At 66.8% G+C, this 41,647-nt stretch carries 34 protein-coding genes and 1 riboswitch (1 of these 35 cut by a window edge); of the genes, 15 read left to right on the forward strand and 19 right to left on the reverse strand.

The genetic code is table 11. The features are described 5' to 3' along the window. A protein-coding gene (locus ASD86_RS04715) for an LTA synthase family protein (protein WP_082578071.1) crosses the window boundary here: on the reverse strand, positions 1-730 show its start. The gene continues 1,235 nt to the left of window position 1, outside the view; 730 of the gene's 1,965 nt are visible here — the first part of the coding sequence; it begins with the start codon at positions 728-730; its stop codon lies beyond the left edge, outside the window. A 617-nt stretch (positions 731-1,347) separates the two neighbouring features. On the opposite strand from ASD86_RS04715, the gene ASD86_RS04720 reads away from it, so the two are divergent. The 5 genes from ASD86_RS04720 (at position 1,348) to ASD86_RS04740 (ending at position 6,337) form a co-directional block, all read left to right on the forward strand. Further along, positions 1,348-1,992 carry a hypothetical protein gene (locus ASD86_RS04720; protein ID WP_056107535.1) on the forward strand — a complete coding sequence of 215 codons (645 nt, stop codon included), beginning with the start codon at positions 1,348-1,350 and terminating at the stop codon, positions 1,990-1,992. 328 nt (positions 1,993-2,320) lie between these two features. After that, complete coding sequence (locus tag ASD86_RS04725) at positions 2,321-2,770, forward strand: RimK/LysX family protein (protein ID WP_056107537.1); 450 nt, start codon at positions 2,321-2,323, stop codon at positions 2,768-2,770. A 50-nt stretch (positions 2,771-2,820) separates the two neighbouring features. Further along, the gene (rimK, locus tag ASD86_RS04730; RefSeq protein WP_056107540.1) at positions 2,821-3,729 is read left to right on the forward strand and encodes a 30S ribosomal protein S6--L-glutamate ligase; all 909 of its coding nucleotides are present in this window, start codon (positions 2,821-2,823) and stop codon (positions 3,727-3,729) included. 582 nt (positions 3,730-4,311) lie between these two features. After that, positions 4,312-4,995 carry a response regulator transcription factor gene (locus ASD86_RS04735; RefSeq protein WP_036106879.1) on the forward strand — a complete coding sequence of 228 codons (684 nt, stop codon included), beginning with the start codon at positions 4,312-4,314 and terminating at the stop codon, positions 4,993-4,995. A gap of 4 nt (positions 4,996-4,999) precedes the next feature. Next, the gene (locus ASD86_RS04740; protein ID WP_056107543.1) at positions 5,000-6,337 is read left to right on the forward strand and encodes a HAMP domain-containing sensor histidine kinase; all 1,338 of its coding nucleotides are present in this window, start codon (positions 5,000-5,002) and stop codon (positions 6,335-6,337) included. Positions 6,338-6,731: 394 nt separating this feature from the next. Here the strand turns inward: ASD86_RS04740 and ASD86_RS04745 are convergent, their stop codons facing one another. The 4 genes from ASD86_RS04745 to metF form a co-directional block, all read right to left on the reverse strand. Beyond that, positions 6,732-7,646, reverse strand: a complete 915-nt coding sequence (locus ASD86_RS04745) for a branched-chain amino acid transaminase (RefSeq protein ID WP_056107546.1) — start codon at positions 7,644-7,646, stop codon at positions 6,732-6,734. A gap of 109 nt (positions 7,647-7,755) precedes the next feature. Next, positions 7,756-8,487, reverse strand: a complete 732-nt coding sequence (locus tag ASD86_RS04750) for a DUF4124 domain-containing protein (protein WP_056107548.1) — start codon at positions 8,485-8,487, stop codon at positions 7,756-7,758. A 199-nt stretch (positions 8,488-8,686) separates the two neighbouring features. After that, on the reverse strand, positions 8,687-9,961 hold the full coding sequence (locus ASD86_RS04755; RefSeq protein ID WP_082578072.1) for a M12 family metallo-peptidase: 1,275 nt from the start codon (positions 9,959-9,961) through the stop codon (positions 8,687-8,689). A 315-nt stretch (positions 9,962-10,276) separates the two neighbouring features. Then, positions 10,277-11,101: a methylenetetrahydrofolate reductase [NAD(P)H] gene (metF, locus tag ASD86_RS04760; RefSeq protein ID WP_056107554.1), complete on the reverse strand. Its 825-nt coding sequence runs from the start codon at positions 11,099-11,101 to the stop codon at positions 10,277-10,279. A gap of 263 nt (positions 11,102-11,364) precedes the next feature. On the opposite strand from metF, the gene ASD86_RS04765 reads away from it, so the two are divergent. The 4 genes from ASD86_RS04765 to ASD86_RS04785 all read left to right on the forward strand — a co-directional run bounded on the left by ASD86_RS04765 (position 11,365) and on the right by ASD86_RS04785 (position 15,889). Further along, on the forward strand, positions 11,365-12,057 hold the full coding sequence (locus ASD86_RS04765) for a GNAT family N-acetyltransferase (RefSeq protein WP_056107557.1): 693 nt from the start codon (positions 11,365-11,367) through the stop codon (positions 12,055-12,057). A gap of 1,044 nt (positions 12,058-13,101) precedes the next feature. Then, complete coding sequence (locus ASD86_RS04775) at positions 13,102-14,019, forward strand: alpha/beta hydrolase (protein WP_235567668.1); 918 nt, start codon at positions 13,102-13,104, stop codon at positions 14,017-14,019. A gap of 95 nt (positions 14,020-14,114) precedes the next feature. Continuing rightward, a complete protein-coding gene (locus ASD86_RS04780; protein WP_056107564.1) occupies positions 14,115-15,155 on the forward strand; it encodes a histidine kinase in 1,041 nt (346 codons plus the stop codon). Further along, the gene (locus ASD86_RS04785) at positions 15,152-15,889 is read left to right on the forward strand and encodes a LytTR family DNA-binding domain-containing protein (RefSeq protein ID WP_056107567.1); all 738 of its coding nucleotides are present in this window, start codon (positions 15,152-15,154) and stop codon (positions 15,887-15,889) included. The genes ASD86_RS04780 and ASD86_RS04785 overlap by 4 nt, the downstream gene beginning before the upstream one ends. Positions 15,890-16,132: 243 nt before the next feature. Here ASD86_RS04785 and ahcY read toward each other — a convergent pair whose 3' ends face one another. Then, positions 16,133-17,578, reverse strand: coding sequence for an adenosylhomocysteinase (ahcY, locus tag ASD86_RS04790; protein WP_056107570.1), 1,446 nt, complete (start codon positions 17,576-17,578; stop codon positions 16,133-16,135). Positions 17,579-17,639: 61 nt separating this feature from the next. Further along, a riboswitch (S-adenosyl-L-homocysteine riboswitch) is annotated at positions 17,640-17,716 on the reverse strand. Between the two features lie 357 nt (positions 17,717-18,073). On the opposite strand from ahcY, the gene ASD86_RS04795 reads away from it, so the two are divergent. After that, positions 18,074-20,569: a prolyl oligopeptidase family serine peptidase gene (locus ASD86_RS04795; RefSeq protein WP_200957207.1), complete on the forward strand. Its 2,496-nt coding sequence runs from the start codon at positions 18,074-18,076 to the stop codon at positions 20,567-20,569. Positions 20,570-20,782: 213 nt separating this feature from the next. Here ASD86_RS04795 and ASD86_RS04800 read toward each other — a convergent pair whose 3' ends face one another. Continuing rightward, the gene (locus tag ASD86_RS04800) at positions 20,783-21,025 is read right to left on the reverse strand and encodes a DUF3955 domain-containing protein (RefSeq protein ID WP_056107658.1); all 243 of its coding nucleotides are present in this window, start codon (positions 21,023-21,025) and stop codon (positions 20,783-20,785) included. A 214-nt stretch (positions 21,026-21,239) separates the two neighbouring features. Between ASD86_RS04800 and ASD86_RS04805 the strand changes: the two genes are divergently transcribed. Next, positions 21,240-22,493, forward strand: coding sequence for an OmpA family protein (locus ASD86_RS04805; RefSeq protein WP_056107572.1), 1,254 nt, complete (start codon positions 21,240-21,242; stop codon positions 22,491-22,493). A gap of 108 nt (positions 22,494-22,601) precedes the next feature. Here ASD86_RS04805 and metK read toward each other — a convergent pair whose 3' ends face one another. Next, positions 22,602-23,825: a methionine adenosyltransferase gene (gene metK, locus ASD86_RS04810; protein ID WP_056107576.1), complete on the reverse strand. Its 1,224-nt coding sequence runs from the start codon at positions 23,823-23,825 to the stop codon at positions 22,602-22,604. A gap of 345 nt (positions 23,826-24,170) precedes the next feature. Between metK and ASD86_RS04815 the strand changes: the two genes are divergently transcribed. Then, on the forward strand, positions 24,171-25,919 hold the full coding sequence (locus tag ASD86_RS04815; RefSeq protein ID WP_056107579.1) for a GNAT family N-acyltransferase: 1,749 nt from the start codon (positions 24,171-24,173) through the stop codon (positions 25,917-25,919). Positions 25,920-25,943: 24 nt separating this feature from the next. After that, positions 25,944-26,774, forward strand: a complete 831-nt coding sequence (locus ASD86_RS04820) for a UDP-2,3-diacylglucosamine diphosphatase (RefSeq protein ID WP_056107582.1) — start codon at positions 25,944-25,946, stop codon at positions 26,772-26,774. Between the two features lie 205 nt (positions 26,775-26,979). Here ASD86_RS04820 and ASD86_RS04825 read toward each other — a convergent pair whose 3' ends face one another. Then, positions 26,980-27,681, reverse strand: a complete 702-nt coding sequence (locus tag ASD86_RS04825; RefSeq protein ID WP_056107584.1) for an amino acid racemase — start codon at positions 27,679-27,681, stop codon at positions 26,980-26,982. A gap of 138 nt (positions 27,682-27,819) precedes the next feature. On the opposite strand from ASD86_RS04825, the gene ASD86_RS04830 reads away from it, so the two are divergent. Next, positions 27,820-28,923 (forward strand): metal-dependent hydrolase, encoded by a 1,104-nt coding sequence (locus tag ASD86_RS04830; protein WP_082578073.1) that lies wholly within the window; start codon positions 27,820-27,822, stop codon positions 28,921-28,923. A 192-nt stretch (positions 28,924-29,115) separates the two neighbouring features. Next, positions 29,116-29,607, forward strand: a complete 492-nt coding sequence (locus ASD86_RS04835; RefSeq protein WP_082578074.1) for a PEGA domain-containing protein — start codon at positions 29,116-29,118, stop codon at positions 29,605-29,607. A gap of 30 nt (positions 29,608-29,637) precedes the next feature. Here ASD86_RS04835 and ASD86_RS28160 read toward each other — a convergent pair whose 3' ends face one another. From ASD86_RS28160 to ASD86_RS04885, 10 genes are all read right to left on the reverse strand, one after another. Continuing rightward, positions 29,638-29,760 (reverse strand): hypothetical protein, encoded by a 123-nt coding sequence (locus ASD86_RS28160; RefSeq protein WP_255357256.1) that lies wholly within the window; start codon positions 29,758-29,760, stop codon positions 29,638-29,640. A 60-nt stretch (positions 29,761-29,820) separates the two neighbouring features. After that, the gene (dusB, locus tag ASD86_RS04840; protein ID WP_056107661.1) at positions 29,821-30,819 is read right to left on the reverse strand and encodes a tRNA dihydrouridine synthase DusB; all 999 of its coding nucleotides are present in this window, start codon (positions 30,817-30,819) and stop codon (positions 29,821-29,823) included. Positions 30,820-31,051: 232 nt separating this feature from the next. Then, entirely contained in the window at positions 31,052-31,390 is a 339-nt protein-coding gene (locus tag ASD86_RS04845; RefSeq protein WP_056107588.1) for a YegP family protein, read from the reverse strand. Positions 31,391-31,549: 159 nt separating this feature from the next. Next, positions 31,550-32,632, reverse strand: a complete 1,083-nt coding sequence (locus tag ASD86_RS04850; protein WP_235567669.1) for an alpha/beta hydrolase — start codon at positions 32,630-32,632, stop codon at positions 31,550-31,552. 283 nt (positions 32,633-32,915) lie between these two features. Next, the gene (locus ASD86_RS04860) at positions 32,916-33,974 is read right to left on the reverse strand and encodes a PepSY-associated TM helix domain-containing protein (protein ID WP_235567670.1); all 1,059 of its coding nucleotides are present in this window, start codon (positions 33,972-33,974) and stop codon (positions 32,916-32,918) included. A 99-nt stretch (positions 33,975-34,073) separates the two neighbouring features. Beyond that, positions 34,074-36,200, reverse strand: coding sequence for a TonB-dependent receptor (locus tag ASD86_RS04865; RefSeq protein WP_056107597.1), 2,127 nt, complete (start codon positions 36,198-36,200; stop codon positions 34,074-34,076). A 304-nt stretch (positions 36,201-36,504) separates the two neighbouring features. Further along, positions 36,505-37,485, reverse strand: coding sequence for a ribokinase (locus ASD86_RS04870; protein WP_056107600.1), 981 nt, complete (start codon positions 37,483-37,485; stop codon positions 36,505-36,507). Positions 37,486-37,489: 4 nt separating this feature from the next. Further along, complete coding sequence (locus ASD86_RS04875) at positions 37,490-38,788, reverse strand: nucleoside transporter C-terminal domain-containing protein (RefSeq protein ID WP_056107602.1); 1,299 nt, start codon at positions 38,786-38,788, stop codon at positions 37,490-37,492. Between the two features lie 193 nt (positions 38,789-38,981). Further along, on the reverse strand, positions 38,982-40,088 hold the full coding sequence (locus tag ASD86_RS04880) for a GGDEF domain-containing protein (RefSeq protein WP_162253613.1): 1,107 nt from the start codon (positions 40,086-40,088) through the stop codon (positions 38,982-38,984). Between the two features lie 252 nt (positions 40,089-40,340). Next, entirely contained in the window at positions 40,341-40,931 is a 591-nt protein-coding gene (locus ASD86_RS04885; RefSeq protein ID WP_056107606.1) for a TMEM165/GDT1 family protein, read from the reverse strand. Positions 40,932-41,647 lie beyond the last annotated feature (716 nt).

A 41,647-nucleotide genomic window follows, 5' to 3' on the forward strand; every position in this document is an offset into this window, starting at 1 on the left:
GCGCGCCCGGATCGTGGCGAAGCCAGTCGCGCGCCGCGTATGCCAGCGAATAGAACGAGTTCAACGGCAAGGTATTGACCGTTGCGTTGCTGGAAAAAGCCATCATCGCCGGGTTCATCGGACGATGACCGAGGGTCGAGCGGATGCCGAGCGCCGCCAGCAAGATCAGCACCACGGCGAACGGCAGGCGCGCGCTCCAGTGAGCGTTCGACTGCGCGCTCACGCGCAACTGGCGGTTGGCGAAGCGCCAGACGAGCCAGCCGGCGATCGCGCTCAGCAGCAACGCCAACGCGGCGCTGACGAGGTGGCCCTTGGCCAGGGTCGAGGCGACCTCGCGCGGATAGATGAGGTATTCCAGGAACATGCGGTTGGGCCGTAAGCCGTATTCCTGCATGAAGGTCGGCGTGGCCAGTTCCAACGCGACCAGCACGGTCAGCGACAGCGCAAGCCACGTCACCATGACGACCCGCACCAGCGCGTGGCGCGCGACCCGCGCCGGCAGCAGCAGGTACAGCGCGGTGGCGATGCCGAGCAACATGCACAATGCCGCGATGTCGACGCGGATGCCTTGCAACAGGACGCGCGACCAGGCGTCGGCGTCGTTGACGGCGTCGGCTTGCCACAGCGCGAGTCCGAGGCGGGACAGCGAGAGCACCGCCAGGCCGATGCCGAAGCAGCACAGAAAGGGAACCACCCGCGCCAGGCAGTCCTTGATCACACGCACAAGCATCGCGACTCCCGTAGCTCTGCTCCGGGTCGCGGGCGCCGGCCGCGCGCGACGCAAAGCAGATTCTTGGGAAAATGGTCGAGCAAGGTCTGTCGGAGAAAGGTCGGAAGGGTGGCCGCGGCCAGTCAACACCGAGCGGGTCAAGGGGAGGGACACTGACGTGGTGCGCGACGGAAACGCCGATATCGGGGGGTTGCGCGAAACAGGCGGCGGTTGCCGGATGCGGTGCGGCGTGAGGGCTCCATGGTCCGAGTGCCAGCCCGATGGGGTTTCGTTGATCGCGCTTGCTGGATTCGGATGAGCGGGTCGATGTGGGCGGCGTCTGTCTGGATGGCGGCTGCGGCGCAGGGCGAATCGGCGGTTCCAACGAAACAGCGTCGCGACGTTCCGCGGCCCGCACCGTCGCCGCTTGCACGCCTGCGCTGCGCGCGTTGCTAACAATTCGTTAGCGCGATCGTCGCCGCTTTAACCGCAAGCAACTGCGAAAGTTGACAGGCTGCGCAACCGACGTGGTTGTTGGCACACTCCGACGCGGTCGACAGACGAACGGATGCGGACGATGGGGCAGGGATGCGATGCGCTTGCGCGCGATCAGGTGTCGACCAAGCGCGCATGGCGACATGACCGCGAGTAAGCGCGACGTCGCGCGCACCGAACGCGCGTGTGCGTGGGGCGTGGTCGCCCTGGTCCATGCCGGCTTCATCTGGGTCGCCATGCAATGGCGCATGCCGGCCGATGCGGTCGAGGACGATTCGGTATTGGCGCTGATCTTCATCGCCGCGCCGTCGCGTCCGCCCGCGCGAACGTCGCAGCTTCCGCAGCCGGCGCAACCGCCCGAACGACGCGATCGCGTTGCCTCAGCGCAACGCAAACCGCCACAGCGCGAACGCGTCGATACGATCGCTGCGTCGTTGCCGCCGGTCGATCCCGCGCCGCAAGATCCGCCCAGCGGCCTGACTGCCGTGCAGATCGATCCACGCGTGACCGATCCCGCGCGCGCCACGCGCGCGCCCTGGGACGCGCCCGCGGCCGATCTGCTCGAGCGACGCGCGCCGACCCTGCCGGGACACGCAACGCAGCGTTTCAAAATGCAGCAGCCACGTTCCCTCGCCACCGCGGTGGAGCGCTTCGGGCAGATGTTCGGCGGGCGCGGCGAAGACCCGTGCAAGCGCACCCGCGCCAACATCGACGGGCTCGCATCGCAGGGCGATTCGGCGGATTTGCAGCGCGAACTGGAGTACGAACGGCGCTATTGCCGACCCTGAAGGGTTCAGTGGATCGGTGCCGGGCGATGTAAAAAAATCATTGCATCGTCACCATGCACAATCGCACGCTCACGACCGCCGCGATCGCAATCGACGCTGCATCGCCGGCGCGCTATGCTTCGCGCCCGGTCCTGAGTGGGCGCCGCGCATCGCACCGTAGCCTTGGGCCTGGACGATCCGCGCCCGCTTCGGTCCGATACGTACGGCGGCCGCGAGGTCGCCGTTTTTTGTCGCCGCGACGCGAGTGGAACGGAACGACTTCGGGTCGTCGCGGTCCAAGCCGAAGCGGTCGTCCCTACCCGATTGCAATCGCCACAGCGGAGGTGCGATGTCGTCCAAGATCGTCCTCGGTTGGCGCGAGGTCGCCGCCTTGCCCGTGTTGGGCATCGCCGCGGTGCGCGCCAAGATCGACACCGGCGCGCGCAGTTCGGCCTTGCATGTCGATGCGCAGTGGCGTTACGTCGACGGCGGCCAGCCCTGGGTCGGGTTCCGGCTCAGCCCGGGCGTGGTTGGCGCCGACGTGATCGAAGCGGCCGCGCCGGTGTTCGACGAACGCTTCGTCACCGACTCCGGCGGTCATCGCACCAGCCGCGTCTTCGTCCAGACCGTGCTGAGTCTGGCCGGTACGCAACGCGAAATTGAAATAAACCTGTCGGATCGTCGCGGTATGCGCTTTCCGATGTTGCTTGGCCGCACCGCGGTGACGCACCTGTTCACGGTCGACCCTTCGCGCTCGTTCCTGCATGGGCGCGCGCGGCGCCGGGTCAGCCGCACCTGAGCCGCGCGCCCGACGCGCGCCGTCCTTCCTCATTCACATGAATTCTGCCGATGAAGCTCGCGATCCTGTCGCGTAACACCAAGCTCTATTCGACGCGCCGTCTGGTCGAGGCCGCGCGCGAGCACGGCCACAGCGTGCGCGTGCTCGATCCGTTGCGTTGTTACATGCGCATCGCCTCGGACGGGTTCCAGATGCATTACAAGGGGCGCGAGATCGCCGGTTACCACGCGGTGATCCCGCGCATCGGCGCTTCGGTCACGCGTTACGGCTCGGCGGTGCTGCGTCAGTTCGAGCTGATGGAGACCTACACGCCCAACACCTCCGACGCGATCCTGCGCGCGCGCGACAAGCTGCGCAGCCATCAGCTGCTGGCGGCGCAGCGCATCGGCCTGCCGGCGACGGTGTTCGGCGACAACCCCGACGACACCGCCGACCTACTGTCGATGCTCGGCCCGCCGCCGCACGTGATCAAGCTCAACGAGGGCACCCAGGGCGCCGGGGTGATGCTGACCGAGAAGCTGTCGGCGTCCAAGGGCGTGATCGAGGCGCTGCGCGGCCTGTACGCGAATTTCCTGGTGCAGGAGTTCGTCGCCGAAGCCAAGGGCGCGGATCTGCGCTGTTTCGTGGTCGGCGGCAAGGTGGTCGCGGCGATGAAGCGGCAAGCCCCCAAGGGGGACTTCCGCTCCAACCTGCACCGCGGCGGCACCGCCAAGGGCGTGCGCGCCAGCGCGGCCGAGCAGGAGGTCGCGGTGCGCGCGGCCCAGGTCCTGGGCCTGGGCGTGGCCGGCGTCGACTTGATCCGGTCCGACCGCGGTCCGCTGGTCCTGGAGGTCAACGCCTCGCCGGGCCTGGAGGGCATCGAGGAGGCCAGCGGGGTCGACGTGGCCAGCGAAATCATCCAGTACGTGGCCGGCCGGATCCAGCTCAAGACCCCCCGACGTGCCGGCGGAAAACGCTGAACGGGGCTCGCCGGGGCGGCCGGGCTTGCCCGATCCTGTGGAATGGCAAGCCTGGCAGGTCATCTGCCGGCGACCCGCCGAACGGCAGGTCCCCGGCCCGGAAGGCGCGGGCCGCCGGGAGCGCAACTTCGGGTTGCGAATAACTTTTATTTAACAGCGCTTTTAACGGCGGTTTAATCGAAATCCGCGTAGCGTTACCGGACCGCAGCACTGCAGCTCCTCCAAGTCGCGCTCCTCGTCAGAACGTTACGGATAGGGATCTGGTCGAAGCAGGTTACGGTAATCGGGGCAATACCCTTTTGGCCCAGGCGCGGTGGCCCCGCGTCTGGGCTTTTTGTTTTTGCCGCGGTTTTCAGGGGCAAATCGATTGGGTTGCGATGGCGCAGCGACCCATGACCTTCGGCCTATGCCGACGCCCCGCCGCTTGAACGGCAGCCCTCGGCCCCGTTCACCTTTCCGTTCACTTTACATTCGCTCTGGCAGAATCCTCGGCTTGCCGCCGCTGCGCATCGTGCAGCGGCCCGAATGACGGAACCCCGGGCGTCGCCGCACGGTCGAACGCCAACCCACTGGGAAGAGCACATGCGCATACTCGTGATCGAAGACAACCAAGACATCGCCGCCAACCTCGGCGACTTTCTTGAAGACCGCGGCCACACGGTGGATTTCGCCGCCGACGGCATCACCGGATTGCACCTGGCGGTCGTGCACGACTTCGACGCCATCGTTCTCGATCTGAACCTGCCGGGCCTCGACGGCCTGGAGGTCTGCCGCAAGTTGCGCAACGAAGCGCGCAAGCAGACGCCGGTGCTGATGTTGACCGCGCGCGACAGCCTCGACAACAAACTCGCCGGCTTCGATTCGGGCGCCGACGATTACCTGATCAAGCCGTTCGCGTTGCAGGAAGTCGAAGTCCGCCTCAACGCGCTGTCGCGTCGCGGCCGCGGCGTGCAGACCCGCGTGCTCAACGCCGCCGATCTGGAATACAACCTCGACACCCTGGAAGTGCGCCGTCAGGGCAAGCTGCTGCAGCTCAACCCGACCGCGCTGAAGATCCTGCAGGCGCTGATGGAAGCCTCGCCGGCGGTGGTCACGCGGCAGGAACTGGAGACTCGCGTGTGGGGCGAGGAACTGCCCGACTCCGACAGCCTGCGCGTGCACATCCACGGCCTGCGCGCGGTGGTCGACAAGCCGTTCGACACGCCGCTGATCCAGACCCGTCACGGCATCGGTTATCGCATCGCAGCGCCCGAAAGCAACGGTTGATCGCGTGGCCTCAGGGGACCCGTCCGCATCGCGGCTGCAAAAGAAGAAGCGCTTCCGGCGACGGTTGCGCAGTCGCATTATCCTGTCGTTCGTATTGCTGGGCTTCGGCCTGACCGCGATGTTCGCGTTCGCGACCAATTGGACGCGCACGCGGGTCGAGAATCAGATCGTCGAAGACGTGATGAATCGCAACATCGACGAGTACGCGCGGCAGTTCTATTCGGCGCCTAACGCCAAGCCCGAGTTCGGCGTGCAGCAGATGCTCGGACGCGTGGTCAAGAGCGATCGGTTCGAAGCGCTGCGCACCGAGCAGCCCGAGTGGTACGAACTGCCCGACGGCATCCACAACATCCAGGGCAAGAACGCGGACGGCAGCCCGTTCTCGTACAAGCTGGGGGTGCGCAAGACGGCGACCGAGTGGTTTTTCCTCGCTTACGACATGACCCAGGCCACGCGCGGCGAGGCGCAGTTCAACCGCGCGATCTATCTGTCGGTTCTAGTGTTCACCCTGTTCTCGCTGCTGGTCGGCTGGTGGGCCGCGTCGCGGGTCATGAGCCCGGTGTCGGAGCTGGCCAACCGGCTCAAGCGCTCGGGCCGCAGTTCGCGCTCCGAGGCGCTGGCCGCGCACTTTCCGGACGACGAAGTCGGTCAGCTGGCCGAGGCGCTGGACGATTACGCCGAGCGCCTGACCAACGTGGTCCAGCGCGACCGCGAGTTCAACGCCGACGTCAGCCACGAGCTGCGCACGCCGCTGGCGGTGATCAAGGGCGCGGTCGAACTGTTGCTGTCGCGGCCGGACATCGAGGACAAGACTCGCAACCGGTTGTTGCGTATCCAGCGCGCCGAGCAGCAATGCACCGACCTGATCAGCGCGCTGCTGCTGTTGTCGCGCAACGAGCGCGGCCATGGCGCGACCGACATCGCCAAGCTGTCGGAACAACTGCTCGAAGCGCATCGCGCCCAGCTCGGCGGCAAGGCGCTGGCGTTGCGGGTCGAAGGTGAGCGCGGCCTGGTGGTCGACGCGCCGGAAGCCGCGGTCGCGGTGGCGCTGGGCAACCTGATCGGCAACGCGGTCAAGTACACCACCCAGGGCGAGGTCGTGGTGCGATTGCATCCTCGCTCGGTCGAGGTGATCGATTCGGGTCCGGGCCTGAGTGCCGAGGACGCGGCCAAATTGTTCGAACGCGGGTATCGCGGTACCCACGCTGGCCATTCGCAGGGCGGCGGCATCGGTCTGTCGATCGTGCGCCGTCTGTGCGAGCTGTATGGCTGGGACGTGCGGGTGAAGCCGGGCGAGACGGTCGGGGTGGTGGCTACGTTGAAGTTTGAGCGGGTGGATTGAGACCCGGGGCCACGTGCGTGGCCGTGTCTGCGTTGATCGTTTGATCGCTGCGACGATGCGAGGCTTTGCGATGCGGAGGCATCACTCAACGCTGCTGATATTTCCGATGCGCAATTGCGCGGCGGCTTCGTAGCCCGCAGGCCTATGCGTCGCGCCGCGTATCGATGCGCCCCCTTTGGAAAAGGGGGCTGCGCCTTGCGTAACTACGGTGGGTGTACTTGAAACGTGGCGCGGGGGATTCGCTTCTGCTTTTGCTGTTGCGTCTTTGACAAGACAAAAGCAGAAACAGAAGCAAAGCAAAAGCGAATCCCCCCTGGCCCCCCTTTTGCAAAGGGGGGAACGGCTAAGCGCATTCGCGCCTACTTGCCGCGTCGAGTTATTCGACCTCTACGGCTTACTTGACTGCTTCCAGCCAACCGTACTTATCCGCGGTCTTGCCGTTGAACAGGCCGAAGAACAGTTCCTGGATGCGCTCGGTCACCGGGCCGCGACGGCCCGTGCCGACCTGGCGGCCGTCGACCGAACGGATCGGGGTGATCTCGGCGGCGGTGCCGCACATGAACAACTCGTCGCACAGGTACAGGTACTCGCGCGGCAGGTCGCGTTCGACCACTTCGATGCCGACGTCGCGCGCCAGGGTGATGATGGTGTTGCGGGTCAGGCCGTTGAGCAGCGCGGCGCTGACCGGGGTGGTGTGCAGCGCGCCGTTGAAGACCAGGAACAGGTTTTCGCCGGCGCCTTCCGACAGCAGGCCGGTCGAGGCCAAGGCGATGCCTTCGCCGAAGCCCAGGCGACGCGCTTCGCGCGCGACCAGCTGGCCCGACAGGTAATTGCCGCCAGCCTTGGCGCCGGCCGGAATGGTGTTCGGCGCGAACCGCTGCCAGCTCGACACGCAGGCGTCGATGCCTTCCTCGAGCACGCTGGCGCCGAGGTACTGGCCCATCTTCCAGGTCGCCACGGCAACGTCGGTCGGGGTGTCGGCCGACAGGCCGAAGCCGCCCAGGCCGCGATACGCGACCGGACGCAGATAATCGGTGGTGTTGCCGTTGGCCTTGATGACTTCATGGCAGGCGGCGTTGAGCTGCTCGAGCGAGTACGGAATGCCCATGTCGTAGATCTTCGCCGAGGCGAACAGCCGCGTGTTGTGGTCGTTCAAACGGAAGATGATCGGGCCGTTCGGCGTGTCGTACGTGCGGATGCCCTCGAACACCGACGAGCCGTAGTGCAGCGCGTGCGACATGACGTGGGTGGTCGCTTCGGCCCAGCGCTTGATCGCACCGTTGTGCCAGATCCATTCGGGGTATTGCATCGTCGGCTTCCGTGGTGGGGAGGGGAAACCGCTATTGTGCCCTGCGCCCGGGGGCCGACCCAAGCCGATGCCTAGCCGGTGCGTTGCCGCGCCGTGGCGGCACGCCTGTTCAGCCTTTGATCCACCAGCAGCCGTAGTGGCGGGTCAGACCGAACACGGTGCGCGACGGAGTGACGCCGTTGCCCAAGGTCTGTTCCAGGCGCAACGCGACCGGCGCGCGCCGATGCGGCACCGGCGCAGGGGCCGCGGTGGGCTGCGCGGCGGTTTCGCCGGCGGGGGCGGCTTGCGCCGTCTGTTCGCCGCTCATACCGGCCGGACGGCCCAGCCCCGCGGGCGCCGACGGCTTGATCGGCGGCAGCGGCGCGAGCGCGGCGTTCGGCGCGGCCGGCGGCAAGGTGGTCCAGGCGCCGGGAACGGCTTCGGGTTCGGGCACCGACGGCATCACCGGCGCGATGTCGAGCAGCGGACGTTGCGCGATCGCATCCAGGCGCTGGATCACCGCATAGGCGCGATCGTCGGACATGCCGGCCCAGTGATACACCGAGGCGAGCTTGTTGCCGTCGTGGGCGTCGATCGCGCTGGTGATCTGCCCGACCAGGTCGCGCAGATTGCGCGCGCAGCCGCCGGTGTACGGCGTTTGCTGCGCGCTCGCGGGCGCGGCGCCGCGCGGCAGGCGGTCGACGCCGCCGGCGCTGGCGCAGTCGCGGTCGGTATAGACCGAATTGCCGTGCGTATCCGTGCAGCGGCGGATTTGCGCTTGCGCTGGGCTGGAATGCAGCAACAACGCGGCGGGGGCGGCGGTCAGCAACAGCAGCAGACGAAGTCGGGCGGGCACGGGCATCAGCGAAGACTAGCGCCGGTGGCGGGTTGTGCCCAGTGCGTATGCCTGAAATCGCGTCGCTAAAAGCCCCTCTCCCGTTTACGGGAGAGGGGTTGGGGTGAGGGTAAGCCCGAATTGCGTCGTCGTTCGATGCCTCGCGCGCCCTCATCCGGTCCTTCAGACCACCTTCTCCCGCGAGCGGGAGAAGGGTAGAGCGCGATCAGTTGCGGAAAGCCGCCACCGTCGTCGCGCGTTCGTTCAACACGCGCGCGTTGTTGCTCTTGGCCGCGGTGCCCATCGGCGAACCGTTGTAGGTGATGTTCGGGTTCGACCAGTAGTTCAGGCGCGGACAGTTGCTGCCGCAGCTGTAGGCCATGATCGTGCGCCACGCATTGCCCGGGCCCCAGTAGCCGTGACCGTAGGGATACACGGTGTTGGTGCCGTTGCTGGGATCGTGGTGCGCGCCGAAGTTGTGGCCGATCTCGTGGGCGAAGCTGTAGTAGCCGGTCATGCAGCTGGCGCCGACCACGCTGAAGGCGCTGGCCGCGTTCGAGTTCAGATAGCCCAGACCGCAGTACGCTGGATCGGTGATGATCAGCACGTTGACGTCGGCTTTGATGGTGTTGCGGGTGGTGTGGTAGCTATCGAGATAGCCGTCGCTGGTGCCGGAGAAACGGCTCAGGTCGGTGTTGAAACCGGCGCTGACATAGCTGTTGGTGTACTGGCCGGCGAGTTCGAAACGCACGTTGACCGCGCTGTTGGCGAAGCTCTGGTTGCTCTCGGTGATCGCCAGATTGGCCTTGGTCAAGGTGTTGCCGACCGCGTTGGCGGCGGCCTGGGTGTAGACCACCATCACCCGCACCACCGCCGGCGCTTTCTCGACGGCCGCGGCTTCGTCGAACTTGGGATCGTTGAGGAACGGCACGATCGGCTTGGCGCTGTAAGCCTCGGCTGGATGATCGGCCGGCATCAACGCTTCGTTGATCAGGCTGACGGTGTGGCCGCCGTTCTTGAGCGGATCGATGCGATACAGCTTGCCGCCGGTGCGCACGGTGCCGGACATCTGATCGCCCTGACGCACGATGATGGCCGATTCTTCCGGATTGTCGATCAGCTCGGCGCCGGTGAATTTATTGATGCGCTTGAGCTGGGTGTTCGGATCGCCGACCAGGCCCTGCCAGATCACGATGCCGTCGGCCTTGCGTTGCGCCTGCAGCTTGTGCGCCTTGAGATTGACGCCGGGCGCGAGGTTGAGCAGGAGTTCTTCCTGGGTTTCGTTGATCTGCGCGGCGTCGGCGCGGACCAGGTCGATCTTGACCGCGGCGCGATCGGACTTGATCGCCCGATAGGCCAGATCGCTGTTGAGACTGCGCGCGACGCTGGCGGCGGGGGTGGAGAACAGCGGAGCCGGTTCGGCGGCCGAGGCGGCGCCGGCCAGGCCCAGCGACAGGGCGATGGCGAAATTCAGAGGCAATAGTGCGTGGCGTGCGGACATGATGCTCACTCTCCATTGAGGACCGCTGCGCGCCGCGCACCCGTGGCCTGGGTGCGCGACGGCGGTCGCGAGGGCATCGCTCGTCGCGGCGATGCATCCTGGAGTCAGTGGGCTACCGTCGTGTCGCAAGGCTCAAGACCGAACTTGTCGCAGGACAAGCGCAGGCTGAGAACTCGCTTAGCAATTCGCCTTTGGTGCTAGGCACCAAAGGCAATTTTTGTGACGCAAACGAGATGTCTTAATGTGTCTGAATATCGCGTCGCGAACGCGCGTCCGGCCGAGTGCTTACGACCGGTGGATGCGGGCATCGCGCGATCAGGCGATGCGCGACAGCACGGTCAGCGTGGGCTTGGACAAGTTCAGCGTGTAGAAATGCAGGCCCGGCGCGCCGCCTTCGATCAAGCGGCTGCACAGGCGCGCGACCACGTCGGCGCCGAATTCGCGGATGCTGTCGACGTCGTCGCCGTAGGCCTGCATGCGCTGCGCGACCCAGCGCGGAATCTCCGCGCCGCACAGGTCGGAGAAACGGCGCAGCTGGCTGAAATTGGAGATCGGCATGATGCCCGGCACGATCGGGATGTCGATGCCGGCCGCGCGCACGTCGTCGACGAAACGGAAATACGCATCGGCGTTGTAGAAATACTGGGTGATCGCGCCGTTCGCGCCGGCGCGGACCTTGCGCTTGAAATTCTCCAGGTCCGAATGCGCGTCGCGCGCCTGCGGATGGGTTTCCGGATAGGCCGCCACTTCGATATGGAAATGGTCGCCGGTTTCGGCGCGGATGAATTCGACCAGTTCATTGGCGTAACGCAGGTCGCCGGCGCTGGCCATGCCCGAGGGCAGATCGCCGCGCAGGGTGACCAGGCGCTTGCAGCCGATCTCTCGATACAACTGCAGCAGTTCGCGGATCTCGGCGCGGGTGCCGCCGACGCAGGACAAATGCGGCGCAGCGTCGAGCTTGTGCTTGGCGCGCAGCCGGCGAATGGTCTCGGGCGTGTAATTCAGGGTCGAGCCGCCGGCGCCGAAGGTGCACGAGACATAGCTCGGTGCGTACGGCTTGAGCTTGAGCGCGGTCTTGTCGAGCTGACCGCGTTGTTCGTCGGTCTTGGGGGGATAGAACTCGAAGCTGATCGGCAGCATGGGCGGGGCCGCGGCGGTGGGAAGATCCGATAATATCTCTTTATCGCGATGAATGGTATCGAGAGCGGCGGCGGGTTGATGGCGACAGGCTGGCGGTAAAGCCGCCGCCCCGCCGATTGCGCGCGGCCAGCGACTGAGCGGCGGGGATGACGCGATACGCATCGCGGNATCGCGGCTTGCGAACAACGAACTCGACGCAAACCTGCTGCGACTCCGCTGCCACTGCGCTATAGATGGGAGCGGTTTCCCCATCCCGTTTCGTCATGACCGATCACCCACTCGATAACCCGATCTGGCGATCCCTGCGCAGCCGTCACCAGACGCTCGCCCTTGGCGATGCGCGCGTCGCCCGCTACCCGGCACAGATCGCGCCGTTCCTCGGCGTGGCGGACGACGCGGCAGACATCGAAGACCTGCTGCCGTCGTTGCTGCCGCCAGGCGACACCGCGCTGCTGCTGGCGCGCACCCCCGCGCTATCGGCGCGATGGGAACTGCGCCATATCACCGATCTGGCCCAGATGATCTGTCCCGAACCGATCGCCGCGGCGCCGCGCGACGACAGCGCGCGCATCGTCGAACTCGACCCGAGTCATCGCGACGACGTACTCGCGCTCACCGCGCTGGTCTACCCGCACTACTTCCGCCCGCACACCATGCAACTGGGGCGCTACTTCGGCATCTACCAGGAAGGCCGCCTCGCCGCGATGGCCGGCGAGCGCATGGGCACCGACGATTACACCGAACTGAGCGCCATCTGCACCCATCCCGACTTCCTCGGCCGCGGCCACGCGCGCCGCTTGCTGATCTTCCTGTCCAACGACAACCATGCGCACGGCCGCGTCCCGTTTCTGCACGTCAGCCACGAGAACCCGCGCGCGATCGGGTTGTATGAGCGCAATGGCTATCGGATGCGACGGGATATTGCGTTTTGGTCGTTGCGGCGAATGGCTGAGTGATTTCGCCGTCAGGAGCGGCAAAGTCGCGATCAGGCCCGCACCGATGCCATGCAGTCAGGGCTCGCGTTGTCTTTACGACAAGTCCCGCCGCGCGTCGAAAAGTCATCGTGGATCACGCGGCTTTTCAATTCTCGTAAGGGCCAGTGAATTATCCTGATGGAATTGATGCTGGCGAGAATGGCCACAGTGTCGCGGNATGAAGACGTTCGTTGTCCTCCTCGCATGCTTTGCTTGCGCTATGTCGGGTTGCTCGGATGTGACAGTGAGTAGCTATGACAATTACCGTGAGTTGGCTGCAAGTGGAGCCATGGATCGCGGCTGGGTGCCTGAGTTTATTCCGGCCAGCGCGCACGATATAACCGAAGGTCATTCGGTGGAAATCAGTGCTCTGAGTGTCGGCTTCTCTTTCGGCGCGGATTTTCGGCCCGGTAAGAACTCGGATTTCGTGCTGCTGCGCGGAGACAAGCGAGAGGCCGTTATGGACGATGTCGAGTTTCCGCACTGGGCTAAAATTACAAGGAGTGAATCCTTGGAGGTCTTCTCGATTTGTGCCGATTCTCAGTCGGGTGTGCTTTTCATGGATTCGGCGGCGTCAAGGGGGTTTTACGCTCAGCCAGCGGGTGAGGCCAAGTGCGATTGAATTTTGATCTGGTCATGAGGGGCGCTGGATGATTCGATTGATCGCGTGCCTGCCGTTGCTCGAATAGCACGCAGTGAATTTAATTGCGCCATCAGCGATGACAGACCGGGCTGTCTGTCTTTGTCCGTATGCACGGGTAGGCCATCGTCCAATCGTTAGCTGTAGTTGATCCAACTCCGAAAGGTGTTCTGTGCTCATGACGGTGGGCCATCGCCCAGGCCGCCATCGCCATGGTGCATCCGACCCACGCGACGGCATCCGCATGATGCATAGCCAGACCGCCCCGCCACTCCTCCAGCCCCCAAGCCGCTCGCCAGCCGCCGCGGCCGCTCGTCATTTATCCGCCGACGCGACGCGGGGAACCGGGCAAGGTGCGTCCACCACTCAGGCTCTGGAGCCCTTCGATGAATCCGCTATCCCGTTCGCGTTTGCTACGTCGTATCGCGTTGGCTGCCGCTGTGTTGATCGCGGCCGGCGGCGCGCAGGCCAAGACCGTGCAGTTTCAGGACCTGTCGGTCGAGGTCGTCGGCGAGGGCCGGCCGGTGCTGATGATTCCGGGGCTCAACAGCGCCGGCGAGACCTGGCGCGAGACCTGCGCGGCCCTGCAGGCGGACCGTGTGCAATGCCACATCGTGCAGTTGCCCGGTTTCGCCGGCGCGCCGGCGGTCAAGACCGATCGTTTCGCCGATTCGATGCGCGATCGTCTGCTGGCCTATATCAAGGATCGCAAGCTGGCCAAACCGGTGGTGATGGGGCATAGCCTGGGCGGTTTCATCGCACTGGAGATGGCGATCGAGCAGCCCAAGGCGATCGATCGTCTGGTGATCGTCGATTCGCTGGCGTTCCTGGGCGCGTTGCAGAACCCGGCCGCGACCGCCGAGTCGGTCAAGCCGATGGCCGAGGCGATGCGCAAGCGGATGACCGAACAGGATGCCGACACCTATCGTCTGGGCGTCGCCAACGCGGTCAAGGGCATGAGCCTGGACGAAAAGCGCGTGGCCACCCTGGTCCAATGGGGCGAGGCCAGCGATCGCGCCACCACCGCGCAGGCGATGTACGAAATGATGGTCACCGACCTGCGACCGCAGTTGGCGAAGATCAAGGCGCCGACCCTGCTGCTCGGTTCGTGGGCGGCGTATGCGACCTACGGCGCGACCAAGGAGTCGACGACCGCGATCTTCAAGGCCCAGTACGCCGGCTTGGATGGCGTGCGTATCGAACTGAGCCAGGCCGGTTACCATTTCCTGATGTGGGACGACCCGAAGTGGCTGCAGGATCAGGTGCGCGGTTTCATCGATGCCGGCGCCGGCCACGGCGGCTGATCGCGCCCCTGGTGTGATGCTCAAGCACGGCCGCGCTTCGTCGCGGCCGTGTTCTGTCTTATCGACATTGTATTTTTTTCGACGGAAACCGCCGCATGTCGCGAACGCAACTGCGTACCGCCCTGGCCGACGCCGCGTTCTGGACCGGCCTGGCCGTGTTCAACCTGACCCTGGCGGTGGTGTTCGGCGGCATGAGCTCAGGCTCGATCCTGATCAGCGTGCTGCTGTCGCTGGAGCTGTGGGTGATCGGCGGCGCGATGCGGCGCATCGCGTTGCGGCGGCACTGGTTCGAACTCGGGCCGGTCCGGCTAGCCGCGCGCTTGTTGCTGTGCGTGCTGCTCGGCGCGACCTTGGCGCAGCTGCTGTTGATCCCGGCGTTGAAGCTGGCGCTGAGCCAGGGCTGGGTGTCGTTGCCGCAATCGACCGGCTACCGCCCGGCGATGCTGTTCGTGTACTGGGCCAATACCGCGTTCATGCTGGGCCTGTGGGCCGCATTGTGGAGCTGGACCATGGCGATGCAGCGTTATCGCGAAGGCGAGATCGCCCGGCTCAACGCCGAGTCGTTGCGCAATGCGTTCGAACTAGACGCGTTGCGCGCGCGCCTGAACCCGCATTTCGTGTTCAACGCGCTCAACAACCTGCGCGCGCTGATCAACGAGGACACCGAGCGCGCGCGCGAACTGGTCACGCGGCTTTCCAATACCTTGCGTCACGCCCTGGATCACAGTCAGCGCGAGCAGGCCAGCATGGCCGAGGAACTGGCGGTGGTCGATGATTACCTCGCGGTCGAGGCGGTGCATTACGAGGATCGCCTGCGCGTGCAACGCGACATCGACGCTAATGCGTTGAGCGCGCGGTTGCCGCCGATGGCGCTGCAACTCTTGGTCGAGAACGCGGTCAAGCACGGCATCGCGTGTACGCCCGGCGGCGGCGAACTCAGCGTGCGTGCGCATTGCGAAAACGGACGGCTGCATATCGAGGTCGGCAATCCCGGCCGCATCGACCCGGAGCCGGCGCGACGCGGGGTCGGTCTAGCCTATCTGCGCACGCGCCTGGCCCACGGCGGCAACGCCGGGCGTTTCGAACTCAAGCAACGCGGCAACCGGGTGATCGCGCAGTTGGAGATACCGCAATGAACGCTCGCCCGTTGCGCGTGCTGATCGTCGACGACACCCGTCTGGCGCGGCAGGAGTTGCGCACCTTGCTCGCCGATCTGCCGGACATCGAACTGCTCGGCGAAGCCGACGACGTGCCCGCGGCGCAGGCCGCGATCGCGCGCCTGCGTCCGGACTTGGTGCTGCTCGACATCCAGATGCCGTCGGGCACCGGCTTCGATGTGATTGACGGACTCGACAGTGCGCCGCTGGTGGTGTTCACCACTGCCTACGACCAGTACGCGGTGCGCGCGTTCGAAGCCAATGCGCTGGACTATCTGGTCAAGCCGGTCGACGCCTTGCGTCTGGCCGCGGCGCTGCAACGCGCGCGTGCGCGCCTGCCGGAAGCGCCCTGGCTCGGCGCCGCGCCGCGCGGCCTGCTCGGCGCGGACGATCAGGTGTTCCTGCGCGAAGGCGAGCGCTGCTGGTTCGTGGCGCTGCGCGAAATCAGCCGGATCGTGGTCGACGGCAATTACGCGCGGGTCTGGTTCCGCAACGAATGCGCGTTGCTCGCGCGCAGCCTGAGCGCGCTCGAAGCGCGATTGGACCCGGCGTTGTTCTTCCGCGCCAACCGCAACACCTTGGTGAACCTGCGCGCGGTCAAGGCGATCGATCTGGCGGTCAACGACGGCTTCGAACTGGAGCTCAAGGACGGCAGCCGGATCGAAGTGTCGCGGCGGCAATCGCGCGAGTTGCGCGAGCGCTTGGCGTTGTAACGAGGTTGTGTGGAAACAGTGTTCGCCTGGTTGCGCAGTGGTTCGGGTTTGCGCGGTCGCGGCTTGCGCCGCTCCTACAGGAGGCGGTCGTGGCGTCGAAGACAGACTGTAGGAGCGGCGCGAGCCGCGACGCGGTCAATCGGCGGCCGATGCAATGCGAAGTCTTGGTTCTGCGCCCCAGTAAAGAAAACGGGCGCCCGAAGGCGCCCGTTTTGCTGTCGATCTTCGCCCGAAGGCGAGCGATCAGTAGCGGTAATGATCCGGCTTGTACGGACCGTCCACCGACACGCCCAGGTACTTGGCCTGGTCGTCGGTCAACGTGGTCAGCTTCACGCCGATCTTTTCCAGGTGCAGGCGCGCGACTTCTTCGTCGAGCTTCTTCGGCAGGATGTAGACCTTGGCCTCGTAGCTGTCCTTGTTCGCCCACAGGTCGATCTGGGCGAGGGTCTGGTTCGAGAACGAATTCGACATCACGAAGCTCGGGTGGCCGGTGGCGCAGCCCAGGTTGACCAGGCGGCCTTCGGCCAGCAGGAAGATCGAGTTGCCGCCGGCGAAGGTGTACTTGTCGACCTGCGGCTTGATGTTGAGGTGCTTGGCGCCGGAAGCGACCAGCGCGTCGACCTGGATCTCGTTGTCGAAGTGGCCGATGTTGCAGACGATCGCCTGGTCCTTCATGCCCTGCATGTGGGCCAGGGTCAGCACGTCCTTGTTGCCGGTGGTGGTGACGTAGATGTCGCCGCGGCCGAGAGTGCTCTCCACCGTGTTGACTTCGAAGCCTTCCATCGCCGCCTGCAGGGCGTTGATCGGGTCGATCTCGGTGACCACGACGCGGGCGCCGTACGCGCGCAGCGAGTGGGCCGAACCCTTGCCGACGTCGCCGTAACCGCACACGACCGCGACCTTGCCGGCCAGCATCACGTCCATCGCGCGCTTGAGGCCGTCGGCCAGCGACTCGCGGCAGCCGTAGAGGTTGTCGAACTTCGACTTGGTGACCGAGTCGTTGACGTTGATCGCCGGGACCAACAGGCCGCCGGCTTCGGCCAGCTGATACAGGCGATGCACGCCGGTGGTGGTCTCTTCCGAAACGCCCTTCCAGTCGCGCACGACGGTGTGCCAGAAGCCCGGACGCTCGGCGTGCACGCGCTTGAGCAGGTTCTTGATCACCTGTTCTTCGTGGTTGCCCGACGCGGTGTTGACCCAGCCGTCGCCGTTCTCGAGCTCATAGCCCTTGTGGATCAGCAGGGTGACGTCGCCGCCGTCGTCGACGACGAGCTGCGGGCCGAGGTGCTTGTCGGTGCCGTTGCCCGGGAAGGTCAACGCTTCGAGCGTGCAATCCCAATACTCTTCCAGCGACTCGCCCTTCCAGGCGAACACCGGGGTGCCGCTGGCGGCGATCGCGGCGGCGGCGTGGTCCTGGGTCGAGAAGATGTTGCACGAGGCCCAGCGCACGTCGGCGCCGAGGTCGCGCAGGGTCTCGATCAGCACCGCGGTCTGGATGGTCATGTGCAGCGAGCCGGTCACGCGCACGCCCTTGAGCGATTGGGCGACGGCGTACTTCTTGCGGATCGACATCAGGCCCGGCATTTCGTGCTCGGCGATGTCGATTTCCTTGCGGCCCCAGTCGGCCAGAGTGATGTCGGCGACCTTGTAATCGCCTTCGGTCGAGAAGGTCTTGAGTGCTGCGTTCATTGGATGTCGCTCCAGTTCTTTGGGGAGCCGGCGGATGCCGGGGTCCGGCGAGTCGTTGGACTCAAACCGGGCGCCGTTGGGACCTGCGCCTCGCCGAGCCTGGCCGTGGCGTTCACGGTCGCAGCGCCCCTCGGCGGGCTGAGCGCGCAGTATATCGCGGCGCCGATGACAGCCGCACGGTGCGCCGTCGCGTCGCGCCGATCGGGGCTGAACCGGCCTATGTCGGCCTGATCGGCCTGAACCGGCATTCATCGCGCCGCGCCGGACCGCGCCGGCACGGCCATCGGCCCGAATGGCATAAGCCGCCCGCGGCGCGCGCGGGCTAAGCTCGGGCGGGGAGCGCCGGGCCGGCCCCGTTGGTGTGAACGCGCCGCGCCGGTCCCGCGACTCCGACGTTCATTTCCCTGAGGACCGCATTCGATGACATCCCTCGCGACGATCCGTCACGCGACCCGCCGCCAGCCGCGGCGCACCCACAGCCTGCTCGTGCTGGGCCTGCTGCTGGCCCTGGGCCTGACCCCGCCGGCCATGGCCGCGCAAAAAGCCAGCAACGCCGCGCTGGCCGTAGACAAGCCGCTCGCAGACGGCTACCAGCTGCCGCCCAAGGCCCTGCAGGCCATCGTCGATGCGCCGCGCCCGCCGCAGATGTTCTTGAGCCCGCGTCGCGACCGCGTGGCGCTGGTACAGACGCCGTCGCTGCCGGGCATCGCCGTGGTCGCGCAACCGGAGTTGAAACTCGCCGGCCTGCGCATCCATCCGCGGGTCCGCGCGCAGAGTCGTTTCAGTTTCGGCAGCCAGTTGAGCCTGCTCGATACCGGCACCGGCAAGCGCATCGAGATTCAAGGCTTGCCGTCGCCGTTGTCGCTGGCGACCTTGCAGTGGTCGCCCGATCAGCGCTGGATCGCGTTCAACCGCATCGACACGGCCAGCGCGGCCAACGAGCTGTGGTTGATCGAACTGGAGACGATGCACGCGCGCAAGCTGGTGTCCGGCCTCAACACGGTCGGCGCCGGTTACCAGTGGATGCCCGACAGCCGCCGTCTGCTGGTGCAGTTGCAGCCCGAAGCGCAGGGCGAGACGCCGCCGAGCGATGCCACGCCGACCGGTCCGGCCGCGCAGGAAACCCAGGCCAGCGCCACCGTGCGCCAGATCCGCACCTATCAGGACCTGCTGCGCAACGAGAACGACGCGCGCCTGTTCGAGTACTACCTGCGCTCGCAACTGGCCACGGTCGATCTGACCGGCCAGGTGAGCAAGGCCGGATTGCCGGCGTTGTACGTCGAAGTCGAGCCGTCGCCGGACGGCCGTCATCTGTTGGCGACGACGCTGGAGCGGCCGTTCTCGTATCAGGTGCCGGCGTCGCGGTTCGCGCATCGCATCGATGTGCTGACGCCCGACGGCAAGTTCGAACACGAAGTCGCGCGTCTGCCCTTGGTCGAAGGCTTGCCGACCGGCAACGACGCGGTGCCGACCGGCGTGCGCGACATCGCCTGGCGCAGCGACGTGCCGGCGACCCTGGTCTGGGCCGAGGCGCAGGACGGCGGCGATCCCGCGCGTGCGGCCGATATCCGCGACGCGGTGCTGATGCAGGCCGCGCCGTTCGACAAGCCGCCGCAGACTTTGGCGCGCCTGGCCTCGCGTTTCGAGGGCGCGCGCTGGGGTCGCGACGATCTGGCCCTGATCGAGGAGTTCTGGTGGAAGACGCGTCAGGTCCGGCAATGGCGCGTCGCGCCCGATCACGGCGATCGCGCGCCCGAGTTGATCCATGAGGGCAGCAGCGAAGACCGTTACAACGATCCGGGCGAGCCGCTGATGCAGCGCGACGCCAACGGCCGCGAGCGCCTGCTGACCTCCACCGACGGCGCCATCCTGTACTACAGCGGCGAAGGCGCCTCGGCCGAAGGCGACCGTCCGTTCCTCGACCGCTTCGATCTGGCCGACAAGAAACGCACGCGTGTGTTCCATTCGCAGGCGCCGTATTACGAAAAGCCGATGGCTTTGCTCGATGCCGACGCCAAGCGCCTGCTGACCACGCGCGAATCGCCGACCCAGCCGAGCAACCTGACCCTGCGCGACCTGTCCGCGGCCGATGCCGAGCCGCAAGCGCTCACCCATTTCCCGCACCCGACGCCGCAGCTCAAGGACATCAAGAAAGAACAGATCCGTTACAAGCGGGCCGACGGCGTCGAGCTGACCGCGAGCCTGTATCTGCCGGCCGGCTTTGATGCCAAGCGCGACGGACCGCTGCCGATGCTGATGTACGCGTACCCGGCCGAATTCAAATCCGCCAGCGCGGCCAGCCAGGTCAATGATTCGCCGTATCGCTTCAACGCGGTGAGCTATTGGGGGCCGTTGCCGTATCTGGCGATGGGCTATGCGGTGCTCGATAACCCGTCGATGCCGATCGTCGGCGAAGGCGACCACGAGCCCAACGACAGCTACATCCAGCAGCTCACCGCCAGCGCCCAGGCCGCGGTCGACGAAGTGGTGCGGCGCGGCGTCGCCGACCGTAACCGCATCGCGATCAGCGGCCATTCCTACGGCGCGTTCATGACCGCGAACCTGCTCGCCCACACCCGCTTGTTCAAGGCCGGTATCGCCCGCAGCGGCGCCTACAACCGCACCTTGACCCCGTTCGGTTTCCAGGCCGAGGAACGCAACTACTGGCAGGCGCAATCCACCTACGAGGCGATGTCGCCGTTCAATTTCGCCGACAAGATCAAGGACCCGCTGCTGCTGATCCACGGCGAACAGGACAACAACTCCGGCACCTTCCCGATCCAGAGCGAACGCATGTACGCCGCGATCAAGGGCCTGGGCGGCCACGCCCGACTGGTGATGCTGCCGAACGAAAGCCACGCTTACCGCGCGCGCGAATCGATCATGCAGATGATGGCCGAGACCAATCGGTGGTTGGAGTTGTATGTGAAGAATGCCAAGCCGGAGGCGAAGTCTGCCGTGAAGGCGACGAAGCAAGCGGCCGCGAAGTAAATCCGACAACGTTTCGAGTCACCTGGAGACGGAGCGCTTGCGCTCCGTTTCTTTTGCGCCGCTACGATCAGAAGAAGCGAAACGCAGCGTCGTCGATGGACCGTGTTTCGTTAGTGCGGGTTTATCCATGATCCTAGTCAGTTGCGTTCGTAGAGCGCCTCGGTTTCTCAGTCGAATATCCAATGCCAGCGGTCGAAAAAGGCTGGCACGTTGTTACCGGGCCTGCCGATCCGAACGTGTTTTCGACCAGCGCAGGACGGCCCGAGTCAGGCCCGCCAGTCCGAGTGCGGCGCCGCCGACGATCAACAACCAGCCAATCGGTATCAGTCCGAACGGCTCGTGCAGCATCCCTTGCGCATCGATCGTCGAACCGATCAGGTTGAAGGCGAACAGGCAGGCGCAGCCGAGAGCGATCAGGGCGAGCGACAAAATAGTCAGCGGATTGATTTTGCTCATGGTCGTTTCCGGTATCGGCTCGCGCATCGCGGTTGGACCCAGAGTGATCGGCGCGTGTGGGCTGACGATGAAGCCGATGTGAGGCGGAGCCACTCGCTGGCAGGTCGTCGGCGTGGATCAAGTGCGCGACCGCGTTCGCAGGTACGCGGTCCACCGGTCGCACCTGTCGTGGCCGCGATGCTATAAACGCCGCCGACAACCAACGGAGTGGACCATGTCGCATGCAGTGCCCTTTAGACTTCTGACCCTCGCCGCGATCGTCGCCGCCGTATGCGCGTGCGGGCGCGGCGACGGCGCATCGGCTTCGACCGATTCCGACGATACCGCTGGCGCCGCGTCGGCTCCGGCCGAGGTGGCGAATACCGCGAACAACGCGCAAGCGCCAACCGCCAACACCGCGCCACTGACCGCCGGCGATCGCGAGTTCCCGGTCATTCCGACCATCGTCGTGCCCGACATCCTCGGCGTGACGCCGGCGCAGCGCGCGCTGGAAAGTTCGATGCAGGAGCTGATCAATCCGATCGAGGGCGTCACGATCAAGCCGGCCCGCTGCGGCGACGACGGCGCGCTGGTCAACGATGCGGGCCTCACCCACCTCGACGCCCAGGGCAATCTGGCCCGCAACGACGGCAAGGGCACTTTTAATGTCAGCGCCGACGGCAGCGGTTCGGCTAATTACCAAGGCGGGTTGATCACGGTCAACGCCGACGGTTCGGGTTCGATCAATACCGGCGGCAGGGACGACGACGATGAGGACGAAGGCAAGGCCACCATCAGCGTCAACGCCGACGGCTCGGGCAGCTACAACGGTCGCGGCGACACCATCCACTTGGACGGCAAGGGCGGTGGCAGCTGGAACGGCGAGATGGGCCTGATCACCTACAACGGCGACGGCTCGGGCAGTTGGAACGGGCCGCAGGGCCTGATCACCATCAACGCCGACGGCTCGGGCACCTGGAACGGTCCCGACGGGCTGGTGCGCAACGACGGCAAGGGCCGCGGCACGGTCGGCACGCCGCCGCGCGAGATGGCGATGGCGCCGATCCCGAAGCTCGCGCCGGCCGGGCGTTTTCCGCTGTTGAACAAGTTCGTCGTGCCGGGCGCGCCGTGCGGCGTGCTGATCACGCTCAACGACAAGGTGCTGTTCGATTTCGACAAGTCGGACATCCGCCCGGACGCGGCCGAAGTGCTCGACACGCTGGCCGAAGCACTGGCGAAGATCCAGGCCAAGGGCATGCAGATCCGCGGCCATACCGACGCCAAGGGCAGCGACGACTACAACCTGTCCTTGTCCGATCGCCGCGCGCAATCGGTGGTGGCGGCGTTGCGTCAACGCGGCGCGGCGAAGGACGCGGATGCACGCGGGTTCGGCGAATCGCAGCCGGTCGCGCCGAACGAGGTCGACGGCCACGACAATCCGTCCGGCCGTCAGCTCAATCGGCGGGTGGAGATCTACGTCAAGACCTGATCGCTTCAACGCGCCGACGGATGCCGGCAACAACGCGACGCAAAAAAAACGGAGCGCCGAGGCGCTCCGTTTTTCGTTGTCGCGATGTCGACTGCGTACGCGGGCGGCTTACTTCTTCAGCCCGGCGTCCTTGCGCAGTTCGTCGGCCTTGTCGGTCTTTTCCCACGAGAACGCGGTGGCGGTGTGCTTCTTGCCGGCGCCGTCGACGTAGGTCACTTCCTTCGGCTTGCGGCCGAAGTGGCCGTAGGCGGCGGTCAGCTGGTACACCGGGTGGATCAGGTCGAGCATCTTGACGATGCCGTACGGGCGCAGGTCGAAGTGCTTGCGGATCAGCTTCTCGATCTTGTCGTCGCTGATCTTGCCGGTGCCGAAGGTGGTGACCGAGATCGAGGTCGGCTCGGCCACGCCGATCGCGTAGGAGACCTGCACTTCGCAGCGGTCGGCCAGGCCGGCGGCAACGATGTTCTTGGCCACGTAACGCGCGGCGTAAGCGGCCGAACGGTCGACCTTGGACGGATCCTTGCCGGAGAACGCGCCGCCGCCGTGACGGGCCATGCCGCCGTAGCTGTCGACGATGATCTTGCGGCCGGTCAGGCCGCAGTCGCCGACCGGGCCGCCGATCACGAAGATGCCGGTCGGGTTGATATGGACCTTGTTCTTCGGCAGCTTCTCGAGCCACGCCTTCGGCAGCACCGGCTTGAGGATGTGCTCGTACACGCCTTCGATCAGGTCTTTCTGCTTGATGCCCGGGTCGTGCTGGGTCGACAGCACCACCGCGTCCAGGCCCAGCACCTTGTGCTCGTTGTCGTAACGCAGGGTGACCTGCGACTTGGCGTCCGGACGCAGCCACGGCAGCTTGGAATTCTTCTGCTTGCGCACCTTCGCCTGCTGCTCGACCAGACGGTGCGAGTAGTAGATCGGCGCCGGCATGTATTCCGGGGCTTCGTTGCAGGCGTAGCCGAACATCAGGCCCTGGTCGCCCGCGCCTTGTTCTTCGGGCTTCTTGCGGTCGACGCCGGCGGCGATGTCGGGCGACTGCTTGCCCAGCATGTTGATGATCGCGCAGGTGTGGCCGTCGAAGCCGACATTCGAATTGTTGTAGCCGATGTCGTTGATGACCTTGCGCGCCAGGCTTTCGATATCGACCCAGGCGCTGGTGGTCACTTCGCCGGCGACGATGGCCGCGCCGGTCTTGACCATGGTTTCGCAGGCCACGCGCGCGCGCTTGTCCTGGGCGAGGATGGCGTCCAGCACCGCATCGGAAATCTGGTCGGCGATCTTGTCCGGATGACCTTCGGACACGGACTCGGAAGTGAACAGGTAGCTCGACATCGGGCGGATATCCTTCGATTCGGATAAAAAGATGGCCGCATAGGATACAGCCTCGGCCGGGAGCGCGCATTGTGCCGTGCCCGGGGGTTGTCCGGGCGTTAAGCGGCTCCTGAACGCCTGTTGTCCGCCCGGTCTTTGGGCGGGCGCGGGCCCGCAGCGAGCGTGGGACCCTGTTCGGTCATGCCAGGACGGCGCGGATTTCATGTCGTTCGGGCACGCGAAGCACAGTCGTGGAGCCGCCCAGGAAGGCGCTGTCACGCGACTGACCCGAAACCGCCATGTGGCTGTCGCCGCGCCGGCCCAGGCTGCGCGGCATACCGCCGCCCTCAGATGCGACGATTCCCGATGCTGCAATTCGAACGCCGACTGGAAGAACGTTTTCCGCAATGGTTCCGCGGCCGCCGCGCCGCGCTGGCCCGGCCGTTGATCCGGACCATCGGGCGCTGGTCGAAATTCGACCACATCGACCAGTTCCTGGCCGAAACCAGCCACCTGCGCGATTTCGATTTCGTCAGCGCGTCGCTGGATTTCGTCCAGGCGCGCTACCTGCTCGATGCGACCGAGCTGCAGCGCATCCCGCGCAGCGGTCGGCTGCTGATCGTGGCCAACCATCCCTCCGGCGCGGTCGACGCGCTGGCCCTGCTCGACGCGGTCGGGCGGGTGCGGCGCGACGTCAAGATCATCGCCAACGACCTGCTGCTGGCGCTGGACGGGCTGAGCGGGCTGCTGCTGCCGATCCGCATCCTCGGTGGCCGGCCGAGCGCGGAGAGCCTGCACGCGATCGAGGCGGCGTTGAACGAGGAGCAGTGCGTGATCGTGTTCCCGGCCGGCGAAGTCGCCCGCCTGGGCCTGCGCGGGGTCACCGACGGACGCTGGCAGCGCGGCTTCCTGCGCTTCGCCCGGCGCACCAACGCGCCGGTGCTGCCGGTGCGGATCGAGGCGCGCAATTCGGCGCTGTTCTACGGCGCCTCGGCGCTGTTCAAGCCGGCCGGTACGGCCCTGCTGGCGCGCGAGATGTTCGCCCGCCGCGCGCGCCGCATCGCCCTGCGCATCGGCCGTCCGCTGCATCTGCCGGCCGACGGCAACCCGAACCAGTTGCTGCGCGAGGTGCGCCGCGAACTGCACGCGATCGGTACCGCGCGCGAACGCGCCGCGCCGGTCGGGCCGGAGACTTTGATCGACCCGGTCGATCCGGCGCTGGTGCGCGCGGGCGTGGACGCGCTTGAATCGCTCGGCCAGACCCTCGACGGCAAGCAGATCCGGGTCGGCACCCTGCGTCCGGGTTCGCCGCTGCTGCGCGAAATCGGCCGCCTGCGCGAGCTGACCTTCCGCGCGGTCGGCGAGGGCACCGGCCAGCGCCTGGACGTGGACATCTACGACAGCTGGTACGAACACATCGTGCTATGGGACGAGGCCGAGGCGAAGATCGCCGGTGCCTACCGCATCGCGCGCGGCAGCCGGGTGCTGGCCGAACGCGGTCTGGCCGGGCTGTACACCGCGTCCTTGTTCCGCTACGCCGACGACGCGGTGCCGCGTCTGGCTCAGGGCATGGAACTGGGCCGCAGCTTCGTCGCGCCCGAGTACTGGAACAGCCGCAGCATCGATTATCTGTGGCAGGGCATCGGCGCCTATCTGATGCGCCATCCGGGCGTGCGTTACCTGTTCGGGCCGGTGTCGATCAGCGCCGCGCTGCCGCCGGATGCGCGCGAGCAGATCGTGGCCTATTACGCGCGCTATTACGGCCAGCTGGAATCCGAAGCGTTCTCCAAGCAGCCGTTCGTGTATCGCCAGGCGCCGCCGCAGTTCGACGAGCTCGATGCGGCGACCGCGTTCCGCGTGCTCAAGAACAACCTCGACGCGCTCGGCACCAGCGTGCCGATGCTCTACAAGCAGTACACCGACCTCTGCGAACCCGGTGGCGCGCGCTTCCTCGCGTTCGGCGTCGATCCGGCGTTCAGCGATTCGGTCGATGGCCTGATCGAAGTCGACCTGCAGCGCCTGCGCCCGAAGAAGCGCGAACGCTACCTCGGCGCATCGCCATCGCGCGCCGAAGCGGGCGCGGCGAACCAAGCGGACGCCGCCCCCGACACCTGACCCCGTCGCCAGCGAGAACGTGTCATGAGCCCAGCATCGATCACGCCCTTGCCGATACGCCGCCGCGCGGTATTCGTGTCCGATGTGCATCTCGGGGCCAAGCACTGCCATGCGGCGGAACTGGCCGATTTTCTGGGCAATCTGCGCTGCGATCGGCTGTACCTGGTCGGCGACATCGTCGACCTGTGGTGGATGTCGCAGCGGCGCGCGACCTGGGGCGCGGCGCAGTACCGGGTGGTCGAGGCGCTGCATGCGCTGGCGCGCGCCGGTACCGAGTTGATCTACGTGCCCGGCAATCACGATCGCTCGGTGCGCCGCTTCTGCGGCCTGGCGCTGCCGCGCATGCAGGTGCGCCGGCGCGCGATCCACCTGACTGCCGACGGCCGCCGCCTATTGGTCACGCACGGCGACGACTACGACAGCGTGACCCAGTTCGGCGGCATGCAGGAGAAATTCGGCGACTGGCTGTACGAACGCATCCTCACCGGCAACCAGCTCACCAACCGGGTACGGCGCCGCTTCGGCCTGCGCTACTGGTCGCTGGCGGATTTCCTCAAGCGCCGCAGCGGCGCGGCCGAGCGCTACATCTCGCGCTTCGTCCAGGCCGGCTTGAACGATGCGCGCCAGCGCGGGCTGGACGGCATCGTCTGCGGCCATATCCACCGCGCGGCGTTGTTCGAACGCGACGGCTGCATCTATGCCAACGACGGCGACTGGGTCGAGAGCCTGACCGCGCTGGCCGAGGATCCCGACGGCACGCTGCGCTTGCTTGCGCATACCGGAGAGACCTTGGCGATGCTGCCGGCGCGGGCGTTGCGATTGGCGGTACACGAAGAGTTGCCGCACGCCGCTTGAGGCGGGCCTGGCCGCCCTCATCCGCCCTGTCGGGCACCTTCTCCCGCAAGCGGGAGAAGGGAGTGGCGAGGTTTCTGACACTTTCTCCCACTTACGGATTTGCCCCCTTCTTCCGTTTAAGGCGGCAGGGAGCAGAGCTGCTTCTAACTCCCTCTCCCGCTTGCGGGAGAGGGCTGGGGTGAGGGCGCTTGGTCATTCGTCGCAATCACCCGCCAGTTACAGCTCGCCGCAACGCCGCCCGCGCCAACAACCGCGTCGAATCCAACGTAGGCAACACCGAGTTCCCGTCGCCGATGATCAGCGGAATCTCGGTGCACCCCAGCACCACCGCGTCGCAGCCCTGGGCCTTAAGCCCCTCGATGACCTGCTGGAAATACGCCACCGTCGACGGCTTGAATACCCCGTACACCAGCTCGTCCATGATCAGCCGGCCGATCGCCGCGCGTTGCTGCGCATCGGGTCGCACGAACTCCAGCCCCAGCGCGCCGAGTTTGTCGGGATAGACCTCGCTCTCGACCAGCCACTGCGTCCCGGTCAGGCCGATTCGGCGGAAGCCGCGTTCGGCCGCGCTGCGCGCGACCACTTCGGCGATGTGCAGCCACGGCAGCGGCGAACGCGGCAGCACGTAGTCCATCGCCTGATGGATGGTGTTGTCGGGGCAGATCAGGAACTGAGCGCCGGCTTGGGCGAGCTTGTGCGCCGAGGACAGCATCAACTCGCCGACGCCGTCGATATCGCCGCGATCCAGGCAGGCGACGTAGTCGGCCAGCGAATGGGTATGCAGCGCGATCTGCGGATGCGCATGCGGGCCGAGCAGGGCCGCGCCTTCGCTGCAGATCGTGCGATAGCACAGCGCGGCGCCTTCGGCCGAACAGGCGACGATGCCGATGGACGCGGGGTGGGGCATGGACGACTCCCGAGCGAACGTAATGGGTATCGCTATTCTGCCGAAGCCGCGCCTGCAGGGAGCTACCGGCTTCCGACAATCAACCCGGGAAAACGAAAAACAAACGCCCGCGTTGTGCCGTATCGGTAGCATTCGCGGATGGATTCACTGACCCAGATCGTGCTCGGCGCCGCGCTGAGCGCCGCCATCGCCCCTGCCAAACACCGCCGCGCGGCCCTGCTCGCGGGCGCGGCCCTGGGCACCTTGCCCGACCTCGACGTCATCCCGGTCAACCTGTTCACCGACGATCCGGTCGCGCGCATGACCTGGCATCGCAGCCTCAGTCATTCGCTGCTGGTGCTGCCGTTCGTGGCCTGGGCGATATGGGGCTGGTGCCGCGCGCGCGGCGGCCGCGTGGCCGAATCGCCGAAGCGCTGGTTCTGGGCGATGCAGGCCGCGCTGCTGACCCATCCGCTGCTCGACGCGTTCACCGTCTACGGCACCCAGTTGCTGTGGCCGCTGCCGATGAAACCGGTGATGTGGTCGAGCGTGTTCATCATCGATCCGCTGTACACGATCTGGCTGCTGATCGCCTGCGTGGTCGCCTGGTTCTGGCACGAACGCCGCATGGCGCAGCCGGCCTTGCTGGTCGGGCTGGGCCTGAGTTCGCTGTACCTCGGCGGTTCGCTGTGGGCGAAACACCGAGTCGAACAGGACGCCGCGCCGGCGCTGGCCAAGCTCGGCCTGGAAAACGCGCCGCGCTTCTCGGTGCCGACGCCGTTCAACACCCTGCTGTGGCGGGTGGTGGCGATGACGCCCGACGGTTTCGTCGAGGGCGAGCGCTCGCTGGCCGCCGATCGCGGGCCGATGCAGTTCCGGCACTACCGTTCCGACATTCCCGCCTTCACTCAGGTTAACGGCTACCCGGCCGTGCATCGGCTGCAATGGTTCAACCACGGCTTCATGAAGGCCGAGCAGCAGGACGGCCGACTGCTGCTGAGCGACCTGCGCATGGGCGCCGAACCCGAGTACACCTTCCGCTTCGCCGTGGCTGAGCGCGACGGCGAGAACTGGCGCGAGATCGAACCCCAACAGCTGAAGTGGTCGGCGGACGTGAAGCAGGCGTTGCCGGCGATGTGGGCGCGGATCTGGAACGAACCGGCGATCGTCGCCGATGCGGATGCCGAAGCCGCCGCACGGGTGCATTCGCTGCAAGAGGCGACGGCGATGCGCGCTCGGGTGCACAGCGATACGTTGAAGTAGCCGCCGCGCAGGGTCATCGCCGGATTCTTGCGCGGGATCCAGCACGGGATTCCGATGCGATCAGGGCACTGCGCGGATCGGACGTCGCATAATCCATCGGTGCCGCTGGCTTGCGCCGGCATGGCCGCACTGCATCATGCAGACGCGCTCCACAGACCGCGGCAAGCATTGTCAGATCATCCGAGGTACACCATGCACCATGTTCTGCACCGGCTCGGCTTGGCCGCGGCTGTGCTGCTCGCGCTCGCCGGCACCGGTTGCGCGACCTTCGCGCGCGGCTCGACCCAGTCGCTGACCATCGACAGCCTGCCCGGCGGCGCGACCGTGTCGCTGTCCAACGGCGAGCGATGCTCGACGCCGTGCACGCTCAAGCTCAAGCGCAAATACCCGGTCGCGGTTGAATTGTGCAAACCCGGTTACCGCCAGGCTCTGGCCCAGGTGCGCAGCCAGGTCGGCGGCGCGGGCGCGGCCGGGCTGGCCGGCAACATGCTGATCGGCGGCCTGATCGGAGCCGGCGTGGACGCAGCCAGCGGCGCGGCCAAGGACTTGAATCCGAATGTGGTTGCGGTGCTGCTGTTGGAAGAGAAGCCGGGTTGCACCGTGCCGGCGTTCCCGCTGGTACCCGAGCACGGGCAGACGCCCGAGGACTATGCGCGGCAGAAGGCCAAGCAGAAGAAGCACTGAACTTGGCGCGGTGGTCGCGTGGCTGGGCGATCAGAGATCACGCTCGATGCCGGCGATGTTTTGTCGGTCAGGCTGCGGGTCGCGGCGCCAGCCTTTGCCGGAGAAATCTCGCAAGGCCCGCGCAAGCCGCGGAATTTCGTAGGCGGCGCTCAAGTCCCGATACCCGCTCGCCGCGCACCTGCACCGATCGCCGCGAGCGTAAGCGACAAATTCTCAAGCCGCCGCCGACAGCTCCGGCACCACGCCCGCGATCAACGCATCGAAATAATCGCGCGTCAGCTGCAATTGCAACTCCGCCGAATCGGCGCGATTGACCACCGCGCGGAATGCGATGTTTTCCGGACGATCCTTCGCGTACCAGCCCAGATGCTTGCGCGCGATGCGCACCCCGGCGACTTCGCCGTAGAACGCGTGCAGGTGTTCGAGATGGTCGAGCAGGATGTCGCGTACTTCGCGCAGCGACGGCGGCGGCAGTTCCTCGCCGTGTTCGAGGAAGTAAGCGATCTCGCGGAAAATCCACGGCCGGCCCTGCGCGGCGCGGCCGACCATGACCGCGTCGCAGCCGGTCTGCGCGAGCACGAACGCGGCCTTCCGCGGCGAATCGATGTCGCCGTTGGCGATCACCGGGATCGACAGCTCGGCCTTGATCGCGGCGATGGTGTCGTATTCGGCGTGGCCGGTGTACTGCTGGTCGCGGGTGCGGCCATGCACCGCGAGCGAGGCGATGCCGGCGTCCTGGGCGATGCGCGCGATGCTCGGCGCGTTGCGCTGGTCGTGGTCCCAGCCGGTGCGGATCTTGAGCGTGACCGGCACGTCGACCGCCTTGACCACCGCCTCGACGATGCGCGCGACCAGGCTTTCGTCGCGCATCAGCGCCGAGCCGGCCCAGGCGTTGCAGACCTTCTTGGCCGGGCAGCCCATGTTGATGTCGATCAGCTGGGCGCCGTGGTCGACGTTGTAGCGCGCGGCCTCGGCCATGATCTGCGGCACGGTGCCGGCGATCTGCACGCTGATCGGGTCGGGCTCGCCGTCGTGGTCCATGCGGTGGCGCGACTTGGCGGTGTTCCAGAAACGCGGGTCGCTGGTGGTCATCTCCGACACGCACAGGCCCGCGCCCAAGCGCTTGGCCAGCACGCGGAAGGGTTTGTCGGTGACCCCGGCCATGGGCGCGAGGATCACGCGCGGGGCGATGGAGTGGGGGCCGATGCGCATGGCGGCATTGTAAGCCACGCGGCGCAAGGTGCCCGGCAAAGGGGCACGGGACGCAAGGGTCGGCCGTCGAGTTCGCGACCGCGGGTTCGAGGCGGCGGATTCCATGCGGCGCAATCAGGCCGGCTCGGCGGCCGCCCGGTTCGGATCCGGCCCCCTCCAAACGAACGTGGCCGCAGATTCAGCTGCGGCGACGCTCAGGCCGGCCCCTGCGGACCGGCCCATGTCGGTCGGCTCAGCCGCCGCTGTTGTCTTCGACCGTGGCGGTCGGGCCGTTCTGCTTGACCGCGTCGATGCCGTTCTCGCGCGCCGCGTCGCTGTTGTACAGCTCGCTGGTGCCGATGACCTCGTGGTTGCCGGCCTTGAGCACGAAATACGGTTTGTTGTTGGACGACAGCTTGCGCTCGTAGCGCGCATCGATCGGGCTGTTGGCGCGCACCGACGCGATGCCGTTTTCGCAGGATGCGTGAGCGGTATAGCTCTCGCTGCTCAGAATGGTTTCGCCGTTGCCGGCCTTGAGCACGAAGTGGTACTGACCGTTGCTCTGCTTGCTGATGACGTACTTGCCTGACATGTTCGTTCCCTCGTTGAGCCGCCCGTGGCGGACGTGTGACTTCCGGTTACACGTGCATACAACGCCGTTGTGAAGCCGGACCGGTCGGAGGGGGGTGTTTCAGGAATGAACGGTTTGGGTGCGCGCGTCTTGGCCGTCGAGCGCGGCGGCACCGGCCTTTCAATGCGCTTTCGGCGCCAGCACGCCGATTTCGACCAGCCAGTTCTCGACCAGCGACGGCCAGACCGCGACGACCGGGTGCGCCATGCGCCTCAAGCCGAAGGCATGGCCGCCCTTGGCGAACAGATGGACTTCCGCTGCGACGCCGGCCGCGTCGAGCGCGCGCGCATACACCGTGCTGTTGCAGATCTCGTCGACCGGGTCGTCCCATGCCTGCAACAGGAACGTGGGCGGTGTTCGCCGGCTGACGCGTATGCCCGGGTCCAGGCGCGCGCCGGGGCGGCACAGATGGCCGGGATAGAACGCAATGGCGAAGTCCGGGCGACTGCTGATCTTGTCGATCGCGTCCACGGGTTTGTAGGCCGGCTCGAAGATATTGCTGGTCTGCGCGACCAGATAGCCGCCTGCCGAGAAACCCATGACGCCGATCTTGTCTGGGTCGACGCCCAGTTCGCGCGCTTTGGCGCGAACCAGTCTGATGGTTCTCTGCGCGTCCTGAAGCGCGCGCGGAACCTTGGGCGTGATCGCGCATTCGCACTCGTTGTCCCAATGATGATTGCTTTTGGGAACGCGGTACTTCGACAGGATGCAGGTGATTCCTTTCGAAGCGATCCATCCGCATATCTCGGTGCCTTGCTTGGTGACCACGACCGCCTTGAACCCGCCGCCCGGAAACACGATCACCGCCACGCCGGTGTTCTCACCCTTCGGTGGGAACACGGTGATCGTGGGTGAGGCGACGTCCCAGGCCGCCTCGGACGTGGTCCCCTCGAGCGCGTCCGGCGTTTGCGCGATTTCGATTCTTTCCGGGCCTTGAACGACGCCCTGCATGTCCGGCGCGCCGTCAGGCCAGATCGGGATCTGCTTCAAGCCCTTCGGCGGCTGCCAGATGCCCTGGGCCCAGGTGTTTTCTTTCTGCGGGGATTGCGCTGTTGCGTCTACCGGGATCGGCCCGGCCTCGGGCGCTGGCGCGACGGCGATGGCGGCAATCGCGTTCGACCACCCGAGCAGGCACGCGAGCAGCAGGCAGGTTCGGGCTATCGACCAGGGTGCTCGCTCGCCGCGAGATGCTATGGAATCCATGGTTTGCAAAGCCCCGTTTGGCGGAGCCTGCGATTGTGGTGCCACGGTCCGAGCGCGAGTAGCGACGATTTCTTTTGCTTGCCTCAACCAAATCTTGAAGCTGTCGTGGCCTGCGGTCGCGTAGTCGCGATAGGTCGGGTCGGGGTGGGCAGGGGTTTGGGCTGCGAAGCTTTCGGCTCAGATCGCGGCATCGCCTCGGGGGTTTTCCTCATCGGAAAGCGAAGCGTCGGCGCTGAAGCCCCTGCCACAAAAGACCTTTCGGCCGCGGCCTCGATGACCTGCGTCAGCGCCCGCGCCGTCGGCGCCAGAACAGGAAACCGGTGATGAGCAGAAACGCCGGCACCAGCCCGGTCAGCGCGATCAGGCTTTGCCACACGCGTCCGCCGACGAAGCCACCGTGCAGCGGATAGATGGCGTCGAAGCTGCGCGAGCCGCGGCCCTGTGTGGTCGCGTCCTGCGCGCCGATCACCGCGCCGCGATACGGATCGATCCAGACCTGGCTGCGTCCGACCGGATGCCATTCGGCCGGCATGCGCGCGCGGATCGAGACCATACCGCTGCCGGTCTTGGGCAGCCCGATGCGGCGCAACTGCGCTCCGGCCAAGGCGCCGCCCGGCGCGACCGCGGCATCGGCCGCGCGCAGCACCGCGTCCCAGTCGGCCGGCTGATCGCTGGCGGCGAGTTTCGGCGGCTTGGGCGGCTTGCCGTCGCCGAAGGTCGCGCGCAATGCGTTGCGCGCGACCTCGTCGTAGACCATCGAGGTGCCGGTCAGCGCCGCGAGCAAGGTCAACGGCAGCAGCCACAGCCCCAGGCCGCGATGCCAGCTGAGCCAGCGTCGCGTCGGCGGCCCGCGGTACCACTTCAGGCTCGCCGCCAGCGCCGACCAGCGCGGCCACCACAGGTACAAACCGCTGAGCAGCATGAACACCGCGACGATGCCGACCACGCCGAGCACTTGCTCGCCGGTCTTGCCCGACAACAGATGCGTATGCAGATCGCGCAACCACAGCACCGCGTCGTTGCCGGTGTTGCGGGTCAGCAGCAGTTCGCCGCTGGCCGGATCGAAGTAACGCCGCTCGTTGTCGGGAAAATAGCCCTGCCACACCGGCAACTGCGGCGTCGGCAGGTCGAGCGAACTCATGCCCGGCGTCTGCCACTGCCCGACGATGCGTTGTAGCGCCTGGCTGCGTTGCTGCGGGGTGATCGCCGCGTCGCGTTGCAGTTGCGGATACGCCCACAGCGCGAGTTCGCGCTGGAACGCGAGCACCGTGCCCGACAACGCCACCAGCGCGAACGCCGTGCCCAGGCTCAGGCCGAGCCACAGGTGCAGCCACCGCAGCACCGCGCGTGATCGCGAGCGTGTGCGCGGCGGTGAATCTGCGGGGGCCTGGCGGTCGGTCATGGCTGGGCGTGGGTCGCGGTCGATTTCGGATCGATCAGTTTAGAAACGATGCGACCAGCTTGCGCTGAACACCCGGCCGCGTCCGGACACGTAGGTGTCGTTGCGCGGCGTGCTTTGCGAGTAGTAGGTGATGTATTGCTCGTCGAACAGATTCTCCACGCCCAGGTTCAACTGGCCCAGCGGCAGCTTGAAGCGCGCCTGCAGGTCGACGGTGGTGTAGCCGTCGGTACTGGCCACGCGCACGCCCTTGAGGTCGAAGTCGCGGTCGAGCGCGCGGCTGCCCTGCAGGCGGGTCGACACGGTGTCGTTCCAGCGCTGGTCCCAGAACGCGGTGATGCGATCGGGGCTGATGTTGATGCCGGGCAGGTCGCTGTCGACGCGATCATCGCCGTCGCTGTCGTAGCGGCCGTTGGCCTGCGCGTAGCCCACGCCGACCCGGCCGGCGTCGGAGAACTGGAACGCGACATTGCCTTCGATGCCGCGGATTTCGGTGCGCTCGCGCACGACGAAATAACTCTGGGTATTGCGATCGAACGCCAGGCGCGAGCCGAGGTCGGAATCCGACCAGTACGCCGCCAGATGGGCGAGCCAGCGGCCGTTGTCGAAGTCCACGCCGATCTCGCGGTTGTCCGACACCACCGGCGACAGGTCGACCAATTGATCGACGCGCTGGTTCGGCGTGGTGATGCCGCGCAGCACCCGGCCGATATCGGCGACGGTGTAGCCCTCCGAGTAGGACGCGTAGAACTTCAGCGCGTCGGTGGCTTCGAACACGATGCCGTAATTCGGCAGGGTTTCGCGGGTCTTGGGCGAGCCGCCCTCGACGAAGCGGCTGCCGCCGGCGTTGGCCGGGATGGTGGTGAAATCGCCGACCTTCAGCGTGCCGCGCTCATGCCGCACACCCGCGGTCAGCATCACCTTGTCGGCGACCCACCACTCGGCCTGCAGAAACGGCGACCACGATTCGTACTGGGTTTGCGGCACCCACTTGAGGCCGGAGACCACCAGTTCCTGGTAGGTCTTGTCGCGGTTCCAGTCCAGGCCGCCGGTCACCCGCAGGCGCTGGTCGAACAGGTTGTCGCGCGACCAGCTGAACTTGCCGCCGGTCTTCTCCGACACGTTCTGCGACTGATCCCACCAGTGCAGGTCGCGGCCGTCGCGCCAGAAGTCTTCCCAGTCGGTGGCGCCGTACAGGCCCTTGAAGTCGACCCAGAACAACTGCGCGTTGAAGAAACCGCCGGCCAGTTGCTTGTCGGTGTAGTCCAGTACCAGCGAGGTCGAGCGGTTGCGCGCGCCTTCGCCTTCGCGGCTGCCGCGCGCGGAGGTCGCGAGCTTGCCGGTGCGGATGTCGCCGTTGACGGTGATGTAGTCGTTGTTGCCCTGCAATTCGTAGCGGTTGGCGGTGAGCTGCAGGCGGCGGCGATCGTCGATGTTCCAGCCGGCCTTGGCGAATACATTGTGGGTGCGCGCGTCCATCAGGTCGCCCTGGATGTCGTTGACCGCGATCGCATCGCCGTTGCCATCGTAGTACAGGCCCTCGCTGGCGTAGGACGCGCCACCGACGAAGTCGAACGCGCCGCGGCGGGTGCCGAACAGGTACGAGGCGCGATAACCGGTGCCGTCGCTCTGGCTCGGCAGCGCGGTGCTGGCGCCGATGCTGAGGTCCTGGAAGGTCTCGCCGTCCTGGCGCGGCGCGCGCTTGGTGATGATGTTGATGATGCCGCCCGAGGCGCCCAGGCCTTGCAGCGCGTTGGCGCCGTGGATGACTTCGATGCGTTCGATCATGGCGGGGTCGACGGTGTGGCCGTCGCGGCCGCCTTCGCGCAGCGGCGTGGACTGCGGCACGCCGTCGACCAGGTACAGCGGCTTGCGCCCGCGCAGGGTCTCGCCGCCGTTGGTGAGCTTCTGCCGCGAGGGCGAGAACGAGGGGATCAGGTTGGCCAGCACCTGCGAGATGTCCTGGGTCACCGCGAGCTGCTGGTTGAGCTGCTCCTGATCGATCACCGTGATCGTGTTGGCCAGCGCGGCCTCGGAGTTGGGCGTGCGGCTGGTGCTGGCCGAGACGGTGACGCGGTCGATGTCCTTGGCATCGGCTTCAGCGGCCTGGGCGACGGGCACGGCAAGCGCGGCCAGCAGGGCGCTGGCGAGGAGGGTAAGGCGGGGCATGGGGGCGGGGACCTGAAAACTGCGACAGGGTTGGCATGCTAATGCGAACCATTCTCAATTTAAAGGCCGGGCGGAGAGCTGGGGCGTGTTGGGAGCCGGGCAGGGTCGTACGGGCTGGCAGTACGCAGTGGCGGAAAACCCGGCATGCACCGCCCGAATCCTTCTCCCGCATGCGGGAGAAGGTGGTCCGAAGGACCGGATGAGGGTGCTTCGACTGCCGTCGGTGCCCTCACCCCAACCCCTCTCCCGCACGCGGGAGAGGGGCTTAGGAGCGGAAGCTCGCCCGCACACGCGGAAGAGAAGCTCAGGCGGAAAAACGCGCCCGCAGGTCGGCGTCGTTGGGCATCGCCGCCGCCGCGCCCGCGCGCTCGGTCGACAGGCCGGCATAGCGGTTGGCATAGGCGATGTGTTCGCCGAAAGGCTGGTCGCCCGCGCGCGCCAGCGACGCGGCCAGGGCGCCGTTGAAGGCATCGCCCGCGCCGGTGGTGTCGACCGCCTGCACCGCCGCGGCCGCGACCCGGTAGCAGGCCTGGGTATCGCCGCGCAGCGCGCCGTCGGCGTGCGAGACGAAGCAGCCGGACTTGCCGAGGGTCACGATCACGCTGCCATGCGGCAACAGCGCGCGGCAATGCGCGTGCAACTGCGCATCGTCCAGCGCGGCCAGGGTGTCGGGATCGAGTTCGCTGCCGGTGTGCCGACGCAGTTGCGCGCAGAACTCGGTTTCGTTCGGGGTGATCGCATCGCTCAACGCCCACAGCTCGGCGCTGACGACCGCATCGGCCGGGGCCGGGTTGAGCAGGGTCAGGGCGCCGGCCGCGCGCGCCAGCGTGAACGCGGCGGCGGCCGATTCGACCGGCGTTTCCAACTGGGTCAGCACCACGTTCGCGGCACTGAACGCCGCGCGGTGTTCGTCGATGAACGCAGGCGACAGCTGCGCGTTCGCGCCGGGGCCGATCACGATGCTGTTGCGGCCGTCGGCGTCGACATAGATGCCGGCGGTGCCGGTCGGTGCGTCGCTGCGCAGATCGCGCAGGTCGATGCCGTCGGCGGTGGCCAATGCACGCGCCAGCTGACCGCCGGCGTCGTCGCCCAGCGCGCACACGAACGCGGTCCGTGCACCCGCGCGCGCCGCCGCGGTGGCCTGGTTGAAACCCTTGCCGCCGGGACCGGTGTGGTAGGTGCCGGCGAGGGTTTCGCCGGGACGTGGCAGCACCGGCAAGGCCCACACGTGGTCGACATTGAACGAGCCGACCACGACGACGTGGCCGTTAGGCAGGTCGGTCATGAACTTAAGCGGCGAAGTGGGTCAGCACGCCCGCGATGGTCGCGGTCATGAAGGTGGCGATCGAACCGCCGAGCACCGCGCGCAGGCCGAACCGGGCCAGGTCCTGGCGACGTTCCGGGGCGAGCCCGCCGATGCCGCCGATCTGGATCGCGATCGAGCTGAAGTTGGCGAAGCCGCACAATGCGTAGGTCGCGATCAGGCGGCCTTCGTCGCTGAGCGACATGCCCGCGACCTTGCCGTTGACGATGTCGGCCAGGTGCGTGTACGCGACGAATTCGTTGAGCACGACCTTCTCGCCGATCAAACCGCCGACCACGGTCGCGTCGGCCCACGGCGTGCCGATCACCCAGGCGATCGGCGCCAGCACGAAGCCGAGCAGGGTCGACAGGTCGGTCGGACGGCCGATCGCGGCGGCCAGGCCGGTCTGCTCGCCGAGCCAGGTCAGCGGCGCGTTGACCAGCGCGATCAGGGCGATGAAGGCCAGCAGCATCGCGCCGATGTTCAGCGCCAGGCGCAGGCCGTCGCCGGCGCCGGCCGCGGCCGCGTCGATGACGTTGGCGGTGGTCTTCTCGATTTCCATCTTGACCGTGCCGCGGGTCAGCGGATCGCCGGTCTCGGGCACCAGGATCTTGGCGATCACCAGGGTCGCTGGCGCGGCCATGATCGACGCGGCCAGCAGATGCTTGGCGTAGAACGCCTGCTGCACCGGGTCGCCGGCGCCGAGCATGCCGACATAGGCCGCGAGCACGCCGCCGGCGATGTGGGCCATGCCGCCGATCATCATCGTGATCAGCTCGGATTCGGTCATCTTGCTGATGTACGGGCGCACGGTCAGCGGCGCCTCGGTCTGGCCGATGAACACGCTGGCGCATACGCTGGTGGTCTCCGCGCCGGACACGCGCATGACCTTGGTGATCGCCCAGGCCATCGCGCGCACGATCGCCTGCATCACGCCCAGGTGATACAGCACGCCCATCAGGGCCGAGAAGAAGATGATCGTCGGCAGCACCTGGAAGGCGAAGATGAAGCCGAATTTGCTGACGTCCATCAGGTCGCCGAAGATGAACTTCGAGCCGGCGCCGACGAACTCGAGCACGTGGACGAAGCCCTTGCCGATCGAGTCGAACACGTCCTTGCCGCCGGGCACCAGCAGCACCACCGCGGCGAAGGCGATCTGCAGCGAGATGCCGATACCGACCAGTTTCCAGTCGACCGCGCGACGCTTGACCGAGAACACCCACGCAATGCCTACGAGCACCGCCAAACCGAACAGGCCGAAGGCCACGCGCGAAATCGAATCCACTCCACTCTCCCCGGCGCCGGGGCTCCGGCGGCTTTTTGACGTCTAATTAGTCGGCGCAGCCTAGTGGCTGGCCGCCTCAGCGGCAAGCCGCGGCGCAGCGCAAACGCGTTTTAAGCGTTGAAAAGACGCTCAGGCGGTTTTTTGTATGGAGGCCGCGGCGGCGATCACGGGGTTTTTTGCGGGCTGCGCTGGCCTACAGATCCCGCGCCACCACCCGGTTGCGCCCGGACTGCTTGGCCCGCTGCAGGCGCAGGTCGGCCCGCCGCAGCAGCCGCGACAGGTCGCCGCCCTCCTGCGGGAAGGTGACCAGGCCGGCGCTGAAACTCAGCCACAGCGGCTCGGCGCCGCGGCCGGGTTCGAACGGGCGCTCGGCGACCGCGCGCCGGATCGCGTCGACTTCCTCGAACGCGGTGCCCAGCGGCTTGCGCATCACCAGCAGGAACTCGCCGCCGCTCAGCCGCACCAGCCATTCGCTGGGCTCGGACTGCTCGCGCAGCACCGTGACCAGGTGGCGCAGGCTACGGTCGCCGAGGCGATGGCCGTAGTCGTCGTTGATGCGCTTGAAATGGTCCAGGTCGATCAGGGCCAGGGTCAGGCTGCCGCCGTCGCGGCGCACCGCGTCGAACAGGCGCGGGATGCGGTGGGTCAGCCAGGTCCGGTTCGGCAGCCGGGTCAGGCCGTCGGTGCCCGACATCTCGATCAGGCGCTGCATCCGGTAAACGATCATCGACGTCGCCACGGTCATCATCGCCAGCAGCACCAGACGCTGGGTCTGGCTGCCGACGGTGACCGCGCCGTAATCGCTGGACATCAGGTCCTCCGGCGAGCCGGCCGTGGCGAATACCCACAGCACCAACAGCCCGTACTGGACCAGCGCGAGCGTGCCGGCGAACAAGGTTACCCGGCCGTCGCTGCGCAGCGCGGTCAGCAGGATCGCCAGCAGATAGCCGCACCACACGATCAGGCTGTTGAGGCCGGCCGGCAGGTGCTGCGCGGCCAGCATCGCCAGCACCAGGGTGGTCGCGGTGACGTCGAACCCGGCGGTGCAGAACGGCAGCCAACGGTACCGGCGCTGCCGCCGCGCCAGCGCCAGCGCCAGTTGCGAGAACACGTTGACGAAGATCGCCCCGCCCAGGCCGATCATGGTTTCCTTGACGCTGCCGCCGCCGAACGCGTTGAGCAGCGGCAACAGCAGCAGCATCGCCGCGAGCACCGCGCGCAGGCGCGCCACCAGCAGTTCGCCGCCGGCGCCGATCTCGAGCATGATTTCGTCCGGCCGCAACAGCAGCGCCACGAGCACGCTGCGTATCCGACCGCCCACGCCTTGGTACATCCCGGTTCCCGTTTACGGCCAAGCGCGGCCCGCGGCGAGCATAGCGCGACCGCGCGCCGACGAACGTGCCAGCCGAACGTGCCGGCCGAACGTGCCGGCGAATCGTCCCGACACTGAGAACGGGCCGTTCGCGACGCGCCCATGGTTGCCGTCAGGCGACGACGGCGCCGTTGCGGGCGCCGTCTCGGCCGGACGCGGTTGGCGCGAACCGGCCGGCGATCAGCCGATGCCGCGCATCGCCACCCACAGCGCCAACACCGCGAACACCACCGCGGCCACGTAACGCGCGGTCTTCAGCGGCAGGCGATCGGCGAAGCGGCTGCCGAGCAGGGCGACCGGCACGTTAGCCAGCAGCATGCCGATCGTGGTGCCGAAGATCACCGCCCACAGCGGCTCGTAGCGGGTTGCCAGCAGCACGGTCGCGACCTGGGTCTTGTCGCCGATCTCGGCGAAGAAGAACGCGATGGTGGTGGCGATGAAGGCGCCGCGCGCGGAGAACTTGGTTTCTGCTTCGTCCAACTGGTCGGGCTTGAGGGTCCACAGCGCGACCGCGAAGAAGCTCGCGGCGACCACCCAGCGCAGGATCTCGGGTTTCAGCCACTGCGCGACCAGGGTGCCGAACCACGCGGCGAGAGCGTGGTTGAGCAAGGTGGCGAGCAGGATGCCGGCGATGATCGGTAGCGGCTTACGAAAGCGCGCGGCGAGCAGCAGGGCGAGCAACTGGGTCTTGTCGCCGATTTCGGCGAGCGCGACGGTGCCGGTCGACACCGCGGTGGTGACGACCGAGGCCGGCAGGTAGGACAGATCCATGACAACTCCAGGGTCGGGCATTCGCGTGGACGCGAAGGCGGACGCCACGTGGCCCGACCCGGGTTGCACGCAACGCCTGCCTTCGGTCTTGCCCGTGGTCGCTGCGTGGTCGGTCGCCAGGCCTGAGGCCGTGGCTCGATCGCACGCTGGCTGCCGTACATGCGCCATGGCCTGTGGACCAAGTGTGTTGACGCATGCCCCCGCGAACCTGGTCGGTGCGCGGGTGGGCTACTCCCCGGAGGAGGAAAGTGCGCGGATTGTAGCGGTATTCGGCGGGGTGCGCAGCAAATGAGAAGCTTTCGCTTTGGTTCGTGCTTTGGTTGTCGGGACGCAAGGGGCGAGGCTTGGACGGGTGTTCCGCGATTCGACGCAATCAGTGTTCTTGCTTTGCGAGTGCGGTCTGGAGTGTGGTGTTTGGCGTGATGCGTGTCGCGCCCATCGTTCAAGCACGAGGCGACGTGGCGACGTCGCAGCCCCTGTAGGAGCGGCGCAAGCCGCGACCACGTCACCGCAACTACGGCGTAAATCTCGACGTTGCCGCGGTGGCGTGGTCGCGGCTTGCGCCGCTCCTACAGATAGGCCATCCAGCTTTTGCTTATGCTCGAAGTCGCGCAGTTCATCCAGCGCCGCGAAGCCACTGACTCGCGTTAGCAAAACGGACACCCGAAGGGCGGCGTGCAGGATGCACGCCGTGCGCTACCGGGACATGGATGTCC

Source organism: Lysobacter sp. Root690 (genome assembly GCF_001427785.1).
Taxonomy (GTDB): domain Bacteria; phylum Pseudomonadota; class Gammaproteobacteria; order Xanthomonadales; family Xanthomonadaceae; genus Lysobacter.

Coding starts and splice junctions, on each gene's coding strand:
- ASD86_RS04720 (WP_056107535.1), top strand. CDS start 1,348: ATGACCGCGAGTAAGCGCGACGTCGCGCGCACCGAACGCGCGTGTGCG.
- ASD86_RS04725 (WP_056107537.1), top strand. CDS start 2,321: ATGTCGTCCAAGATCGTCCTCGGTTGGCGCGAGGTCGCCGCCTTGCCC.
- rimK (WP_056107540.1), top strand. CDS start 2,821: ATGAAGCTCGCGATCCTGTCGCGTAACACCAAGCTCTATTCGACGCGC.
- ASD86_RS04735 (WP_036106879.1), top strand. CDS start 4,312: ATGCGCATACTCGTGATCGAAGACAACCAAGACATCGCCGCCAACCTC.
- ASD86_RS04745 (WP_056107546.1), bottom strand. CDS start 7,646: ATGCAATACCCCGAATGGATCTGGCACAACGGTGCGATCAAGCGCTGG.
- ASD86_RS04750 (WP_056107548.1), bottom strand. CDS start 8,487: ATGCCCGTGCCCGCCCGACTTCGTCTGCTGCTGTTGCTGACCGCCGCC.
- ASD86_RS04755 (WP_082578072.1), bottom strand. CDS start 9,961: ATGTCCGCACGCCACGCACTATTGCCTCTGAATTTCGCCATCGCCCTG.
- metF (WP_056107554.1), bottom strand. CDS start 11,101: ATGCTGCCGATCAGCTTCGAGTTCTATCCCCCCAAGACCGACGAACAA.
- ASD86_RS04765 (WP_056107557.1), top strand. CDS start 11,365: ATGACCGATCACCCACTCGATAACCCGATCTGGCGATCCCTGCGCAGC.
- ASD86_RS04775 (WP_235567668.1), top strand. CDS start 13,102: ATGAATCCGCTATCCCGTTCGCGTTTGCTACGTCGTATCGCGTTGGCT.
- ASD86_RS04780 (WP_056107564.1), top strand. CDS start 14,115: ATGTCGCGAACGCAACTGCGTACCGCCCTGGCCGACGCCGCGTTCTGG.
- ASD86_RS04785 (WP_056107567.1), top strand. CDS start 15,152: ATGAACGCTCGCCCGTTGCGCGTGCTGATCGTCGACGACACCCGTCTG.
- ahcY (WP_056107570.1), bottom strand. CDS start 17,578: ATGAACGCAGCACTCAAGACCTTCTCGACCGAAGGCGATTACAAGGTC.
- ASD86_RS04800 (WP_056107658.1), bottom strand. CDS start 21,025: ATGAGCAAAATCAATCCGCTGACTATTTTGTCGCTCGCCCTGATCGCT.
- ASD86_RS04805 (WP_056107572.1), top strand. CDS start 21,240: ATGTCGCATGCAGTGCCCTTTAGACTTCTGACCCTCGCCGCGATCGTC.
- metK (WP_056107576.1), bottom strand. CDS start 23,825: ATGTCGAGCTACCTGTTCACTTCCGAGTCCGTGTCCGAAGGTCATCCG.
- ASD86_RS04815 (WP_056107579.1), top strand. CDS start 24,171: ATGCTGCAATTCGAACGCCGACTGGAAGAACGTTTTCCGCAATGGTTC.
- ASD86_RS04820 (WP_056107582.1), top strand. CDS start 25,944: ATGAGCCCAGCATCGATCACGCCCTTGCCGATACGCCGCCGCGCGGTA.
- ASD86_RS04825 (WP_056107584.1), bottom strand. CDS start 27,681: ATGCCCCACCCCGCGTCCATCGGCATCGTCGCCTGTTCGGCCGAAGGC.
- ASD86_RS04830 (WP_082578073.1), top strand. CDS start 27,820: ATGGATTCACTGACCCAGATCGTGCTCGGCGCCGCGCTGAGCGCCGCC.
- ASD86_RS04835 (WP_082578074.1), top strand. CDS start 29,116: ATGCACCATGTTCTGCACCGGCTCGGCTTGGCCGCGGCTGTGCTGCTC.
- dusB (WP_056107661.1), bottom strand. CDS start 30,819: ATGCGCATCGGCCCCCACTCCATCGCCCCGCGCGTGATCCTCGCGCCC.
- ASD86_RS04845 (WP_056107588.1), bottom strand. CDS start 31,390: ATGTCAGGCAAGTACGTCATCAGCAAGCAGAGCAACGGTCAGTACCAC.
- ASD86_RS04850 (WP_235567669.1), bottom strand. CDS start 32,632: ATGGATTCCATAGCATCTCGCGGCGAGCGAGCACCCTGGTCGATAGCC.
- ASD86_RS04865 (WP_056107597.1), bottom strand. CDS start 36,200: ATGCCCCGCCTTACCCTCCTCGCCAGCGCCCTGCTGGCCGCGCTTGCC.
- ASD86_RS04870 (WP_056107600.1), bottom strand. CDS start 37,485: ATGACCGACCTGCCTAACGGCCACGTCGTCGTGGTCGGCTCGTTCAAT.
- ASD86_RS04885 (WP_056107606.1), bottom strand. CDS start 40,931: ATGGATCTGTCCTACCTGCCGGCCTCGGTCGTCACCACCGCGGTGTCG.